Genomic DNA, 57,671 nt, shown 5'->3' with positions numbered 1-57,671 from the left:
CTGGCCGTAGCCGATGTCGGTGGTCTGCTTAACCGCTTCATAGGTCAGCGTACCGGAACGCGACACGATACCCACGCGGCCTGGCTGGTGAATGTGGCCCGGCATGATGCCGATCTTACATTCGCCTGGGGTGATCACGCCCGGGCAGTTCGGGCCGATCATGCGCACGCCTGCTTCGTCCAGCTTCACTTTCACGGTCAGCATATCCAGCGTCGGGATACCTTCGGTGATGGTGATGATCAGTTTGATGCCCGCGTCGATCGCTTCCAGGATACCGTCTTTGCAGAACGGTGCCGGCACGTAGATCACGGTGGCGGTGGCGCCCGTGGCTTCTACCGCTTCGCGCACGGTGTTAAACACCGGCAGACCGAGATGGGTGGTGCCGCCTTTACCTGGCGTCACACCGCCAACCAGCTGCGTACCATAGGCCAGCGCCTGCTCAGAGTGGAACGTTCCCTGGCCACCGGTGAAACCCTGGCAAATGACTTTGGTGTTTTTGTCGATCAGAATGGACATTATTTACCCTCCGCAGCAGCAACAACACGCTGTGCCGCGTCTGTCAGGCTGGTTGCTGCAATGATGTTGAGACCGCTGTCCGCCAGTTTCTTCGCGCCCAGCTCGGCGTTGTTACCTTCCAGACGTACCACGACCGGTACGTTGACACCCACTTCAGCCACCGCACCGATGATGCCGTCTGCGATCAGGTCGCAGCGCACGATGCCGCCGAAGATGTTAACGAATACCGCTTTCACAGCATCGTCAGACAGGATGATTTTGAAGGCTTCGGTAACGCGCTCTTTGGTTGCGCCGCCGCCAACATCAAGGAAGTTTGCAGGCTGACCACCGTGGTGTTTCACGATGTCCATGGTGCCCATTGCCAGACCGGCGCCGTTGACCATACAGCCAATGTTGCCTTCCAGCGCGACGTAGTTCAGTTCCCACTGGGTCGCGTGGGCTTCACGTGGGTCTTCCTGGCTTGGGTCACGCATTTCACGCAGCTCTGGCTGACGGAACAGGGCATTGCCGTCGGCACCCAGTTTGCCATCCAGACAGATCAGGTCGCCCTGTTTGGTGATCACCAGCGGGTTGATCTCAACCATCGCCAGATCGCGCTCCAGGAACATGGTCGCCAGACCCATGAAAATTTTGGTGAACTGGCTGACTTGCTTACCGGTCAGGCCCAGTTTGAATGCCAGCTCGCGGCCCTGGTATGGCTGCGGACCGGTCAGTGGATCCAGCGCCATTTTGTGGATCAGGTGCGGGGTTTCTTCCGCCACTTTCTCGATTTCCACGCCGCCTTCGGTTGATGCCATGAAGATCACGCGACGGGTGGCACGGTCAACCACCGCACCCAGATACAGCTCCTGATCGATGTCGGTTGCCGCTTCAACCAGGATCTGGTTTACCGGCTGGCCATTCGCGTCAGTCTGGTATGTCACCAGACGTTTGCCCAGCCAGTTTTCAGCGAAAGCACGGATGTCTTCTTTAGAGTTAACCACCTTCACACCGCCCGCTTTACCGCGGCCACCGGCATGAACCTGACATTTCACCACCCACGGACCCGCGCCAATTTTCGAGGCGGCTTCTTCGGCTTCACGTGGCGTGGTGCAGGCGTAGCCAGTCGGTGCTGGCATACCATACCGTGCAAACAGCTGCTTCGCCTGGTATTCGTGTAAGTTCATGATGTTCTATCCATTCAGATCTAAACAGGGTTAATTTGGGCGCGCCTCGTGCCAGCGCGCCCGGCGAAAATCAGACATCCAGCAGCAGACGCGCCGGATCTTCCAGCAGCTCTTTCACCGCGACCAGATAGCCGACAGATTCACGACCATCGATCAGACGGTGATCGTAGGAGAGTGCCAGATACATCATTGGCAGCACCACCACCTGACCATTCACCGCCATTGGGCGATCTTTGATGGCGTGCATCCCCAGAATCGCGCTCTGCGGCGGGTTGATGATCGGCGTAGACATCAGCGAACCGAACACACCACCGTTGGTGATGGTGAAGTTACCGCCGGTCAGTTCTTCCACCGTCAGCTTGCCGTCACGGCCTTTCACCGCCAGCTCTTTAATTTTCTTCTCGATGTCGGCCATGCTCAGCGCATCAACATCTTTCAGCACTGGCGTCACCAGACCACGCGGAGTAGAAACCGCGATGCTGACATCGAAATAGTTGTGGTAGACCACATCGTCGCCGTCGATCGACGCGTTCACTTCCGGGAAGCGTTTCAGCGCTTCAACTACCGCTTTGATGTAGAAGGACATGAAGCCCAGACGCACGCCGTGACGCTTCTCGAAGGCATCGCCGTACTGCTTGCGCAGATCCATGATCGGCTTCATGTTGACTTCGTTGAAGGTGGTCAGCATCGCGGTGCTGTTTTTCGCTTCCAGCAGACGCTCGGCCACGCGCTTGCGCAGACGGGTCATTGGCACGCGCTTCTCGCTGCGGTTGGCGACTGCCTGCGGAGCGGCATCGGCTGCTGGTGCCGCTTTCGCACCGTCGGCTTTCTTCGCCAGATGTTTTTCCACATCTTCACGCGTCAGACGGCCGCCAACGCCGGTGCCTTTAATCTGGCTGGCGTCGAGGTTGTTTTCCGCAATCAGGCGGCGTACGGCCGGGCTGAGCGCGTCATTGCTCTCTTCTTCCAGAGACGCAGTCTGACGCTGTGCAGGCGTAGACTCCTTGTTTTCCACTTTCGCCGTGGTCTCTTTCCCGCCGCTGTTGCCCTCTTTCAGACGGCCCAGAATCTGGCGCGACGTCACGGTAGCGCCTTCATCTTCCAGCACCGCTTCCAGCACACCGTCAGCGGCGGCAGGCACTTCCAGTACCACTTTGTCAGTTTCGATCTCGACCAGCACTTCGTCGCGGGTCACAGAGTCGCCAGGTTTTTTATGCCAGGTGGCTACCGTGGCATCCGCTACGGATTCAGGCAAATCGGGAACGAGAATTTCTACGCTACTCATTTTCTTTCCTTTTAATTAACCAAGGTTCAGCGCGTCATTGACCAGGTCTTGCTGCTGTTGTTGATGTACGGACATATAGCCCACGGCCGGTGAAGCAGAAGCCGGACGGCCTGCGTAACGCAGTGACGCACCAAATGGAACCACTTCGCGGAAATGATGCTGACTGCAATACCATGCGCCCTGGTTCAGTGGCTCTTCCTGACACCAGACGAAATCCTGAACATGGGCGTAATGCTTCAGCGCTTCCTGCACCGCTTTGTGCGGGAACGGATAGAGCTGTTCGATACGTACGATGGCGACATCGGTCTGTTCGTTCTTACGACGCTGCTCCAGCAGATCGTAATAAACTTTACCGGAGCACAGCACCACGCGTTTCACCTGCTGCGGATCGAGATCGTCGATCTCACCAATCGCTGGCTGGAAGCTGCCGTTGGCCAGCTCATCAAGGCTGGACACCGCCAGCGGATGACGCAGCAGCGACTTCGGCGACATGACGATCAGCGGACGGCGCATACCGCGCAGCGCCTGACGACGCAGCATGTGGTACACCTGCGCTGGCGTTGATGGCACGCAGACCTGCATGTTCTGCTCAGCACACAGCTGCAGATAGCGCTCGAGGCGCGCGGAGGAGTGCTCCGGACCCTGCCCTTCGTAGCCATGTGGCAGCAGCATCACCAGACCACACATGCGGCCCCATTTCTGCTCGCCGGAGCTGATGAACTGATCGATCACCACCTGAGCGCCGTTGGCAAAGTCACCGAACTGCGCTTCCCAGATGGTCAGCACGCGCGGCTCGGCGGTGGCGTAACCGTATTCGAACGCCAGAACCGCTTCTTCCGACAGCACCGAATCCCACACCTTGAACTGACCCTGACCGTTATGGATGTGGTGCAGCGGGGTGTAAGTCGAACCGTTCTGCTGGTTGTGAATCACCGCGTGACGGTGGAAGAAGGTGCCGCGGCCGGAGTCTTCACCCGACAGGCGCACCGGAATGCCTTCATCGACCAGCGTGGCGTAAGCGAGGTTTTCCGCGCCGCCCCAGTCGAACAGCTTGTTACCTTCCGCCATCTCTTTGCGATCGTTGTAAATCTTGGCAACGCGCGACTGCACTTCCACCGCTTCCGGAATGCTGCTGATACGGCGCGCCAGCTCCTGCAGGCGTTTCATCTCCACGGTTTCCGGGTAGCTCTCATCCCACTCGTGGTTGAGGTACGGCGACCAGGTGAAGGAGTGCAGGCTCATCGGACGCCATTCCGGCACCACGCACTCGCCTTCATCCAGCGCGTCGCGGTAAAGGTTCACCAGCTCGGTGGCATCTTCCTGCGTGGCTACGCCTTCGCTTTCCAGCTGATCGGCGTAGATTTTGCGCGGCGTCGGATGCTTTTTGATTTTCTGATACATCAGCGGCTGGGTTGCGCTTGGCTCGTCGGCTTCGTTATGGCCGTGACGGCGGTAGCACACCAGGTCGATGAACACATCGCGTTTGAAGGTGTTGCGATAATCCAGCGCCAGACGGGTAACAAACGCTACCGCTTCCGGATCGTCCGCGTTGACGTGGAAGATCGGTGCCAGCACCATTTTGCCGATGTCGGTGCAGTACGGGGTAGAACGCGCATCTTTCGGATTCGAGGTGGTGAAGCCCACCTGGTTGTTAATCACGATGCGTACGGTGCCGCCCACTTCGTAACCGCGAGCCTGCGACATGTTCAGGGTTTCCTGCACCACACCCTGGCCGATAACGGCGGCATCACCGTGAATAGTGATCGGCAGAACTTTGTTGCTGCCCGGCTCTGCCAGACGATCCAGACGCGCACGCACCGAGCCCATTACCACCGGGCTTACGATTTCCAGATGCGACGGGTTGAACGCCAGCGCCAGGTGCACCAGGCCGCCTTCGGTTTCCACGTCTGACGAGAAGCCCATGTGGTACTTCACGTCACCGGTGCCGAGGTGCTCTTTGTGCTTGCCGGAGAACTCGTCGAACAGATCCTGCGGTTTTTTACCCAGCACGTTGATCAGCACGTTGAGACGACCACGGTGCGCCATACCCAGCACCACTTCACGCGTGCCGCTCTTGCCAGCATGGCGAATCATTTCGCGCAGCATCGGCACCAGCGCATCGCCGCCTTCCAGCGAGAAGCGTTTGGCACCCGGGAATTTCGCGCCGAGGTATTTTTCCAGGCCCTCTGCCGCCGTCAGCTCTTTCAGGAAACCTTTTTTCTCGTCCGCGCTGAATGACGCATGGCCCACTACCGATTCCAGACGCTGCTGAATCCAGCGCTTCTCTTCGGTGTTGTTGATGTGCATGTACTCTGCACCAATGGAGCCACAGTAGGTCTGCTGCAGTGCGGCGTAGAGATCGGCCAGCTTCATGGTCTCTTTGCCAATGGCGAAAGAGCCTACGTTAAAGCTTTCCTGAAAATCGGCGTCGGTCAGATCGTGGAAGGCCGGATCGAGATCCGCCACGCGCTCCTGCTTCCACAGGCCGAGCGGATCGAGGTTAGCGTGCTGATGGCCGCGGAAGCGGAACGCATTAATCAGCTGCAGCACTTTAACCTGTTTGGAGTTAGCGGCCGGATCGGTGACTGTCGAGGTGTAGCGGGTGGCGTCTTTCGCCAGGCGGCGGAAGTATTCACGCGTGGTGGAGTGAAACTGCTCGGGTTTCACGCCGGTGCCCGGCAACTGCTGGAACATCGAGCGCCACACTTCATCAACAGAGTCAGGATCGGTCAGGAAATCCTCATAGAGTTGCTCTATGTAGGACTGGTTCGCGCCGGCCAGCCAGGAGGAGTCCAGCCAGGGTTTCATCGCGCTGTTCTGCATTGTGATCCCTTAAGCATTAATCTGCTTTTTTGAGGTTTCATTTGTTGCCGCTTTCGCGGCTTGCCGTAGTGAGTTCAGCGATACGAACCTGTGCGCAACCGGCGCCTGGCCCGTAAGGGAACCTTTATAAGCGTGGTCAGTACCGCGCTTATAGAGGCTTCCGTAAACGATCGGGAACCTGGGTTCCCGATCGTGACTTCCGTTTGTTACGCCCCGCGCTGCAGCAGCATCGACTTAATGTGGCCGATGGCGCGCGTTGGGTTTAAGCCTTTCGGGCACACGCTCACACAGTTCATGATGCTGTGACAGCGGAAAACACTGAAAGCATCATTCAGATTGTCGAGACGCGCATCGGTTTCGGTGTCGCGGCTGTCAATCAGGAAGCGGTATGCCGCCAGCAGGCCGGCCGGACCGATGAACTTGTCCGGATTCCACCAGAATGACGGGCACGACGTGGAGCAGCAGGCACAGAGAATACACTCGTACAGGCCATCCAGGTGCTCACGCTGCGCAGGCGATTGCAGATGCTCGCGCGCTGGCGGATTTTCCCCATTATTCAACAGGAAAGGCTTAATCTTCTCATACTGAGCATAGAATTGTCCCATGTCCACCACGAGGTCGCGGATCACCGGCAGACCGGGCAGCGGACGGATGACAATCTTCTTGCTGCCATTACCCAGTGCGGAGACCGGCGTGATACACGCCAGGCCATTTTTACCGTTCATGTTGAGGCCGTCGGAGCCGCACACGCCTTCACGGCAGGAGCGACGGAAGGCCAGCGTAGGATCCTTCTCTTTCAGACGGATCAGCGCGTCCAGCAGCATCATGTCGCGACCATCTTCCGCTTCGAGGGTGTAATCCTGCATGCGCGGTTTGTCATCGACTTCCGGGTTGTAACGATAGATAGAAAATTCGAGTCTCATGATGATCTCCGCAATTAGTAAGTACGCGCTTTCGGCGGGAAGGCCGCACGCAGTTTCGGTTGCATGTTCACCTCACGGCGCGTCATGCTTTCCGTTTGCGGAACATAGAGGCTGTGGCACAGCCAGTTGGCATCATCACGCTCCGGGTAGTCGAAGCGGCTGTGAGCGCCACGGCTTTCGGTGCGGAAGTTGGCCGCTACCGCGGTGGCGTAAGCGGTTTCCATCAGATTGTCCAGCTCAAGGCATTCGATACGCTGGGTGTTGAAGTCCGGTGAACGGTCATCGAGACGCGCGTTTTTCAGGCGCTCACGAATCTCTTTCAGCTCGGCCAGGCCTTCACGCATCGCATCCCCTTCACGGAATACCGAGAAGTTGTTCTGCATGCAGCGCTGCAGCGCCTTGCGGATTTCAACCGGGTCTTCACCGGTGGTGTTGTTTTCCCAGCGGTTGAAGCGGGCCATCGCCGCGTCGATTTCATCTTCGGTGGCGTCGCGCAGTTCGCCCTGCTCAGCGATGCACTCCATCAGATGAACACCGGCCGCGCGGCCGAATACCACCAGGTCGAGCAGCGAGTTGCCGCCAAGACGGTTTGCGCCGTGTACCGATACGCAGGCAATTTCGCCTACCGCGAACAGGCCCGGAATCACTTCATCTTCGCCCTGCTCGTTGACGCGCAGCGCCTGACCGGTCACGCGGGTCGGCACGCCGCCCATCATGTAGTGACAGGTCGGGATAACCGGAATCGGTTCTTTAATCGGGTCGACGTGAGCAAAGGTGCGCGACAGTTCGAGGATGCCCGGCAGACGGGATTCCAGCACTTCGGCGCCCAGATGGTCGAGTTTCAGTTTGATATGCGGACCCCACGGGCCGTCGCAGCCGCGACCTTCGCGGATTTCCACCATCATTGAACGCGCCACCACATCACGGCCCGCCAGATCTTTGGCGTTCGGCGCGTAGCGCTCCATGAAGCGCTCACCGTGCTTGTTCAGCAGATAGCCACCTTCACCACGGCAACCTTCGGTCACCAGCACACCGGCACCCGCGATACCGGTTGGGTGGAACTGCCACATCTCCATATCCTGCATCGGCACGCCCGCACGCAGCGCCATGCCGACGCCGTCACCGGTGTTGATGTGGGCGTTAGTGGTGGACTGATAGATACGGCCAGCACCGCCGGTCGCAAGGATAGTGGCTTTGGCTTTAAAGTAGACGGTTTCACCGGTTTCGATGCAGATGGCGGTACAGCCGACGATCGCGCCGTCAGCGTTTTTCACCAGATCCAGTGCATACCACTCGGAGAAGATGGTGGTTTTGTTTTTCAGGTTCTGCTGATACAGCGTATGCAGCAGGGCGTGGCCGGTACGGTCGGCAGCCGCCGCGGTACGTGCCGCCTGCTCACCGCCGAAGTTTTTCGACTGGCCACCGAACGGACGCTGATAAACGCGGCCGTCATCAAGACGGGAGAATGGCAGGCCCATGTGCTCCAGCTCCAGAATCGCTTCCGGACCGGTTTTACACATATATTCGATGGCGTCCTGGTCACCGATGTAATCGGAGCCTTTGACGGTATCGTACATGTGCCATTCCCAGTTATCTTCGTGGGAGTTACCCAGCGCCACGGTAATCCCGCCCTGCGCCGATACGGTGTGAGAACGGGTTGGGAACACTTTGGATAACAGAGCACAGCTCTGGCCCGACTGGGAGATTTGCAGCGCGGCGCGCATACCCGCACCACCTGCGCCGATCACCACGGCATCAAATTCTCTGACTGGCAAACTCATTTACACACCCCACACCACAACGGTTCCATAAATTGCATACGACAACAGCGCGACCACAATCACCAGTTGCAACAACAGACGCGTTGCCAGCGGTTTCACGTAGTCGGTCAGGACCTGCCACATGCCAATCCAGCCGTGGACCAGAATCGAGAACAGCGTCAGCAGCGTGAACACTTTGGTGAAGGAGGAAGCGAAAAAGCCGCGCCAGACGTCATACGTCAGCGTGCCGGTCATCACGACAAAACCGAGGATGTAGATAATGTAGAGCGTAATTAAGATTGCAGCAGCACGCAGTAACAGCCAGTCATGAATACCGTTGCGTCCTAATGCAGAAGCATTGCTTACCATACGAGGACTCCAGCCAAAATTGAGAGCACGACAGTGATAACAAAAACCGCTTGCGCGGTACGGGTTCCCACCTGCAGGGTTTCTGCCGTAAAACCGAAGTCGGCCAGCATGTGACGAATGCCGCTTGCTGCGTGATATGCCAGCGCGGTCAGAATGCCCCACATGATGAATTTGGCGAAGAAGCTATCCATGATGGATGCCGCTTGCTGGAAACCTTCCGGAGAAGAGAGGGAGAGACCCAGTAACCAGAGCAGAATTCCGAGAGCGACAAAGGTAATCACGCCGGAGACGCGGTGGAGAATGGACGATATTGCAGTAACGGGAAACCGGATCGTCGAGAGATCCAAGTTAACAGGTCTTTGTTTTTTCACGGTTTTGCCCACACAGCTCTTTTTTATTTTGCTTCCTCCGGTCCTGAGTTACAGAAGAGCACAGTGCGTGTTCGGACTGCAACCGCCACCAAAATAGCAACATCCAGTGTTAAATGAAGCGGGAAAAACGCTGGGTGGCTCCTGGTGTCAGGGTATTCCGGAGACCTGGCGGCAGTATAGGAGGATCACATTCTGATTACAATTCCCCTACAATCTCTTTGGTCACATTTAAGCTGAACAGTGATCCGCCTCACGAATTTCACAATTTATACATTTTTAATTATCTGATTTGACAATAGATCAACATTTCAGTTACAAACAAACGCACTAAAGCCCTATGATGCATAAAAGTTATGGGGATACACTTTCCCCTAAGCTCAAGTTATGTAACATTGCCTTTACGAGCAACATAAACCGTCAGGTTATTGGTTACCAAGAAGTTATGTCGTGACAGGATCTTTAACATCCGCGATTTGCAGCATGTCATGCCCGGACACCACCAATTGGCTCTACACTCTTTCGCTCCGTAATCGTGCAGCATGAACGTTACCGCAGAGTGATGCTGTGAAGATTCTGTATTCAGCCTGTGTCGTTCGGGTGGCAATATGGCAGCAAGCGCGCTATTTTTCCGGCTGTTTACATCAGTAAATGACCGAAATGCGCACGTGCAGCCAATACAGCGGCGGCCCGAAATACGCCGGGTAAACGCAACATGATGGCTATTCTGGTGTCTAAGATCCTTACCTACTAAGGCGCTATGGAGACGAAAAATGACAGATAAAAAAGTGACGCTAACCCTACAAGACAACAACTCCGTGGAACTGGATGTGATGCAAGGCACGCTGGGACAGGATGTTGTTGATGTCCGCGCCCTTGGCTCAAAAGGCCTGTTCACCTTCGACCCCGGTTTTACCTCTACTGCGTCTTGCGAATCGAAAATTACCTTTATTGATGGCGATGAAGGGATTTTGTTACACCGTGGTTTCCCGATCGATCAGCTGGCAACTCACTCTAACTATCTCGAAGTGTGCTACATCCTGCTGAACGGAGAAGCGCCGACGCAGGCACAGTACGACGAGTTCCGCACCACTGTGACTCGCCACACCATGATTCACGAGCAGATCACCCGCCTGTTCCACGGCTTCCGTCGTGACTCACACCCGATGGCAGTGATGTGCGGCGTGACCGGCGCGCTGGCTGCCTTCTATCACGATTCATTAGACGTGAACATTGAACGTCACCGTGAAATCGCCGCCTTCCGCCTGCTGTCAAAAATGCCGACCATGGCCGCGATGTGTTACAAATACTCCATCGGCCAGCCGTTTGTGTATCCGCGCAACGATCTCTCCTATGCTGGTAACTTCCTGCATATGATGTTCGCCACGCCGTGCGAAGAGTACAAAGTGAACCCGGTGCTGGAACGCGCCATGGACCGTATCCTGATCCTGCATGCTGACCACGAGCAAAACGCATCGACCTCCACCGTGCGTACCGCCGGTTCTTCCGGTGCCAACCCGTTTGCCTGTATCGCCGCCGGTATCGCCTCGCTGTGGGGACCTGCGCACGGTGGTGCAAACGAAGCCACGCTGCGTATGCTGGAAGAGATCAGCACCGTCGATCACATCCCGGAATTCGTGCGTCGCGCTAAAGATAAGAACGATTCGTTCCGTCTGATGGGCTTCGGTCACCGTGTTTATAAGAACTATGACCCGCGCGCGACCGTGATGCGTGAAACCTGCCATGAAGTGCTGAATGAGCTGGGCATGAAGGACGACCTGCTGGAAGTGGCGATGGAGCTGGAGCACATCGCGCTGAACGACCCGTACTTCATCGAGCGTAAACTCTATCCGAACGTCGATTTCTATTCCGGTATCATTCTGAAAGCGATGGGCATTCCATCGTCGATGTTTACCGTGATCTTCGCGATGGCGCGTACCGTTGGCTGGATTGCGCACTGGAAAGAGATGCACGACGAAGGCATGAAGATTGCCCGTCCGCGTCAGCTTTATACCGGTTACACCGAGCGCGAATTCAGCTCGGCGCTGAAAAAATAACAATCAGGGCGGGTTATCCCGCCCTTTTCTTTTTTAGCACCCCACAGAAGTTCATGCTGTATCGTGCAGAGCCCTGCCTGGCTGAGCTCCGTTTCAGGCGTCCTCGCGCCGCTGACGCGGTACCTTCACACCCTTCGTCAGTCTGACGGACCGCCGTCGACGGGACATCCTGTCCCGCGCCTCTTCTGTTGATTGCCAAAACTCAATGCTGACAGCCCGGACACCAGTAAAACGGCCGGGATGACAGCACGCCCTTCTCAATGACGGTGCCGCAGCGCCGGCACTTTTTGCCCTGGCGGTGAAACACCTCGAAACGAAACGCCGCCTCTTCGTGATACTTCTTCATGCTGCCACGCATCTGATAGGACAAACGTGGCACCGCCAGCATGGCGTGGCTCAGGGCATCCAGCTGCTGGTCGCTCAAATCCTGTGCGCGATGCTGCGCCAGTAATCCGGCGTGCCACAATATCTCCACGCGCAGATAATTGCCCAGTCCGGCGAGAAATGCCTGATCGAGCAGCAAACCGCTGAACTGACGCCGACGAAAGCGCGGCGACAGCAGCCGCTCGCGCACTTCATCCACCGTTAGGGTGGCGTCCAGCACGTCCGGTCCGACGCGCTGCAAAAACGGATGCGCGCCAAGCGTATCTGCGTTCAGCAGTTCAATATCTGAGGCGCTATACAGCAAAATGGCGCTTTCCGCATTGCTAAGCCGCACGCGCAGCTGGCGCGTCGTGTTGGGCTCGGTCCCGCTCGGCACCACGCGCCACACGCCGTACAACTGGTTGTGGCTGTACAGCGTCAACCCGTTGGAAAAATGCGTCAGCAGCGCTTTACCGCGGGTCTCAATCGCATCGATGGTCTCGCCCAGCAAGGATGGCTCGTAGGTTTTCAGCTGGGGAAAAGCAAACCACACCTCGGTGAGCGGTTTGCCGGTCATCGCCGCAGCCAGCTGATCCGCCGCACGGCGGATCTCCGGTCCCTCTGGCATATCCTCTCCTGTTTAGTGTGTTGCGCCGCCCACTTCGCGAATATCGTTATCGGTGCTGAGCATCACCTGCAGCGAGGTTTCCAGCGCCTGAATCACACTGGCGGTCGACATACTCGGTGCGCCAGGATGATGTGCCGCCTGCTCTGGCATATAAGGAATATGCACGAAACCGCCGCGCGCCGCGCTGCCTGTGGTCTGCAGCCAGTGCAGCAGGTGATACATCACGTTATTGCAGGTAAACGTCCCGGCGGTCTGCGACACCGATGCCGGAATGCCCACTTCGCGCAGTGCCGCGACCATCGCTTTGATCGGCAGCGTGGAAAAATAGGCCGCCGGGCCGCCGGCGACAATCGGCTGGTCGATGGGCTGCTGCTGATCGTTATCCGGAATGCGCGCATCGTTCACATTAATCGCCACGCGCTCCACGCTGATATCGCTGCGCCCGCCAGCCTGGCCGACGCACAGCACGCGGTGCGGCTGCAGCTCTTCCAGCGCGGCGGTCAGCACGTGGCCGCAGCGGGCGAATACCACCGGCAGCTGGCGCACCACAATCCGCGCGCCGCCGATCTCCCGACCATCAAAGCTGCGCACCGCTTCCCACGATGGATTAATGCGCTCGCCGCCAAACGGCTCAAACGCCGTCATCAGTACCGTTTTCATCGCCACCTCACAGGAACATCAGGAAGTAAAGCAGGAAAATATTTACCAGTAACAGTAGCACACCGGTTGGCACCTGAGCCTTGATCACCGCATTGCGGTCCGGCAGCTCCAGTAAACGTGCCGGAACGATATTGAAGTTGGCGGCCATCGGCGTCATCAGCGTGCCGCAGTAACCGCAGAACATGCCGATCGCCGCCATCACCGCCGGATTGCCACCGTGCTGCAGCACCAGAATCGGAATACCGATGCCGGCGGTGACAATCGGGAACGCCGCAAACGCATTGCCCATCACCATGGTCAGCAACGCCATGCCCAACGCATACACCGCGACCGCAATCAGCCGGTTATCCACCGCCAGATAGTGTTCAGTCAGATGCGAAATCGCCGTGCCGACGCCGGCGCTGGTAAACAGCAGGCCGAGCGTGGCGAGAATCTGCGGCAAAATAAACGCCCAGCCAACCGCATCCAGCAAACGCCGCGTCTCCTGCATCGACTGCAGCGGCTTCTCGTGGGTAAACTTCAGCGCAATCAGCCAGCCCAGCACGCAGCCAATCATCATCGAAAACAGCGTTACCAGCGTCGAGTGGTTGCCCGGGCCAAACACTCTCTCCTGCAGACCGGGAATATGATTGAACGCCAGCACGCCAATCACCGTCACCAGCGGGATCGCCAGCGCCGGCAGAAACAGCTTGTTGCCGAGACGCTGCGCGCTCTGCTGCTTCTGTTCATCGCTGCGCTGATGATAGCGTCCGAGGCGCACGCCGCCGAAACCGGCAATCAGCGCCATCACCACCACCGCCACGCCCACGGCAATATGCAACCAGCGACGTCCCAGATCCGCATCACCAGCCCACTGCCCCATCAGTTGATAAGCACCGTCGCCGAGCAGGAAAATCACACCGTACAGCGCCCAGAACAGACCGGTGGTAAAACGACGCGGGTTGGCGCTGTCGCGCCATGACAGCAGCGCGACAATCAGCAGGATCGCCCCGGCCAGCCACATCAGATACTGTTGCTGAAACATCACTCACCTCCTTTTGCGCGCAGCGCCTGCTGGTTAAGCGCGCCCAGCTCACGTGACAGCTGACGGTCGAGCCGCACCAGCCGCACAGCATGGATCAGGAACGCGCACAGCGCGGTCGGAATGCCCCACAGCGCGATGTGCAGCGGTTCAGTGCTGATGCCGGCGGACTCCTGCATAAAGTTGTGCATGAAGATGATGGCGCCAAAGGCCACGAAGATATCTTCACCAAAGAACAGACCGACGTTATCGGTGGCCGCCGACATGGCACGCAGCCGCTGGCGTATCTCGGGTGACACGGTGCCGTAACGATTTTCGGTTGCGCCTTCGGCCATCGGTGCCAGCAGCGGACGCACCATCTGCGGGTGACCGCCCAGGCTGGTCAGCCCCAGCGCCGCAGTCAGTTCACGCACGAACAGATAGACAATCAGTAAACGGCCAGCGGTGGCAGTTTTGATGCGGGCGATCCACGTCTGCGCGCGCTCTTTCAAGCCGTGACGCTCCAGCAGTCCGATCACCGCCAGCGGCAACAGCAGGATCAGCGGCAGATTGCGGGTATTGAGAAAGCCGGAGCCGAGCTTCTCCAGAATATCGCCGAGCGGCATATGCGCCGCCAGCCCGGTAACAAAACCGGCTACAATCACCACCAGCACCGGATTGAAGCGCAGCACAAAGCCGAGCACAATCGCGGCAATGCCAAGTAACGGCCAGAGATTGACCACGTTATCCATGTTTTCCCCTCGTCAGAAATAAAAAAGCCCGGCAACAGGCCGGGCCAACAGTCAATGATCAGGCGCTGGTGACAGCAATCTGATTTGTCGCAAAAGCGGCGCGCAGCGTGCGGGCGAATGCCAGCGCATGAGCGCCATCGCCATGCAGACAAACCGTCTGCGCGTTTACCGCCACCCATTCGCCGCTGATGCTGCGCACCTGTCGCTGCTGCACCATCGTCAGCGTCTGCGCCAGCGCCTGCTCTGCCTCTTCGATTAACGCCCCCGGCTGGCTGCGCGGCACCAGCGCGCCACTGGCCAGATAGCCGCGGTCGGCAAACACTTCTTCGCGCGTGCGCAAACCGTGATGCGCGGCGGCGGCAATCGAGGCGCTGCCCGCCAGACCAACCAGAATCAACGCCGGATCGACGGCTTTCACCGCGCGCGCAATCGCATCCGCCAGCTGTGCATCCGCCGCCGCCTGGTTATACAGCATGCCGTGCGGCTTCACGTGCACCAGCTGCGCCCCTTCACTTTCGGCGATGCTTTTCAGGGCACCAATCTGGTAGATCACCTGGGCATACACGGTTTCCGGCGGCAGCTGCATGGCGGTCCGGCCAAAATTTTCCCGGTCGGGGAAGCTCGGATGCGCACCAATCGCCACGCCGTTGGCACTGGCCCAGCGCACCGACTGCAGCATGGTTTCGGCATCGCCGGCATGGAAACCGCAGGCGATGTTGGCCGAGCTCACCAGCTCCAGCAGGGCCCGATCGCTGGCGCTGCCTTCACCGAGGTCGGCGTTAAGATCGATCTTCATGAGCAAGCCCCCAGGCTATCTGATCAAGCGAACGCTGCTGCTGCTGTTTCGCCAGCAGCGCTTCCTCCAGCGTACAGCGAATGAAGTGGATCGGTTCTCCCAGACGAATCTGCGCCAGCTGATAAAGATCGGCTTCGATCACGCAGGCGATACGCGGATAACCGCCGGTGGTTTGCGCATCGGCCATCAGCACAATCGGCTGACCGTTTGGCGGCACCTGCACCACACCCGGCACCAGGCCGTGCGACAGCAGTTCACGCGCGGCACTGCGCTGCAGCGGACTGCCCTGCAGGCGATAGCCCATGCGGTTACTTTGCGGGCTGAGCTGCCACGGGTTACGCCAGAAGGCGTCCTGCGCGTCATGGGTAAATTCGTTGTACTCCGGCCCCGGCAGCGCGCGGATGCGGTTGCCCCACAGCAGCTGCCGCACGCCAGCCTGATGGCTGAAGCGGCGCGTCGGCTTGCCCAGCGGCAGCTGATCGCCATCCTGCAGTTTACGCCCCTGCCAGCCGCCAAAGGCCGCTTTGAGATCGGTGCTGTGCGAGCCCAGCATGGCGTCGATGGCGAAACCGCCGTTCACCGCCAGATAGCTGCGCATACCGCGCGTGGGCATCGACAGGCTCAGCACCTGGCCCTTTTTCACCGGCAGACGCCAGCCGGTCCACACCGGCTGACCATCCAGTTCGGCGCTGCAGCTGGCACCAGTCAGCGCAAACCAGCCGTCGCGGCGAAACTCCGCTTTGAACTGGCCGAGCACAATCTCCAGCACCGCGCTGTTTTCCGCGTTGCCGACCAGCATGTTGGCCGTGCGCATTGAAGGCTCATCCAGGGCGCCGCTCAGGCTGATACCGTATTGCCGCCAGCCGTGGCGGCCGCGATCCTGCACCGAGGTCATTAATCCGGCACGCAAAATATTTAACATACGCCCTCCGGCTGCGGTACGAAGCGGATGCTGTCGCCGGGACGCAGCAGCGTCGGCGGCTGCTGTTGCGGATCGAACAGGCTCAGCGACGTGTGACCAATCAGCTGCCAGCCGCCGGGCGCGGCCAGCGGATAGATGCCGGTCTGACTGCCGCCAATCCCCACCGAACCGCCAGGCACCACCAGCCGCGGCTCGGCGCGACGCGGCGTGTGCAGCCGTTCGTCAAGCCCACCGAGATAAGGGAAACCCGGCTGGAAGCCAATGAAATAGACCACGTAATCCGCGCTGCTGTGCAGCTCCACCACCTGTTGGGAGGTCAGGCCCGCCGCACGGGCGACCTCTGCCAGATCCGGCCCGCCGGCACCGCCATACACCACCGGAATCTCAATCTGGCGCGGCTCGGCCAGCAGCACTTCGCTCTCCTCCCACCAGCGCTGCAAGCGTTCGATCGCGTCCAGTGCTTTCAGCTGCGGATCGCGCAGCAGCAGCGTCAGGTTGTTCATGCCCGGAATCACTTCCGCCACCTGCTCATTCTGCTGCAGCCGCTGACACAATCCCCAGATGCGCTGCTGACTGACGAGCGAAACCGGCGGTTCCAGCTCCAGTACCACCGCTCGCTCACCCAGCAGATAACAACGTGCTCGTTGCAAAACCCACCTCCCGGTCATTAATAAAACGCGCCGTTTTCGCGCGCCAAAGGGCATTCGCTTATACGTAAAGTCAATAAGTTATGCGAAAGTGAAGGAGGTGTGTCAACTGATTTGCGCCCGGAGACACTTATCCGGGCGCGTAAGCGAGGCGGTCAGGCAGGGTTGTCGATATCGATAAAGGTCACGTCCAGGCCGTGCAGGCTGGCGAGCCACTCACCGAGCGCTTTGATGCCGCCGCGTTCGGTGGCGTGATGCCCGGCAGCGAAGAAATGCAGGCCCTGCTCGCGCGCACTGTGGATGGTTTGCTCAGAGACTTCTCCGCTGATGAAGGCGTCGACGCCAAACGCGGCGGCCGCATCAATAAAGCCCTGACCGCCGCCGCTGCACCACGCCACCCGGCGAATCAGCGCCGGGGCGTTATCACCGCAGTGCAGCGGCTGACGGCAGAGGCGCGCCGCGATCTTTTCCGCCAGCGCCACACCGCTCAGCGGCTCGGCCAGCTCGCCCCAGGGCACCAGCGGCTGGATTTCACCTTTGACATCGATATCAAACAGCATGGCCAGCTGGGCGTTATTGCCGAGCTGCGGATGCGCATCGAGCGGTAAATGCCAGCCGTACAGGTTGATGTCATTGGCCAGCAGCGTGCGCAGACGCTGACGCTTCATACCTTTGATGACCGGCGCTTCGCTCTTCCAGAAGTAGCCATGATGCACCAGTATCGCATCGGCGTTACGTTTCACCGCTTCATCCAGCAGCGCCTGACAGGCGGTCACGCCGGTAATCACGCGGCGCACCTGCTCACGCCCTTCAACCTGTAAACCGTTGGGCGCATAATCGCTGAAGGCGCTGGTGTTAAGTTGCTGATTGACGATCTGTTCTAACTCGAAATTGTTCATAACGGCTCCGTGACCGCCTCAGGCCGCGCTGCGCGCGCGCTCGAAGGCGTCTAATGTCTTTTTACGTGCCGCCTTATGTTCCACGATTGGCGCCGGATAATCGAGTTTCTTGTTGTTTTTCTCCGCCCAGACGTGCGGCTGGTGAATGTCGCTGTCCGGCACCGCGTTCAGCTCCGGCAGCCACTGACGGATAAACTCGCCCTGTTTATCAAAGCGCTCGCCCTGGGTGGTCGGATTGAAGATGCGGAAGTAGGGCGCGGCGTCGGTGCCGGTTGACGCGGCCCACTGCCAGCCACCGTTATTGGCCGCCAGATCGCCGTCGATCAGCTGCTGCATGAAATAACGTTCGCCTTCGCGCCAGTCAATCAGCAGATCCTTAACCAGAAAGCTGGCGGTAATCATGCGCAGCCGGTTATGCATCCAGCCCAGCGTATTGAGCTGGCGCATCGCCGCATCAACGATTGGATAACCGGTTTTGCCCTGCTGCCAGGCGGCAAGGTGTTGCGCATTCTGTTGCCAGCTGACGTTGCGCGTCCAGTCGACAAACGGCTGATGCTTACACAGCGCCGGAAAGGCCACCATCAGGTGACGATAAAATTCGCGCCAGACCAGTTCATTCAGCCACACCAGCGCGCTGCCGTTGTGCAGCGCCTGCGGATGCTCCTTCAGAATGCGGTGCAGGCACTGACGCGGCGACAGCACGCCCGTGGCCAGATACGGAGACAGGCGGCTGGTGCCATCAATCGCCGGTATGTCGCGCTGCTGGTCATATTTTTCCACCCGCTGCTGGGCAAACTGGCGCAGCTGTTTAAGCGCTGCCTCTTCGCCCGGCGGAAACAACGTGTCGTCGAACGTTTCCTGCGGATAATCGAATGGCGGAATTTTTTTGCCCGCGGATATCGGCGCACCGGCGCGCGCTTTCGGCGCATGATGACACTCGGGCAGCCCCTGCTGCAGGCGGCGGATAAAGGCTTTGCTGAACGGCGTGAACACTTTAAACATGCTATTGCTGCCGGTTTGTACGCTGCCCGGCGGCAACAGCAGGCTGTCATCAAATCCCTGACACACTAAGCCCTGCTGATCCAGCTGCTTCTCGACGGCGGCATCGCGCTGGCGCTCATTGATTTCATACTGATAGTTGTAAAACAGCGCATCCACCTTGTGCTGCTGACAGAAGGTCGCCAGATAGTCGACCGATGCGGCAAAGTCATCGCACTGATGAAAATGCAGCTTAATGCCGCGTTCTGCCAGCGACTGCTGCAGCAAACACAGATTCTGATGGATAAACGCCGCCTGTTTAGGCGCCATGCTGTGCTGCTGCCACTGGCCGGGCGTGGCGATGAACAGCGCCAGCACCTCGGCCTGACCGTCGCGGCAGGCGGCGGCCAGTGCGCTGTTATCATTAATGCGCAAATCGTTACGCAGCCAGACTAAGTGAGTGCTCATAACGCTCCGGATTTACTGGCCGTAGCGCAGACGCAGCGCTTCCGGGTAGGGATCGAAATAACGCTGCTGCGCCAGCCACGGGTGCGGGAACTCCGCCATGTAGTGTTTCAGCATGGTGATCGGTGCCAGCAGCGGCTGCACACCGCGACGGTAGCGGTCGATCAGCTGCGCCAGCTCCTGACGCTGTGGTGAACTCAGCTTCGGCCGGAAGTAGCCCTGCACGTGCATCAGTACGTTAGTGTGGTTACGCCGCGATGCCTGGTGCGACATCAGATGCATCAGACGATTACGGTATTCAAAGGCGTAGGCATCCAGTGATTCCCACTGTTCCATCGCCGCGACGAAGCGTCCCATTTCGCGGTATTCGTCCTGCGCATGCGACAGCAGCAGCAGTTTGTAGCGACTGTGGAAGGCGATCAGCTTGTGACGCGTTAGCCCGCTGCGCCACATTTCGTTAAACTCATGCAGCGCATAGACGCGCCCCATAAAGTTTTCCCGGATAGCATCGTCGTGCAGGCGTCCATCCTCTTCCAGCGGCAGCCACGGCAGCTCTTTCTGCAGGAACGAGGTGAAGACGCCGGTACCGGCTTTGCGGTTGTTGTTGGTATCAGGCTCATAGACGCGCACGCGCTCCAGACCGCAGCTCGGCGATTTGGCACACAGGATATAGCCGCACAGATGGTGCAGCGATTTGACGCGATCAGCGGACCAGCGGGCCATTTCGTCGGTCAGCTCTTCCCCGCCGTCTTTACTGAAACACAGGTGGATCTGATCGTCGCTCTGTTTAACCAGCCGCAGTGCCGGACGCGGCGTCGGCAGACCAATCGCCATTTCCGGGCAAACGGGTTCGAAGCGCACAAATGGCGCGAGCTCGTCAGTTGCAAAGGCAAAACGCTTGTGGCCGCCATCGAATCGGACGCTATCCCCGAGCAGGCAGGCACTGATACCTACAGGAATCTTCTCGCTCATACTTGTACAACCCCCAAAATCTTGTAGAGGTTTTAAGTGTAGCTGAAATGGCGCGAGATAACAGTGGGGCAATGCGTTTGTCGCACCATTTTTAGATAAAAAAACCCGGTGCTCTGAGCGAGGTCACCGGGTTATTACCGCAAATCTGTGCGTTACCAGTAGATGCCGCCTGCCGCTTCGGACTGCGCCAGCCAGACTGGTTTGGTGCTGGTTTTGCACCACATGCGGTGCAGATAACTGTAGAAGCGCGCGCGATCCTGGCGGAACAGCATCACTGGCAGCGCCAGTACGCCAATCAATACCACCAGCACACGGCGCAGCACAATTTTGGCGAGTGGATATGCCTGATACATCTTTGCCTCCTCGTGGTAAATTTTGCTTTGAAATGTGATCTGCCTCAGATATTACGCCGGGTTGTGTAATTTTACTACTCATCCGACCACTATTTTGATCTTTTTTCAGTCATTTCCTGGTCGGGATGAAAGGAAGTTACGTTTTTGTAAAATTTCGGATCACAGCGAGTTACTGAGATCGTGACGGACGCCGTCGCGGTTTATTGTTAAAGTAATGCGTTAACCTTATTTGCCGCAGGAGTCAGCGTGACAACCATCCTGATTGTCGAAGATGAAAAGGAGATTCGCCGTTTCGTGCGCCTGGCGCTGGAGAGCGAAGGCCTGAAGATTGTGGAAGCGGAGCAACTGCAGCGCGGCCTGATTGAAGCGGCCACGCGCAAACCGGATTTAGTGATTCTCGACCTCGGTTTGCCGGACGGCGATGGCAATGCCTTTATCCGCGAAGTGCGGCAATGGAGCAGCATGCCTGTGATTGTGCTGTCGGCGCGCAGCGATGAGCAGGATAAAATTGAGGCGCTGGATGCCGGCGCCGATGACTATCTCACCAAGCCGTTTGGCATCGGCGAACTGCTGGCGCGGGTGCGCGTAGCGCTGCGCCGCCATCAGCGCAGCCAGCCGGAGCCGCTGGTGCAGTTTGGCGAGGTGAGCGTCGATCTCGCCGCGCGGCGCGTGCTGCGCAGCGGTGAGGAAGTGCATCTGACGCCGACCGAGTTTCGGCTGCTCAGCCTGCTGCTGAATAACGCCGGTAAAGTGCTGACCCAGCGCCAGTTGCTTAACCAGGTCTGGGGCCCTAACGCCGTCGAACACAGCCATTATCTGCGCATCTATATGGGACATCTGCGGCAAAAGCTGGAAGCCAATCCCACCCAGCCCAGTCATCTGCTGACGGAAACCGGCATCGGCTATCGCTTCATGCCATAAAAAAAGGCCGCGAGCGCGGCCTTCATGTCATGCGTGTCGCCCTGTCAGGCGTTTTTCAGCACTTCGCTGACAATCTCTACCGCTTCTTTCTCGATCTGCTGGCGATGCTCAGCGCCGAGGAAACTTTCACAATAGATTTTGTAGGCGTCTTCGGTACCGGACGGACGCGCGGCAAACCAGCCGTTTTCCGTCATCACTTTCAGACCGCCAATCGAAGCGCCGTTGCCCGGTGCCGCGGTCAGACGTGCGGTGATCGGGTCGCCCGCCAGCGTATCGGCGCTGACCATTTCAGGTGACAGCTTCGACAGCGCCGCTTTCTGCGCGGAAGTGGCTGGCGCCTGCAGACGGTTGTAGCTTGGCGCACCAAAACGCGCGGCCAGCTCATCGTAGTGCTGCTGCGGGTTCTTACCGGTCACCGCGGTGATTTCCGCCGCCAGCAGACACAGAATGATGCCGTCTTTGTCGGTTGACCAGGCTGAACCATCGAAACGCAGGAACGAAGCCCCCGCGCTCTCTTCGCCGCCAAAGCCGAAGCTGCCGTCGAACAGGCCATCCACGAACCACTTGAAGCCGACCGGCACTTCCACCAGCTTGCGACCAATGTCGTTCACCACGCGGTCGATCATTGCGCTGGAGACCAGCGTTTTACCGACGGCCACCTCTTTGCCCCACTGCGGACGGTGCTGGAACAGGTAGTTGATCGCCACCGCCAGATAGTGGTTCGGGTTCATCAGACCGGCTGGCGTAACAATGCCGTGACGGTCGTAGTCCGGATCGTTACCGAAGGCCAGATCGAATTTGTCTTTATAGGCCAGCAGGCCGGCCATCGCGCACTCGGACGAACAGTCCATGCGCACCACGCCATCTTTATCCAGATGCATGAAGCGGAAGGTCTGATCGATAGCGTCATTCACGATGGTCAGATCCAGCTGGTAATGCTCCGCGATGCGCTGCCAGTAAGCCATGCCGGAACCGCCGAGCGGATCGACACCGATTTTCAGGCCGGCTTTCTGGATCGCCGGGAAATCGATCACCTGCGCCAGACCTTCAACGTACGGCTGGATCAGATCCTGCTCGACGATGTGGCCACTGGCCCACGCCTGATCCAGCGCCAGACGTTTCACCTCTTTCAGCTCACCTTTGATCAGCTGATTCGCGCGATCTTCCACCACTTTGGTGACGTTGGTGTCAGCCGGTCCACCGTTTGGTGGGTTGTATTTGATGCCACCGTCTTCCGGCGGGTTGTGCGACGGGGTAATGACGATGCCGTCCGCCTGCGCGCCGCCGCGCTTGTTGTGCTCGAGAATGGCGTTAGAGATCGCTGGCGTCGGCGTGTAGCCGTTGTCCTGCTGCACGATCACGTCAACGCCGTTGGCGGCCAGCACTTCCAGCACTGACAGGATCGCCGGCTCGGACAGCGCGTGGGTATCTTTGCCCACATAGCACGGACCGGTGATGCCGTTCTTTTTACGCTCTTCGGCGATCGCCTGCGCAATCGCCAGAATGTGTACTTCGTTGAAGCTGTGGCGTCCCGCGCTGCCGCGGTGGCCGGAGGTGCCAAATTTCACCGCATGGTCCGGGTTCGCCGCATCCGGCTTCAGGACGTAGTACTGCGAGGTTAATTGTGCAACGTTAATCAAATCGCTCTGCTGGGCAGGTTGCCCGGCACGGGGGTGATTGGCCATTGGCGCTTCTCCCTGACGCTTCGGTTTAAATGGTGCCGCAAACTTTCTCTGCCAGTTCCTGCGGGAACTGCATGGCGAGCATGATGTGTTCCACCATGCTGCATTTACGACCTGTATTGGTATTGGTGATCACCCAGTACGGCGTGCCGGGCACGTGCTTCGGCTTAGTATGGGTGCCATTTTGCAACAACGTGTGCTCATCGCCCGCAAAGTAAACGCGGGTGCGGCCCTGCAACGAAGCAGTAGCATCAGCAAACGCCGCCGGATCAAGACGATAGAGCGTTGACAGGATCAGCATAAAGCGATTAACCGCCTTCTTCTGCTCCGCATACTCGTCAGACAGCAGCAGCTCACGCACGGCGCGCACGCGATCCTGAGGACGCGCTTCGCTGCGTACAGCTGGCGCTTCTTTTACCGCAGCACTGGTCGCTGACGCAGCAGGTGCGCTCTGGCCGGCGGTGAATTTCAGCATGCGGCGCAAAATGTCCGACGCGCTTTCACCAATGTGCTGGGTGTGGCTGGCAATATAACGGTAGAGTTCTTCGTCAACTTCAATCGTTTTCATCTTTTTCCGTACGATTCTGGCAAATGGCAGAACCACGCTATTCTGCAACGGCCTTAGCAAAATCCGGTCGTGCAAAACGTGAGCGGGCTCTAACATAAGGATTATAAAGTTAAATCCGCGACAGCCGGTAGCGCTGGCATCGTTTCCGGGCAAAAGTCGGAATATGCCCTAATGCCTGACCGCCTGACGCCGGGACAGGTGAATCCATGATACCCTAAGCCCAGGTCTCAACCGAAAGAACTTTAGCCATGATTTTGAACGCCCGTCTGCAAACTGAACAATCTGCCCCTGATGCCCTGCCGATTCTGTTAATACATGGCCTGTTTGGCAGCCTGGATAATCTTGGCGTGCTGGCGCGCGGCGTACGCGATGCGCGCCCCACGCTGCAGGTGGATGTGCGTAACCACGGCCTGTCACCGCGCAGCGAAGAGATGCACTACGCTGCGCTGGCGCAGGATATGGTCGACACGCTGGATGCGCACCACATCGAACGGGCCGATCTCATCGGCCACTCGATGGGGGGCAAAATTGCCATGGCGCTGAGTGCCGTTGCGCCCGAACGCATTGGCAAAATGGTGCTGATCGATATCGCGCCGGTGGATTACCAGACGCGGCGTCACGATGAGATCTTCGCGGCAATCCGCGCGGTGAGCGCAGCCGGCGTCACGCGCCGCAGTGCTGCGGCCGAGGTGATGCGTGAATACATACGCGAAGAAGGGGTGATTCAGTTCATCCTGAAATCCTTCCACGAAGGCGAATGGCGCTTTAATGTGCCGGTGTTGTGGGATAACTACCCTATTCTCTCCGGCTGGCAGGAAGTCCCCGCGTGGCCCCATCCGGCGCTGTTTATTCGCGGCGGTGATTCACCCTATCTGGACAACCAGCACCGTGATGCGCTGCTGCGCCAGTTCCCGCAGGCGCAGGCGCACATTATCAGCGGTGCCGGCCACTGGGTGCATGCTGAAAAACCTGAGGCCGTGCTGCGCGCGGTGCGCCGATTTTTTAACCTGTAAAAGCAAAAGCTTGCTACAGGCGGTTTAGGGTTGGCGTCACGCAGGGCGCTGGAGTATGATGTCGCGCTAAAAATTTGCCGCGGATGCTTTTTTCGCCGCGGTCGGGCCGATAATGTATAAATCGCGCAGCGCCTTTCCGCCGTTCGCGCCCACGCAGTTTTACAAACCATGGCAAAAGAACAGACAGATCGTACCACGCTCGATCTCTTCGCAGACGAGCGGCGTCCCGGTCGCCCCAAAACCAGCCCGCTGTCCCGCGATGAGCAGCTGCGCATTAATAAGCGCAACCAGCTGAAGCGCGACCGGGTGCGCGGCCTGCGCCGCGTCGAGCTGAAAATGTCCAGCGAGGCGGTCGATGCGCTGAACACGCTGGCCGAGCAGCAGAACATCAGCCGCAGCGAACTGATTGAACAAATGCTGCTGGCGCAGCTCAAACTGGCGTAACGTGCGCAGACCGCACGCTGGAACACAAACTCAGCGCTTTACACATTCCGCGCTTTTCGCCGGTCTGCTATCATTCGCATAACTGTGTCGTCTTCTGACTTACTTTCACAATCAGGATTTAAGAGGTTACTCACTCCATGGCAATCGTAGGCATTTTCTTCGGCAGCGATACCGGCAACACTGAAAACATTGCAAAAATGATCCAGAAACAACTGGGTAAAGATGTCGCCGAAGTGCATGACATTGCTAAGAGCACCAAAGAAGATCTCGAAGCATTCGATATCCTGCTGCTGGGTATTCCGACCTGGTACTACGGTGAAGCGCAGTGCGACTGGGATGACTTCTTCCCGACGCTGGAAGAAATTGATTTCAATGGCAAGCTGGTGGCGCTGTTTGGCTGCGGCGATCAGGAAGATTATGCCGAGTACTTCTGTGACGCGATGGGCACCATTCGCGACATCATTGAGCCGAACGGCGCAGTGATTGTCGGCCACTGGCCAACCGAAGGTTATCATTTCGAAGCCTCAAAAGGGCTGGCGGACGACAAACACTTCCTCGGTCTGGCGATTGACGAAGATCGTCAGCCAGAGCTGACCAACGAGCGCGTCGACAAATGGGTTAAGCAGATCTTCGACGAACTGCAACTGCAGGCGATTATCGAAGCCTGATGCCTTTCCTGTCCGATGTGGGCGCTGGCTCACATCGGGCAATGGAATTACCTATAAAAATAATAGCTACGGTTTTTTAACTTTTTCCCTCAATTCTGTAGAATACCCGCAACGGTCATCTGCTTATTCCTCAGGCATCAGACTGAGGCCGCGCGAAAAGGAATAGCGATCTTCATGATCCCGCTGAGCTCTGCGCCACTTTCCCTTACAGCATTCAGGGAATTGTCCGCCGCAGCCGGTTTTCATTTCGCAGGCTGAGATCTATAATGAGACGCAAATGAGAATGCGCGTTGACCACACATTCAAGGCCTTTGCGCCGTAAGTGACTAGCAAAGTAACAGGACAATATCCGCATGACTGACAACAACTCCGCATTGAAAAAGGCTGGCCTGAAAGTCACGCTGCCCAGACTGAAGATTCTGGAAGTGCTTCAGGGACCCGGACCCGAGTCCCATCATGTCAGTGCGGAAGATTTGTACAAACGCCTGATCGATATGGGTGAAGAGATTGGTCTGGCGACGGTCTACCGTGTTCTGAACCAGTTTGACGATGCGGGCATCGTGACCCGTCACAACTTCGAAGGCGGTAAATCCGTGTTCGAACTGACCCAACAGCATCACCACGATCACCTGATTTGCCTCGACTGCGGCAAAGTGATCGAGTTCAGCGATGAGTCGATCGAAACGCGTCAGCGTGAAATTGCCACGCGTCACGGTATCAAACTCAGCAACCACAGCCTGTACCTGTACGGCCACTGTGCGCTGGGAGACTGCCGCGAAGACGAGACGCTCCACGATCAGTAATTGAATATGCTATGCAGTATAAAAAAACCGGTGCCAGGCACCGGTTTTTTTATGGCTGCGCTCAGGCGATCAGCGTTTCCTGCAAATAGCGCCAACGCGGAATCTGTGTGCTGCAGTCCAGCACCGCCAGCGAAATGCGGGTCTGATTATTGCCGTTCAGCATTTGCAGCTCGCGGTACTGAATGGTCACTTCCTGCTGCTGCTGAGAAATGATGGCGTGCTCGCTGGTCGCGATACGCATCCCTTCCCGCTGTCCATGCAATTTGCGGAACAGGGTTTCGGTGTCATTGAGATCGAGTTGTTTGCCCTGCGGCGTCACCATTTTGAAGTCGGGATGAAAGTGCGACAGAAGCAGTTCCATACTGTCATCGCTGCCCTCGGCCTGATTAAAAATACGTTCGATAAGCTGATGTAAAACCACCACGCTATGTTTGGCTTCCAGAGCGAGACTCGTCATTTTTCTTCCTTAGATAACCCGCACAGCAACATTTAAGAGCGCATAGCCTACCTGAAAATAACGATTTCACACGGGTAAATTAGTTAATTTTATTAAAGTCAGATTAGTCGTAAACCCGCTTAATTACTGTTTTTTGTCAGCTTCAGCATAATCGATTCCGCTTTGCAGATAACGAGCAATAAAAAAGGGCGATTGCTCGCCCTTAACTGATCATATCGTGCTATCAAGCAGCAAAATTAATCGCCGATTTTTGCCCAGGTATCACGCAGACCCACGGTGCGGTTGAACACCAGCTTCGACGGCTGCGAGTAAACGCTGTCGGCACAGAAGTAGCCTTCGCGCTCAAACTGATACGGTGCCAGCGCGCTGGCAGCACGCAGACCCGGCTCAACAAAGCCCTGTTTGATTTCCAGCGAATTCGGGTTGATGGTGGTGAGGAAATCCTCAGCCGCGCCCGGATTTGGCACGCTGAACAGGCGATCATACAGGCGGAACTCAGCAGGCAGCGCATGAATCGCCGACACCCAGTGGATAACGCCTTTCACTTTGCGCCCGTCGGCCGGATCTTTGCTCAGCGTGTCGACGTCACAGGTAGCGTAAATGCAGGTGATGTTGCCGGCGTCATCTTTCGCCACGCGCTCGGCGCGAATGACGTAAGCGTTACGCAGGCGCACTTCTTTGCCCAGCACCAGACGCTTGTACTGCTTGTTGGCCTCTTCGCGGAAGTCGGCACGATCGATCCACACTTCACGGCTAAACGGCACCTCGCGCGTGCCCATCTCCGGCTTGTTCGGATGGTTCGGCATGCTGATGGTCTCTTCATGCCCGGCCGGCAGGTTCTCGATCACCACTTTCAGCGGATCCAGCACCGCCATGGCACGCGGCGCGTTCTCGTTGAGATCGTCACGAATGCATGACTCCAGCGACGCCATCTCAACGATGTTGTCCTGCTTGGTCACACCGATACGGCGGCAGAATTCACGGATAGAGGCCGCGCTGTAGCCACGACGGCGCAGACCGGAAACGGTCAGCATGCGCGGATCGTCCCAGCCTTCCACGACTTTCTCGCTCACCAGCTGCGTCAGCTTACGCTTCGACATCACCGCATATTCCAGATTCAGGCGCGAGAACTCGTACTGACGCGGATGCACCGGAATGGTGATGTTATCCAGCACCCAGTCGTAGAGACGACGGTTGTCCTGGAACTCCAGCGTACACAGCGAATGGGTGATGCCTTCCAGCGCATCGGAGATGCAGTGGGTAAAGTCGTACATCGGATAGATGCACCACTTGTTGCCAGTCTGGTGGTGTTCGGCAAATTTAATGCGGTACAGCACCGGATCGCGCATCACAATAAAGCTGGATGCCATGTCGATTTTGGCACGCAGACAGGCTTTGCCCTCTTCGAAACCGCCATCGCGCATCTTCTGGAACAGCGCCAGGTTCTCTTCCACGCTGCGATCGCGATACGGGCTGTTTTTGCCCGGCGCGGTCAGCGTGCCGCGGTATTCACGGATTTGCTCCGGCGACAGCTCATCAACGTAGGCCAGGCCTTTGTTGATCAGCTCAACCGCGTAGTTGAACAGTTGGTCAAAGTAGTCAGAGGAGTAACGAATGTTGCCGCTCCACTCAAAGCCCAGCCATTGCACATCATTCTTGATCGATTCGACGAACTCCATATCCTCTTTCACCGGATTGGTGTCGTCGAAACGCAGGTTGCACTGCCCCTGATAATCTTGTGCGATACCAAAGTTCAGGCAGATCGATTTTGCATGGCCAATATGCAGGTAACCATTGGGCTCAGGCGGGAAACGGGTATGCACACTGTTGTGCTTACCGCTCGCCAAATCTTCGTCGATGATCTGACGAATAAAGTTCGTTGGGCGGGCTTCAGCCTCACTCATCTCAAAATCCTCAAAACAATAGCGGGTGATTGGTACCACGAAGTAACGGAGTATGATCCACAAAGCGCTGAAGGGAAACAACCGTTTGTTGGTCGTTTTAAAACAAAAAAGGCAGGAATTGCTTCCTGCCTTGTGTGACGATCAAAACGGATTAATTTTTCACTTCGTACAGCGGCGTAACACCTGCCACCACGGTACCGCCGGCCAGCAGATTCAGTCCGGCGAAATCATCGCTGTTGCTGACTACCACCGGGCTGATCATGGAGCGCGCGTTGGCGTTAAGGAAGTCCAGATCCATTTCGAGGATTGGCTGACCTGCCGCGACGGTTGCGCCCTCTTCCACCAGACGGGTAAAGCCTTTACCTTCCAGCGCCACGGTATCGAGCCCCATGTGGACCACGATCTCGACGCCATTTTCTGCTTCGAGGCAGAACGCATGGTTGGTGTTGAAGATTTTCACCACGGTTCCGGCCACCGGCGCGACAACGGTTTTATCGCTCGGTTTTATCGCCAGGCCATCGCCTACCGCTTTGCTGGCGAAAGCTTCATCCGGCACGTTTTCCAGCGCCACCACTTCACCACTGACCGGCGCCAGCAGCGTAGCAATCACTTTTTTCTCGCTGTTACGCACGGCCTGTGGCTGAGCGGCCGCAGGCGCAGCGGTGGTTGCCGCAGCAGGTGCCGCTGCGCCGGCCACCGGGCCTTTGCTCAGCACGGTTTTCATCGCGGTGGCAATGCTTTCCGCCTGCGTACCGACGATGATTTGCACGCTCTGTTTGTTGAGGCGAATCACGCCAGAAGCACCGAGGCGTTTAGCCACGCTTTCATTTACCTGCGCAGAGTCTTTCACATTCAGACGCAGACGGGTAATACAGGCATCAATGTTGGTCAGGTTGTCAGAACCACCCACCGCGCCGATGTAGCGACGTGCCAAAGATTCGGTCTCGCTCTCACCGTTGCTGCTGTGATCGACGTTAACATCGTAGCCGTCTGTCTCATCACCGGCAGCCAGCTCGCGGCCCGGCGTCAGCAGGTTGAATTTCTGAATAGTAAAGCGGAACACCACATAGTAGATGGCGAAGAACACCAGCCCCTGCGGGATCAGCATCCACCAGTGTACCGCCAGCGGGTTACGCGTCGACAGCACCATATCCACCAGACCGGCGCTGAAGCCGAAACCAGCGATCCAGTGCATGCTGGCAGCGATGAACACCGAAATGCCGGTCAGCACGGCGTGGATCACATACAGCACCGGCGCCACGAACATGAAGGAGAATTCCAGCGGCTCGGTGATGCCGGTGAAGAAGGCGGCGAATGCTGCCGCCAGCATGATACCGCCGACTTTGGCGCGGTTTTCCGGACGTGAGCAGTGATAGATTGCCAGCGCCGCGCCCGGCAGACCGAACATCATGATCGGGAAGAAGCCCGCCTGATAGCGACCGGTGATACCCGGGATGCCGGTACCGTTAGCGATAGACTGCGCGCCGCCAAGGAATTTCGGAATGTCGTTGATGCCCGCCACGTCAAACCAGAACACCGAGTTCAGCGCGTGGTGCAGGCCAACCGGAATCAGCAGACGGTTAAAGAAGGCGTACACGCCAGCACCGACCGAGCCCAGCTTCTGGATGTGCTCACCAAAGCTCACCAGACCGCCGAAAATGATCGGCCAGACGTACATCAGGATAAAGGCGACCACGATCATCAGGAAGGAGACAAGGATCGGCACCAGACGGCGGCCGCTGAAGAACGACAGCGCCTTAGGCAGCTCAACGTGGCTGAAGCGGTTGTACACTTCCGCCGAGAGAATCCCCACCAGGATACCCACAAACTGATTATTGATTTTACCGAAGGCAGCAGGCACCTGCTCTACCGGCATTTTCTGAATCATCGCCACCGCAGCCGGTGAACATAGGGTGGTGACCACGAGGAAACCCACAAAGCCGGTTAAGGCCGCTGCACCGTCTTTATCTTTTGACATGCCGTAAGCTACACCGATGGCGAACAGCACAGACATGTTGTCGATGATGGCAGAACCGGATTTGATCAACAGTGCCGCCAGCGCATTGCCTGCGCCCCAGCTATCCGGATCGATCCAGTAACCTACCCCCATCAGGATTGCCGCTGCCGGCAGGGTCGCTACCGGCACCATAAGCGCGCGGCCGACCTTTTGCAGATATCCTAAAATACTCACCTTATTCTCCCCCTATGAGACTGGCGTTTTGCCGTGATGCGGGTTGATTTTATTATCCCGGCACCCGGTACCTTGATGACACACTTCACCACGAGGCGCAGTGTAAAGATAAATTAATTCGCCTCGCAAATTAAAACCAGTGTAACTGTGACTTTAATCACCAAAATGGACGTTTTTCACTGCGAAATGCTAGCCTCCACCACAAACTTATTTTATGATGAAAAATATCAGGTCGCACTTTTCCAACGCCGCCGACGCTTAAACGGGTTACCCTTATAAGCAGCCAGCAGCAGCAAACGCGACCCTACCTTTCCAATCTTAACTGAGGTGAAGACATGAGACTGATCCCTTTGGCCACACCGACCCAGGTGGGTAAATGGGCTGCACGCCATATCGTTAATCGCATCAATGCGTTTAAACCCAGCGCAGACCGTCCCTTTGTACTGGGACTGCCAACCGGCGGTACACCGCTGGAAGCCTACAAGCACCTGATCGAGATGCATAAAGCGGGCCAGGTTAGTTTTAAACACGTCATCACCTTCAATATGGATGAGTATGTCGGTCTGCCGAAAGAGCATCCGGAAAGCTATCACAGCTTTATGTACCGTAACTTTTTCGATCACGTTGATATTCAACCAGAAAATATCAATCTTCTGAATGGCAATGCCGAAGATATTGACGCAGAATGTCGCCAATACGAAGAGAAGATTCGTGCACTGGGTAAAATCCACCTGTTTATGGGTGGCGTCGGCAACGATGGTCACATTGCCTTCAACGAACCGGCTTCTTCGCTCTCTTCCCGCACCCGTATTAAAACCCTGACGCACGACACCCGCGTGGCGAACTCGCGTTTCTTCAACGGTGATGTCGATCAGGTGCCTAAATATGCCCTCACCGTGGGCGTCGGCACGCTGCTGGATGCGGAAGAAGTGATGATTCTGGTGACCGGCCACGTCAAAGCCCAGGCGCTGCAGGCGGCGGTAGAAGGTAACGTCAACCACATGTGGACCATCAGTTGCCTGCAGCTGCATCCGAAAGCGGTGGTAGTGTGCGATGAGCCAGCCACCATGGAACTGAAAGTGAAAACCGTGAAGTATTTCCGCGAAATGGAAGCGGAAAACATGAAGGGTGTGTAACAACACGTTGTAAAAGGCCTGCTGTGTAAGGCAGCGGGTTCAGCCGGGAGATAAGATGATGTACGCATTAGTTAACGGCCGGATTTTTACCGGTCACGAAGTTCTGGACAATCACGCCGTGGTGATTGCCAATGGCCTGATTGAGCGTGTCTGCCCGCGCGAGGCGCTGGACGCCGCGATTCCACAACAAGACGTGGCTGGTGCGTTCATCGCTCCCGGATTTATCGACCTGCAGCTCAACGGCTGCGGCGGTGTGCAGTTCAACGACGACATTGATGCGCTGAGCGTGGAGACGCTGGAGATCATGCAGCGCGCCAATGAAAAATCTGGCTGCACCAGCTATTTGCCGACGCTGATTACCAGCAGCGATGCCCTGATGAAGCGCGCGGTTGAAACCATGCGCGCTTATCTGGCGAAGCATCAGAATCAGGCGCTGGGTCTGCATCTGGAAGGTCCGTGGCTGAATAAAGAGAAGAAAGGCACTCACAATCCGCAGCTGATTCGTCTGCCGGATGCGCAGCTGGTGGATTTCCTGTGCGCCAACGCTGACGTCATCACCAAGGTTACGCTGGCACCGGAAAATGCGGGCAGCGCGGTGATTCGCCAGCTGCGTGACGCCGGGATTATTGTCTCGTCGGGACACTCCAATGCCACTTATGCCGAAGCCAAAGCGGGCATCAGCGCGGGCGTCACTTTTGCCACACACCTGTATAATGCCATGAGCGCCTTTAGCGGTCGTGAGCCAGGTCTTATCGGTGCGCTGTTTGATTCGCCTGATGTATACTGCGGCATTATTGCAGACGGTTTACATGTCAATTACGCTAACGTGCGCAATGCAAAACGTATCAAAGGCGACAAACTGGTGCTGGTGACCGATGCCACCGCGCCGGCCGGTGCGTCGATTGATCAATTCATTTTTGCAGGTAAAACAATATACTATCGCGACGGCCTGTGCGTAGATGAGAACGGTACCCTGAGCGGATCTGCGCTGACGATGATTGAAGCAGTGCAGAATAGCGTGGAACATTGTGGTATCGCGCTGGATGAAGCGCTGCGCATGGCGACCCTGTATCCGGCAAGGGCAATGGGTGTGGAAAAGCAGTTTGGCACGGTGGAAGCAGGAAAAGTCGCCAACCTCACTGTCTTTACCCGCGATTATCAAATCACTAAGACGTTCGTCAACGGAGACAACGTCCTCAGCGAGTAAGTACTGAATGACCACTGGCGGCCAGACTCAAATAGGAAATGTCGATCTTGTCAAACAACTTAACAGTGCAGCTGTTTACCGGCTGATTGATCAACAGGGGCCGATTTCGCGTATTCAGATTGCCGAACTCAGCCAGCTTGCGCCCGCCAGCGTCACCAAAATTACCCGCCAGCTTATCGAACGCGGCCTCATCAAAGAGGTGGAGCAACAGGCCTCCACCGGTGGGCGCCGCGCCATCTCCATCATCACTGAAACCCGCCATTTTCACACTATCGGCGTACGGCTGGGGCGCAATGACGCCACGCTGACGCTGTTCGATCTCAGCGGAAAATCGCTGGCGCAGGAAGATTATCCGCTGCCGGAGCGCACGCAGGAGACGCTGGAAAACGCGCTGTTCAACGCCATCAGTGCCTTTATGAGCGCGCACCAGCGTAAAATTCATGAGCTGATCGCCATTGCGGTTATCCTGCCAGGTCTGGTCGACCCGATTAACGGCATCATTCGCTATATGCCGCACATCGCCGTCAGCCACTGGCCGCTGGTGGCCAGCCTGAAAAAACGTTTTAATGTCACCAGTTTTGTCGGCCACGATATCCGCAGCCTGGCACTGGCTGAGCACTATTTCGGTGCAAGCCGCGACTGTGCTGACTCCATTCTGGTGCGTTTACACCGCGGCACCGGCGCCGGCATTATCGCCAACGGCCACATTTTTCTCGGCAGCAACGGTAACGTCGGTGAGATTGGCCACATTCAGGTCGATCCGCTCGGTGAACGCTGCCACTGTGGCAACTTTGGCTGCCTCGAAACCATCGCGGCTAATGGCGCGATTGAGAACCGCGTGCGCCACCTGCTCAATCAGGGCTATCCCAGCAGTCTGACGCTGGATGATTGCCAGATGCCGCAAATCTGCCGCGCCGCCAATCAGGGCGACGCGCTGGCCTGCGAAGTGATCGAGTACGTTGGCCGCTATCTCGGCAAAGCGATCGCTATCGCCATCAACCTGTTCAACCCGCAAAAAGTGGTGCTGGCCGGCGAAATTACCGATGCCGATAAAGTGCTGTTCCCGGCGATTGAGGGCTGCATCAATACCCAGGCGCTGAATGCGTTTCGTAAAAATCTGCCGGTGGTGCGTTCTGAGCTGGACCATCGCTCGGCGATTGGCGCTTTCGCGCTGGCAAAACGCGCTATGCTGAATGGCATTCTGCTGCAGCACCTGCTGGAAGAATAATAGAGAAGCCTGCCGTCTGGCAGGCCCGACCGGAAGCCATCTATGACCATCAAAAGCGTAATCTGTGACATCGACGGCGTGTTGATGCACGACAATACCGCCGTGAAAGGCGCAAACGAATTCCTGCAGCGCATTCTGGAAAAAGAGATGCCGCTGGTGGTGCTGACCAACTATCCGTCACAAACCGCTCAGGACCTGGCCAACCGTTTTGCCAACGCTGGCGTCGACATCCCGGATTCGGTGTTTTACACCTCCGCCATGGCCACCGCGGATTTCCTGCGTCGTCAGGAGGGCAAAAAAGCCTACGTGATTGGCGAAGGCGCGTTGATTCACGAACTGTACAAAGCCGGTTTTACCATCACTGACGTCAACCCGGATTTCGTGATCGTCGGCGAGACGCGATCGTTTAACTGGGAGATGATGCATAAAGCCGCCTTCTTTGTGGCTAACGGAGCGCGTTTTATCGCGACCAATCCCGATACCCACGCCCGCGGCTTTGTGCCGGCCTGTGGCGCGCTCTGTGCCGGTATCGAAACCATCTCCGGCCGCAAACCGTTCTATGTCGGTAAGCCCAGCCCTTACATCATGCGCGCCGCGCTGAATAAAATGCATGCGCACTCAGAAGAGACGGTGATCGTGGGCGATAACCTGCGCACCGATATTCTGGCGGGCTTCCAGGCCGGTCTGGAAACCATTCTGGTGCTGTCCGGCGTTTCCACGCTGAGCGATATTGACGCCATGCCGTTCCGCCCTGACTGGATCTACCCTTCCGTGGCCGATATCGATTTGTTCTGATTAACGTCATGCTGTCTGCTTATGGCCCTGTCCGCTTCCGTGGCGTACAGGGCTTTTTCATGTGCGCGGCACAGCGCTCTGGTTTCAATGCTGACGCAGCCCCACGATTGCGCACAAAAACGCCAGACCAGCCAATTCATTAGATACTATCTAATTTAAACATCATTTCATTGAATAAAATTCAACTTTTAGCCACGCCAATAATCTTTTTCTCAGCTTTTAGTGATTTCGCTTGCGTTACCACCATCAATTAGCGCATTTTCTTATACATCATGCAGCGCAGGCTGCCGGACAAACAAGTTAATAACATCGCCACAGGGTGAGATCAGGAGTCAGTTATGTGTTCGATTTTTGGTGTGCTGGATCTGAAGACCGATCCTGTTGAACTGCGCAAGAAAGCGCTGGAATGTTCCCGTCTGATGCGTCACCGCGGCCCGGACTGGTCTGGTGTCTTTGCGGATGATAAGGCCATTCTGGTGCATGAGCGCCTGTCCATCGTTGACGTTAACAACGGCGCTCAGCCGCTGTACAACGCGGATCACACCCACGTACTGGCTGTTAACGGCGAAATCTACAACCATCAGGCGCTGCGTGCAGAACTGAGCGATCGCTACGCGTTCCAGACTGGTTCAGACTGCGAAGTGATCCTCGCGCTGTATCAGGAAAAAGGCCTCGATTTCCTCGATGACCTGCAGGGCATGTTCGCCTTCATCCTGTGGGACAGCGTCAAACAGCAATACCTGATTGGTCGCGACCACATTGGCATCATTCCGCTCTATATGGGCAACGATGAGCACGGCAACCTGTATGTTGCCTCTGAAATGAAAGCGCTGGTGCCGGTGTGCCGCAGCATCAAAGAGTTCCCGCCGGGAAGCTTCCTCTCCAGCACCGATGGCGAAATCCGTCGTTACTGGCAGCGTGACTGGATGGATTTCGCCGCCGTGGCGCAAAACTCTACCGATGCCGCAGGCCTGAAGCATGCGCTGGAAGAGTCAGTGAAGAGCCACCTGATGTCAGATGTCCCGTACGGCGTGCTGCTGTCCGGCGGCCTTGACTCTTCAATCATCTCGGCGGTGACCAAGCGCTTTGCCGCCAAACGTGTGGAAGATCACGACAAGAGCGATGCATGGTGGCCGCAGCTGCACTCCTTTGCCGTCGGCCTGGAAGGATCGCCGGATCTGAAAGCGGCGCAGGCGGTAGCCGATCATCTTGGTACCGTGCACCATGAAATTCACTTCACCGTGCAGGAAGGGCTGGATGCGATCCGCGATGTGATTTACCACATCGAAACTTACGATGTCACCACCATTCGCGCGTCGACGCCAATGTACCTGATGTCGCGTAAAATCAAAGCGATGGGCATCAAAATGGTGCTGTCCGGTGAAGGTGCGGATGAAGTGTTTGGTGGTTACCTCTACTTCCATAAAGCACCGAACGCGCAGGAGTTCCACGAAGAAAACGTGCGTAAACTGCTGGCGCTGCACATGTTTGACTGCGCGCGTGCTAACAAAGCGATGTCGGCATGGGGCGTGGAAGCGCGAGTGCCGTTCCTCGACAAGAAATTCCTTGATGTGGCGATGCGCATCAACCCGGAAGACAAAATGTGCGGCAGCAACGGCAAGATGGAAAAACACATTCTGCGTGAATGCTTCTCCTCTTACCTGCCGGAGAGCGTGGCATGGCGTCAGAAAGAGCAGTTCTCCGATGGCGTTGGCTACAGCTGGATCGATACGCTGAAAGAAGTGGCGGCGAAGCAGATTAGCGAGCAGCAACTGGCGACGGCGCATTTCCGCTTCCCGCACAACACGCCAACCTCGAAAGAGGCGTATCTGTACCGCGAGATCTTTGAGGAGCTGTTCCCACTGCCAAGCGCGGCAGAGTGCGTTCCGGGTGGTCCATCCGTGGCCTGTTCGTCGGCGAAAGCCATTGAGTGGGATGAAGCGTTTAAATCGATGGACGATCCGTCTGGCCGTGCGGTAGGCGTGCATCAGTCAGCGTACAAATAAGCATTTTCTTTGTGCGTATAAGGGGCCCATTGTGGCCCCTTTTTCTTGCATCTGGCGCGGATACGATCGAAAATTGCCGAATAAATCATCAGCCTGGTTACAAGCCAGACAAACAGGCGCGTTAAGGCAAAAAACGGCAAAAAATTTGTTGACGCTACAAAGCTCAATACGCATAATGCGCCCCGCAACGCCGATGAAGGTAACGCGAAAAAAGATGGCTACGTAGCTCAGTTGGTTAGAGCACATCACTCATAATGATGGGGTCACAGGTTCGATTCCCGTCGTAGCCACCATCTTTTTGCGGGAGTGGCGAAATTGGTAGACGCACCAGATTTAGGTTCTGGCGCCGCAAGGTGTGCGAGTTCAAGTCTCGCCTCCCGCACCATTTCAGTCTTCGGCAGCCGGATGGGGTATCGCCAAGCGGTAAGGCACCGGTTTTTGATACCGGCATTCCCTGGTTCGAATCCAGGTACCCCAGCCAATCCGATGCACTCTCGTGGATACGAGTCGACGAATGGGATATCGCCAAGCGGTAAGGCACCGGTTTTTGATACCGGCATTCCCTGGTTCGAATCCAGGTATCCCAGCCATCATCGGGCGCAGTAAAGCAGTACAATCTGGCTACGTAGCTCAGTCGGTTAGAGCACATCACTCATAATGATGGGGTCACAGGTTCGATTCCCGTCGTAGCCACCAAACAAATTGGGGTGTCGCCAAGCGGTAAGGCAGTGGATTCTGATTCCACCATTCCGGGGTTCGAATCCCTGCACCCCAGCCATACAAAGACAATTTGACCAAACACCTATTGGGGTGTCGCCAAGCGGTAAGGCACCGGATTCTGATTCCGGCATTCCGGGGTTCGAATCCCTGCACCCCAGCCAAATTGCACAACAGGCCCGCTTTTGCGGGCTTTGTTGTTTTTGTCGTTCCGGAATTTCACGCCTTGTGTAACGCAGAGTTGATGGCGCCGCCACGACTGCGGCGCCCGGTTTGTTTACAATCCCAGCGCGTAACGCAGCACCTGACGCTTCAGCACGCCGGCATTTTCTGCCGCAATCAGCCCAAGATTACGCACCACACGCAGCGGCGGCAGCGCATTGCTGAAGGCGAAATAGAACAGATCCATACCGCCTTGCATCAGCAAATTATCCTTGTAGCGCTGGCGGTGATATCGCTGCAATACTGGCAGCGATGCCCAGCGCTGCGCCTGGCTGCGTGCATCCACCAGCGTATCAATCAGCGCATCCACATCGCGATAGCCGAGGTTAACGCCCTGCCCGGCCAGCGGATTGATGGTGTGTGCGGCATCACCCACCAGCGCCAGGCCCGGCAGCACGTAGCGCGTGGCATGGCGGCGCACCAGCGGAAACGACGCCGCGTTCTTCACCTGGAAGCGGCCGACGCGCGCCGGGAAGTTGGCCTGTACCTCTTTGGCCAGCTGGCTGAGCGGCAGATTTTGCAGCTGGCGGATCCGCGCCGGCGCGTCATACCACACCAGCGAGGCGTGGCGATCGAACAGCGGCAGAAACGCGCGCGGTCCGTCCGGGGTAAATTGCTGCCAGGTGGCATCGCCGGCGTCATGTTCACACTCAACGCTGATTAGCATGCAGGATTGCGCATAGTTCCAGCCGCGCACGCCGATACCCGCCAGCTGGCGCACGCGCGAATTAGCCCCATCGGCTCCCACCACCAGCTGGCAGTCCAGCGTGGTGCCATCGTCCAGCTGAAGCTGCCAGCCGCCGCTGTGCGCCTGTAACGCCTGCAGCGAGGCCGGGCACAGTAGCGTTACGCCATCCTGCTGCATCTGCTCCCACAGCGCGCGCTGCAGCACGCTGTTTTCCACCATATAGCCCAGTTCGGGAATGCCCAGCGCGGCCGCATCAAAGGTGACGTGCGCACTTTGCCACTCCCAGGTTTCCAGCTTGCGGTAGGGCGCACTGCGCATCGCCTGGACGCGCGGCCAGACATTGAGCTGGCGCAGCAGCGCCACCGATGACGCACCAATGGCGGAGATGCGTATATCCGGCGCAAGGCTGGCATCAAACGCGACCGGTTCGGCACGCTCAATCACCGCCACGCGAAACTGCTGCTGCGCCAAGCCACAGGCCAGCGCGGCACCGACCATGCCGCCGCCCACCACCACCACATCAAACTGTGAATCCTGCATTGACTCTTATCCTCCTGATTGCCGTGACGCCTTGCGGCAGCGCTCTATCTGGCAAAGTGTACCGGAAATTTACCGCACCAGCAGAAAAGCCCTGCTAACCTTGTGCTTCATATGGCGCTGCCGTACGAAGTCTGACCGGGCATCATGCCCTAAATAATTCGTGCGCCAGGAAGGCGGCAAGCAAGGATCATCCCGGGAGCTTACACCAGTAAGTGACCGGGGGAGCCGCGCGCAGCCAACGCATCTGGCATGCGAAGTCTGACCGGGCATCATGCCCTAAATAATTCGTGCGCCAGGAAGGCGGCCAGCAAGGGTCATCCCGGGAGCTTACACCAGTAAGTGACCGGGGGAGCCGCGCGCAGCCAACGCACCTGGCGTGCAAAGTATGACTGGCATCATGCCCTAAATAATTCGTGCGCCAGGAAGGCGGCCAGCAAGGATCATCCCGGGAGCTTACATCAGTAAGTGACCGGGGGAGCCGCGCGCAGCCAACGCACCTGGCGTGCGAAGTATGACGGGCATGCTGGTCACACCCGCGTCAAAGCATTACAATACGCGCCCTGCACTTCTCTGCTCAGAATCAATGGCTAGTTCAATGACCAAAAAACTGCATATTAAAACCTGGGGCTGTCAGATGAATGAATATGATTCATCGAAGATGGCTGACCTACTGAACAGCACGCACGGCTATACCCTGACGGAGGAAGCCGAAGACGCAGACGTTCTGCTGCTGAATACCTGCTCCATCCGTGAGAAGGCGCAGGAAAAAGTGTTTCATTTGCTGGGACGCTGGAAGAAGCTGAAGGCGAAAAATCCTGAGCTGATTATCGGCGTGGGCGGCTGTGTGGCTTCGCAGGAAGGCGATAAAATTCGCCAGCGCGCGCAGTGCGTGGACATCGTTTTTGGCCCGCAGACGCTGCATCGTCTGCCGGAGATGATTAACCAGGTGCGCGGCAGCAAAAGCCCGATTGTTGACGTCTCGTTCCCGGAAATTGAAAAGTTTGATCGTCTGCCCGAGCCGCGCGCTGAAGGGCCGACGGCTTTTGTTTCGATCATGGAAGGCTGCAATAAATATTGTACTTTCTGCGTGGTGCCTTATACGCGCGGCGAGGAAGTGAGCCGTCCGTGCGATGACATCCTGCTGGAAGTTGCCCAGCTGGCGGCGCAGGGCGTGCGTGAAGTCAATCTGCTGGGTCAGAACGTCAACGCCTATCGCGGCGCAACCTTTGACGACCAGATTTGTACTTTTGCCGAGCTGTTGCGTCTGGTGGCCGCGATTGACGGGATTGACCGGATTCGCTTCACCACCAGCCATCCGATTGAGTTCACCGACGACATCATCGACGTTTATCGCGATACGCCGGAGCTGGTGAGTTTCCTGCACCTGCCGGTGCAGAGCGGTGCCGACCGTATTCTGACGCTGATGAAGCGGGCGCACACCGCGCTGGAGTACAAAGCGATTATCCGCAAGCTGGTGGCGGCGCGGCCGGACATCCAGATCAGCTCAGATTTCATCATTGGCTTCCCGGGCGAAACCCAGCAGGATTTCGAGCAGACCATGAAGCTGATCGGCGAAGTCAACTTCGACACCAGCTTCAGCTTTATCTACTCGGCGCGTCCCGGTACGCCGGCGGCCGATCTGCCGGACGATGTGCCGGAAGAGGAGAAGAAGCAGCGCCTGTACATTCTGCAGGACCGCATCAATCAGCAGGCGATGGCGTGGAGCCGCCGCATGCTCGGCACCGTACAGCGCATTCTGGTGGAAGGTACCTCACGTAAAAACGTGATGGAGCTGACCGGCCGTACCGAAAACAACCGCGTGGTCAACTTCGAAGGCGACGTGCGCATGATCGGTAAATTCGTGGATGTGGAAATCGTCGATGTTTATACCAATTCGCTGCGCGGCGTCGTGGTGCGCACCGAAGAGGAGATGGGCCTGCGCGTGGCGGAGAGTCCGGCATCGGTGATTGCGCGTACACGTAAAGAGGATGAAATTGGCGTGGGCCTCTATCAGCCTTGAGACCGCGATTACTGAGCGACAGCGCACAACGCGCTGTCGCCTGTTTCATCCCGCAGCCCTTGCTTTCCGCAGCGGCCGCCCAAATATCTCCCCTGAAGCTTGCGCCCGGGCGCGACCCCATAAATAATTCCGTAAAGATGCTGACGCCTGGCGTGCGGTATCTGCTATTTCTTTCAACTGGCCCTGAGTGACCCAAAGGATTCATTTGAATATCGAAACCCGTGAAATCGCCCTTGAACCGGCAGACAATCGTCGACTGATGAGCCTGTGCGGTCCGTTTGATGACAACGTAAAACAGCTGGAGCGCCGTCTGGGCATTGAGATCAATCGCCGCGACAACCTGTTTAAGCTGGTCGGCCGCGCGCTGAGCGTAGAAGCCGCCGCCAATATTCTGCGTTCGCTGTACGTGGATACCGCGCCGGTGCGCGGCCAGATCCCGGACATTGAACCGGATCAGATCCATCTGGCGATCAAAGAGAGCCGTGTGCTGGAGCAGACGGCCGACAGTGTGCCGGAGTACGGCAAAGCGGTGAACATCAAGACCAAGCGCGGCGTGATTAAACCGCGTACGCCAAACCAGGCGCAGTACATCGCCAATATTCTCGATCACGACATCACCTTCGGCATTGGCCCGGCCGGTACCGGGAAAACCTATCTGGCGGTCGCCGCCGCGGTGGATGCACTGGAGCGGCAGGAGATTCGCCGTATCCTGCTGACACGTCCGGCGGTCGAAGCCGGCGAAAAACTCGGCTTCCTGCCGGGCGATCTGAGTCAGAAAGTCGATCCTTACCTGCGCCCGCTGTATGACGCCCTGTTTGAAATGCTCGGCTTCGAGCGCGTCGAGAAGCTGATGGAGCGCAACGTGATTGAAGTTGCGCCGCTGGCTTACATGCGCGGCCGTACGCTGAATGATGCGTTCGTGATTCTTGATGAGAGCCAGAACACTACCATCGAGCAGATGAAGATGTTCCTGACGCGCATCGGCTTCAACTCCAAAGCGGTGATTACCGGTGACGTGACGCAGATTGACCTGCCGCGCAGCACCAAGTCCGGCCTGCGCCACGCCATCGAAGTGCTGGCCAACGTTGAAGAGATCAGCTTTAACTTTTTCCACAGCGAAGACGTGGTGCGTCATCCGGTGGTCGCACGCATTGTTAATGCTTATGAAGCCTGGGAAGAAGCAGACCAGAAACGCCGTGATAAACTGGCGGAAGAGCGTAAGCGTGAAGCGCAGGCAGCCCAGCTCGCCAGCCAGCCAACGCCGCAGGAGCCTTCATGAGCACGGTGATTTTAGATTTACAGCTGGCCTGTGCCGATGAACACGGCCTGCCGGCAGAAGCGGCGTTTCAGCGCTGGCTGGAAGCGGCGGTCACGCCGTTTCAGCCAGAGAGCGAAGTCACGATACGGCTGGTCGATGAAGCGGAGAGTCATGAGCTTAATCTGACTTATCGCGGCAAAGATAAGCCGACTAACGTGCTGTCGTTTCCGTTTGAAGCGCCGCCGGGCATTGAGCTGCCGCTACTGGGCGATCTGATCATTTGTCGTCAGGTTGTCGAGCAGGAAGCGGCCGAACAGGGTAAAAGCCCTGAGGCACACTGGGCCCACATGGTGGTCCACGGCACGCTGCATCTGCTGGGTTATGACCACATTGAAGACGAGGAAGCCGAAGAGATGGAAGCGCTCGAGACCGAGATAATGCTTGCTCTTGGCTATCCCGATCCGTACATTTCGGAAAAAGAAGACGCCTGAACTTGCGGTTCAGGACATTGCGCTGCTGGCGAGGATGCCGGCAGTTCCTTTCCCTCATTCGAGAGAACTAAATAAAAACGCCATGAGCGACGACCATTCTCAAAACAACGACGCACCCAGTAGTAAAAAGGGTTTTTTCTCCCTGTTAATCAATCAGCTTTTCCACGGCGAGCCCAAAAACCGTGACGAACTGCTGGGGCTAATCCGCGATTCTGAGCAAAAAGAGCTGATCGACCAGGACACCCGCGACATGCTGGAAGGTGTGCTGGATATCGCCGAACAGCGCGTGCGCGACATTATGATTCCGCGCTCGCAGATGATTACCCTGAAGCGTAACCAGAGCCTTGAAGAGTGCCTGGCAGTGATTATTGAATCTGCCCACTCGCGCTTCCCGGTGATCAGCGAAGATAAAGACCATGTTGAAGGCATTCTGATGGCGAAAGATCTGCTGCCGTTTATGAGCAGCAGCGCCGAGCCTTTCAGCATGGAAAAAGTGCTGCGCCCGGTCGTGGTGGTGCCTGAGAGCAAGCGCGTCGATCGCATGCTCAAAGAGTTCCGCTCGCAGCGCTACCACATGGCGATTGTCATTGATGAGTTCGGTGGTGTCTCCGGGCTGGTAACCATCGAAGATATTCTTGAGCTGATCGTTGGCGAAATCGAAGACGAATACGACGACGAAGAAGATCGCGATATCCGTCAGCTCAATCGCCACACCTATACGGTACGCGCGCTGACGCCGATTGAGGACTTTAATGACGTCTTTGGCAGCGATTTCAGCGATGACGAAGTCGATACCATTGGCGGTCTGGTGATGCAGGGATTCGGCCATCTGCCGGCACGCGGTGAAAGCATCGACATTGAGGGTTACCATTTCAAAGTTGCGATGGCTGACAGCCGCCGTATCATCCAGGTGCACGTGAAAATTCCGGAAGACTCTCCGCAACCGCAACTGGAAGACGAATAATTTTATGGCATTAGCCTCTCTCTACTCGCAGCAGCGGGTTCGCCTGCTGCTGGCGTTAGTTCTGGGTGCCGCGGGCACCCTTTCCTTTTCTCCCTATGATTTCTGGCCCGCCGCCCTGCTCTCACTGGCCGGTTTGCAGCTGCTGTTGCTGGATCGCCGCAGCGCACAGGCGGCAGGCATCGGTTTTGCCTGGGGCTTTGGCCTGTTCGGCAGCGGCATCAACTGGGTGTACGTCAGCATTGCCACCTTTGGCGGCATGCCCGGTCCGGTCAATGTGTTCCTCGTGGTGCTACTCGCCGCCTATCTGGCGCTTTACCCGCTGCTGTTTGCCCTGCTGCTGAACCGCTTCTGGCCGCGCGCCACGCTGTGGCGCATGGCGCTGGCGGCCCCGGCGCTGTGGCAAATTACCGAATTTCTGCGCGGCTGGGTGCTAACCGGTTTTCCCTGGCTGCAGTTTGGTTACAGCCAGATTGATGGGCCGCTGAAAGGCCTGGCGCCGCTGGCCGGTGTGGAAACCATCACTTTCCTGCTGATGGTGATTGCCGGTCTGCTGGCGTCGGCCTGCTATCACCGCAGCGTGAAAAACCTGGTGCTGGCGGTCGCGCTGCTGCTACTGCCGTGGCCGCTGCGGATGCTGCAGTGGTATCAGCCGCTGCCGCAGCGCAGCGTCGATGTCGCCATGGTACAGGGCAATATTCCGCAGTCGATGAAGTGGGATCCGCAGCAGCTGCTGACCACGCTGCGCGTTTATACCTCCTACAGCCAGCCGTTTATCGGCAAAGCACCGATCATCATCTGGCCGGAATCGGCGATTACCGATCTGGAGAGTAATCAGCAGCCGTTTCTGCATGCGCTGGATGATGAACTGCGCGCGCGCGGCAGTACGTTGATCACCGGCATTGTTGATTCGCGCGTGGAGAGTGACAACCGCTATCACGATTACAACTCGGTGATTGTGCTGGGCGGCACGCAGCCTTACAGCTACCAGAGCCGCAACCGCTACCAGAAGAACCATCTGGTGCCGTTTGGCGAGTTCGTGCCGCTGGAAGGCCTGCTGCGTCCGCTGGCTCCGTTCTTCGACCTGCCGATGTCCTCGTTCAGCCGCGGCGCCTACCTGCAGCCGCAGCTCAAAGTGGCGGGCTACAACCTGACCAGCGCCATTTGTTATGAGATCGTGCTGGGCGAGCAGGTGCGCGCTAACTTCCATCCGGACACCAACTTCCTGCTGACGGTGTCGAACGATGCCTGGTTCGGTCATTCGATTGGTCCGTGGCAGCATTTCCAGATGGCGCGCATGCGCGCGCTGGAGCTGGGTCGTCCGCTGCTGCGCTCAACCAACAACGGTGTCACCGCGGTGGTGAATGCACAGGGAGACGTGGAGAAAGTCATCCCGCAGTTCACCCGCGAAGTGCTGAGCGCAACAGTCACGCCTGCCAGCGGTGAAACGCCGTATGCGCGCGTCGGTATCTGGCCGGTGTGGCTGCTGACGCTGGCGGGCATCGTGCTGGCGATTTTACGCCGCCGCGCCTGATATCCCGCCCTCTCTCACCAGGCGAAGCGCTGGCTTCGCCTTTTTTTACGCAGTTTTCCGCTCCCTTTCTCCTTAGTCACCTCCACGTTCTGCTGCCTTTTTGCCCGCTTTCCGCGTACTGGCACGATCATTGCTAATTATTTCAGTGATTTTTGCAACATCGGTGATTTGTCAGCGTAATGCCATGTTTGCGCACTATTATCTGGCACCGAAGCGCACTTATTTGGCGCAGCGGCTGTTTTTTGCCTCTTATTGGTGCGGAGCGGCTCGCAAAAAATGAACTTTTTTGTTTCATTACGTTAACAATTCGCTATGTTAATCACTATCCTGCGCGCAGTTGCGCTAAGGGATAATTAAAAAAGCAGCAGGAAATACACACAACATCACAATCTGCGCAGTTTATGTTCTGCGCAACATTCACACGAAGGAGTAGGAACATGCAGATTCGCAAAGTGGCATTATCGCTTCTGCTGTTGGGCGCAGCAGCGGGCGCGGCCCAGGCGGAAGATCTCACCGGTACCCTGAAAAAGATTAACGATAGCGGCGTGATTGTCGTTGGGCATCGCGAGTCATCCGTTCCGTTTTCTTACTACGACAACCAGCAGAAAGTGGTGGGTTACTCTCAGGACTACTCCAACGCCATCGTTGCCGCCATCAAAGCGAAGCTGAATAAGCCGGATCTGCAGGTCAAAATGCTGCCGATCACCTCGCAAAACCGTATCCCGCTGCTGCAGAACGGCACCTACGATTTCGAGTGTGGCTCGACCACCAACAACGTCGAGCGTCAGCAGCAGGCGGCGTTCTCTGACACCATCTTCATCATCGGCACCCGTCTGCTGGTGAAGAAAGGCGGCGACATTAAAGACTTCGCCGATCTGAAAGGCAAAACCGTGGTCGTTACATCGGGCACCACCTCTGAGATTCTGCTGCGCAAGCTGAATGACGAGAAGAAAATGGATATGCGCATCATCAGCGCGAAAGATCACGGTGACTCGTTCCGCACGCTGGAAACCGGTCGCGCGGTGGCCTTCATGATGGATGACGCGCTGCTGGCCGGTGAACGCGCCAAAGCGAAGAAACCGGATAACTGGGAAATCGTTGGTACGCCGCAGTCCAAAGAAGCCTACGGCTGCATGCTGCGTAAAGACGATGCGCCGTTTAAACAGCTGATGGATGACACCATCGCTAAAGCGCAGACCTCAGGTGAAGCCACCAAATGGTTCGACACCTGGTTTAAACAGCCGATTCCACCGAAGAACCTGAACCTGAACTTCGAGCTGTCATCGGACATGCAGGCGCTGTTTAAAGCACCGAACGATAAAGCACTCTGAATTAACAATGAAAACAAGGGCGGCACTGCTGCCCTCTCGATTGCTGAACACGCGGTGCGGACAGACAGACTGTAACAGGCCGTTCCCCTGAAGCAGGACACAAGACACCGCTCAACAATCTTATGGGTAGCCTCGCTACCCTTTTTTTACCGGAGCTCGTTATGGGTATCGATTGGAACTGGGGCATTTTTTTACAGCAGGCTCCGTTCGGCAATACGACTTACCTCGGCTGGCTGTGGTCCGGATTTCAGGTGACCGTCGCGGTCTCCTGCTGCGCCTGGATTATCGCCTTCCTGGTAGGTTCCTTCTTTGGCATTCTGCGTACCGTGCCTAATCGCTGGTTGTCCACCATTGGCACCTGCTACGTGGAACTGTTTCGTAATATTCCGCTGATCGTGCAGTTCTTCTTCTGGTATCTGGTGGCGCCAGAACTGGTCGGGGAGAAGCTCGGCATGTGGTTTAAGGCTGAACTGGACCCGAACATCCAGTTTTTCCTCTCTTCGACCATTTGTCTCGGTCTGTTCACTGCCGCACGCGTGTGTGAGCAGGTGCGCGCCGCGATTCAGTCGCTGCCGCGCGGCCAGAAAAACGCCGGTCTGGCGATGGGCCTGACGCTGCCGCAAACCTATCGCTACGTACTGTTGCCAAACGCCTACCGCGTGATTGTGCCGCCGATGACCTCGGAAATGCTTAACCTGGTGAAGAACTCCGCCATCGCCTCCACTATCGGTCTGGTGGATCTGGCCGCGCAGGCGGGCAAGCTGCTGGATTACTCGGCACACGCCTATGAATCTTTCACCGCTATCACCCTGGCCTACGTCGGTATTAACCTGGTGATCATGCTGATTATGAGTCTGGTAGAACGCAAAATTCGCCTGCCCGGCAACCTGGGAGGCAAATAATGTACGATTTTGACTGGAGTTCGATTCCGCCCAGCCTGCCCTATCTGCTGAACGGTATGGTGATTACGCTGAAAATCACGGCGGTCGCCGTGGTGTTCGGCATTATCTGGGGCACCATTCTGGCGGTGATGCGTTTGTCATCGTTCGCCCCGATCCGCTGGTTCGCCAAACTGTATGTAAACCTGTTCCGCTCGGTGCCGCTGGTGATGGTGCTGCTGTGGTTCTATCTGGTGGTCCCCAGCTTCCTGCAACAGGTGCTTGGGCTGTCGCCGAAAACCGATATCCGCCTGATCTCCGCCATGGTGGCGTTCGCGCTGTTTGAAGCCGCCTACTATTCGGAGATTATCCGCGCCGGCATCCAGAGCATCTCGCGCGGCCAGTCCAACGCCGCGCTGGCGCTGGGCATGACGCAGTGGCAGTCGATGAAGCTGATCATCCTGCCGCAGGCGTTCCGCGCCATGGTACCGCTGCTGCTGACGCAGGGCATCGTGCTGTTCCAGGATACCTCGCTGGTGTATGTGTTAAGCCTGGCGGACTTCTTCCGTACCGCGTCCACCATTGGTGAACGTGACGGTACCCAGGTTGAAATGGTTCTGTTTGCCGGTCTGGTCTATTTCGTGATCAGCCTGAGCGCTTCGCTGTTGGTTAGCTATCTGAAAAGAAAAAGGACGGTTTAAATGATTAGCCTGAAAAATGTTTCTAAGTGGTATGGGCACTTTCAGGTGCTGACCGACTGCTCCACCGAGGTGAAGAAAGGTGAAGTGGTGGTGGTCTGCGGGCCGTCCGGTTCCGGCAAATCGACGCTGATTAAAACGGTGAACGGACTGGAGCCCGTGCAGCAGGGTAGCATTCAGGTGAACGGCACCGAAGTGAACAACAAGAAAACCAATCTTGCCCAGTTGCGCAGCAAAGTGGGCATGGTGTTCCAGCACTTCGAACTGTTCCCACACCTCAGCATCATTGATAACCTGGTGCTGGCGCAGGTGAAAGTGCTGAAGCGTGACAAAACTGCAGCGCGCGAGAAAGGCCTTGCGCTGCTGAAGCGCGTTGGCCTGACGGCGCATGCGGAGAAATTCCCTGGTCAGCTGTCTGGCGGTCAGCAGCAGCGCGTGGCCATCGCCCGTGCGCTGTGTATGGATCCTATCGCCATGCTGTTCGATGAACCGACTTCCGCACTGGATCCGGAGATGATCAACGAAGTGCTGGATGTCATGGTGGAGTTAGCCAACGAAGGCATGACCATGATGGTGGTGACGCACGAGATGGGCTTTGCGCGCAAAGTGGCTAATCGCGTCATTTTCATGGATGAAGGGAAGATCGTTGAAGACACCAATAAGGATGACTTCTTCAGTAATCCGCAGTCCGACCGCGCCAAAGACTTCCTCGCGAAGATCCTGCACTGATACTCACCATTCTGGCGGTCCACGGACCGCCAGCGTCAGGGCTTATCATGCCCCCTGCTGCCCTTCGCCAAAATCGATATAATGCTGCTGTGATGTAGTACCCGACTGCGCAAGGCATAGCGTCTTGCCGCACCTGCTTTTTTTACGGCAGAAGGGATCCTGAACTAAGCCGGACGTCACGCGGCAGGGATGCCGCGTGTCGAGGCACGCAGGGATGCGGGTTTTGCCGATCCGGGCGTGTTCAGGTTCTCTTCTGACAGTCCGCACGCTTTCAGCAACAATACTTTTTTTGCTTCAGAGCACGGTGATAATTCAGGGCTCAAACGGCTGACGCTGGAACTGATCGTGGCCGCATTCCGGGCAGCGCGTCAGGCTCTCCGGGGTATAAATCGCCCGGGTAAAGCCGCACTTCTCACACACCAGATTGCCCAGCCCTACCACTTCGCCGCTCTGATACACACCGTGATGCCGCAGATCCTGAAACACTTCGCGCCACTCCAGCTGGCTCTTGTCGGTGATATCGGCCAGCTCCTTCCACAGGCTTTCCCGGATCACGCGCAAAAACACCGAATCGCCGAGCGCTGCGCTGGACTCCTGATAGCTGAGCGCGAACTCATGCAGATCGCGCCGCACCGCGCGCATAACCTCGTCGACTTCGGCGGTGGTCAGCGTCTGTTTTTGCAGCAGCTGGCTGCGGGCCTCGGCGACCAGCGCATCGACATCACGCTCGCCTCGCTCCAGCCGCTGGGTTAATGCTGCTACCGTTGCACGATATTCCTGCGCCACATTATTCATTTTATTCTCCTTTCCGCTGCGGATGCTGAGTTAAGTTTAGCCGCTTTGGCATATTTGCTGCGCCTGGCGCAGAGGAAATCGTAAAAGGGTGAAAGCGCTGGCGCATTCCGCACAAATCACGCCGCCGAAGGGCGTCAATTGTTGTTGAGGGGCGGCCTTATGGGTATGCTATGCGGATCAAAAGTGTTTAAAAAACGATTTCACAAGGACCACAGGCAGCCATGCAAGAGCAATACCGCCCGGAAGAGATAGAATCCCGCGTCCAGCAGCACTGGGACGAAAACGAAACCTTCAAAGTGACCGAGCAGGAAGGCAAAGAGAAATACTACTGCCTGTCAATGCTGCCCTATCCTTCTGGCCGCCTGCACATGGGCCACGTGCGTAACTACACCATTGGCGATGTGATTGCGCGCTACCAGCGCATGCTGGGCAAAAACGTCCTGCAGCCGATTGGCTGGGATGCGTTCGGCCTGCCCGCTGAAGGCGCAGCGGTGAAAAACAATACCGCGCCGGCGCCGTGGACCTACGACAACATCGAATACATGAAAAACCAGCTGAAACTGCTGGGCTTCGGCTATGACTGGAGTCGCGAACTGGCGACCTGTCAGCCAGAGTATTATCGCTGGGAGCAGTGGTTCTTCACCAAACTGTACGAAAAAGGTCTGGTCTACAAAAAAACCTCCGCGGTCAACTGGTGCCCGAACGACCAGACCGTGCTGGCGAACGAACAGGTGATCGATGGCTGCTGCTGGCGCTGTGACACTAAAGTCGAACGCAAAGAGATCCCGCAGTGGTTCGTGAAAATCACCGATTACGCCGAAGAGCTGCTCAACGACCTCGACAAGCTGGAAGACTGGCCGGAGCAGGTCAAGACCATGCAGCGCAACTGGATTGGCCGTTCTGAAGGTGTCGAGATCACCTTTGATGTGGCTAACAGCGCGGAAAAAGTCACGGTTTACACCACCCGTCCGGACACCTTCATGGGCGCAACCTATGTCGCCGTGGCCGCCGGTCATCCACTGGCGCGTCAGGCCGCCGTCAACAACCCGGCGCTGGCTGACTTCATTGCTGAATGCAGCAACACCAAAGTCGCTGAAGCGGACATGGCCACGATGGAGAAGAAAGGCATGGCCACCGGCCTGCACGCTATCCATCCGCTGACGGGCGAAGAGATTCCGGTCTGGGTCGCCAACTTCGTGCTGATGGAGTACGGCACCGGTGCCGTGATGGCCGTACCGGGTCATGACCAGCGCGACTGGGAGTTCGCCACCAAATACGATCTCAACATCAAACCGGTGGTGCTCAACCTCGACGGTTCCGCGCCGGATATCAGCGCCGCAGCGATGACCGAAAAAGGTACGCTGTTCAACTCCGGCGAGTTTGACGGTCTGGACCACGACGCTGGCTTCAACGCCATCGCCGATGCGCTGGCCGCCAAAGGCGTTGGCGTGCGTAAAGTAAACTATCGCCTGCGCGACTGGGGTGTATCACGCCAGCGTTACTGGGGCGCGCCAATTCCAATGGTAACGCTGGAAGATGGCACCGTGATGCCAACGCCAGAAGATCAGCTGCCGGTGATTCTGCCGGAAGACGTGGTCATGGACGGTATCACCAGCCCAATCAAAGCCGATCCGGAGTGGGCGAAAACCACGGTGAACGGTCAGCCGGCGCTGCGTGAAACCGACACCTTCGACACCTTTATGGAATCGTCGTGGTACTACGCGCGCTATACCTGTGCGAACTATAACGAAGGCATGCTGGATCCGGCGGCCGCGAACTACTGGCTGCCGGTCGATCAGTATGTAGGCGGTATCGAACACGCCATCATGCACCTGATGTACTTCCGCTTCTACCACAAGCTGCTGCGTGATGCCGGCCTGGTGAACTCTGACGAGCCGGCCAAACGCCTGCTGTGTCAGGGCATGGTGCTGGCGGATGCCTTCTACTACGTTGGCGCCAACGGCGAGCGCAACTGGGTTTCACCGGTTGACGTTAACGTCGAGCGCGACGAAAAAGGCCGCATCACCAAAGCCATCGACAATCAGGGCCGCGAAGTGATCTACGCGGGCATGAGCAAAATGTCGAAGTCCAAAAACAACGGCATTGACCCGCAGCTGATGGTTGAGCGCTACGGTGCAGATACCGTGCGTCTGTTCATGATGTTTGCTTCCCCGGCGGAAATGACGCTGGAGTGGCAGGAGTCAGGCGTGGAAGGCGCCAACCGCTTCCTGAAACGCGTGTGGAAGCTGGCGTACGATCACGTAGCTAAAGGCGCAACCGTGGCGCTGGATGTCAACGCGCTCAACGATGAGCAGAAAGCGCTGCGTCGCGATCTGCACAAAACCATCGCCAAAGTGGCGGATGACATCGGCCGTCGTCAGACCTTCAACACCGCGATTGCGGCGATCATGGAGCTGATGAACAAACTGCTGCGCGCGCCGCAGGAGAGCGAACAGGATCGCGCCCTGATGCAGGAAGCGCTGGTCGCCGTAACGCGCCTGCTCTATCCATTCACCCCGCACGCCAGCTATGTGCTGTGGCAGGCACTGGGTGGCGAAGGCAGCATTGACGACGCCAGCTGGCCGGTTGCCGATGAAGCGGCAATGGTAGAGGATTCGCTGCTGGTGGTGGTGCAGGTCAACGGTAAAGTGCGTGGTAAAATTACCGTGGCGCCGGATGCGACGCAGGAGCAGGTGCAGGCGCGTGCGGCGCAGGAGCATCTGGTGGCGAAATATCTGGATGGCGTCACCCTTCGTAAAGTGATTTATGTCCCTGGCAAACTGCTTAACCTGGTCGTAGGTTAAGTTCAGGAGGAACTGTGCGACAACTCGTTATCAGGCTGTTTGTCCTGCTTGCAGTGCTGGTCACTGCCGGCTGTGGTTTTCATCCGCGCGGCACCACACAGGTGCCACCGGAAATGAAAACGCTGATCGTCCAGAGTGGCGATCCGTATGGCCCGCTGGCGCGCACCGTGCGTCAGCAGCTGCGCATCAACGATGTCAAAATCGTTGAAGACAGCAAAGCGGCCAGTGCGCAATACCCGACGCTGCGTCTGGGCGCGGAGAGCCAGGGACGCGACACCGCGTCGGTATTCATCAGCGGCACCACCGCGGAATACTCGCTGGTGATGACCGTCAGTGCGCAGGTGTTGCTGCCGGGCAAAGGCATCTATCCGATCAGCACCACGGTGTACCGTTCGTTCTTCGACAACCCGAACGCCGCGCTGGCGAAGGATGCCGAGCAGGATATGATTGTGCAGGAGATGCGTCAGCGTGCCGCCGAGCAGCTGGTGCGTAAACTGCTGACGGTGCACGCCGCGCAGGAGAGCAACAAAGAGACGCTGCCGCAACCTGAAGTGATTGCGCCTGGCGCGGACTCACCGGAAGTGCCCTCCTCGTCAGCCACCAGTCTGCAATGATCAGGATTTATCCTGAACAACTGCGCGCGCAGCTCCGCGAGGGGCTGCGCGCCTGTTATTTTCTCACCGGTAATGAGCCCCTGCTGATTCAGGAGAGCGCGGATGCCATCCGTGCCGCTGCCGCTCAGCAGGGCTTCGACGAGCACTTTTCTGTCAGCGTTGATGCGCAGACTGACTGGGAGGCGATTTTCGCCCGCTGTCAGTCACTCAGCCTGTTCACCCAGCGCCAGACGCTGACGCTGCAGCTGCCGGAAAACGGCCCCAACGCCGCCATCGCCGAACAGCTGGTGAAACTGGCGGCGCTGCTGCACAGCGACATTATGCTGGTGCTGCGCATGGCGAAGCTGACCAAAGCACAGGAAAACAGCGCGTGGTTCAAAGCGCTCAGCGCCAGTGCGGTGCTGGTGCCGTGCCAGACGCCGGAACAGGCGCAGCTGCCGCGCTGGGTGGCTGCCCGCGCGAAAGCCCTGCAGCTGAGCATTGATGACGCGGCTATACAGCTGCTCTGCTACTGCTATGAAGGCAATCTGCTGGCGCTGGCCCAGGCGCTGGAGCGGCTGTCGCTGCTGTGGCCGGACGGCAAACTGACGCTGCCGCGCGTAGAAGACGCGGTGAACGATGCCGCGCATTTCACGCCGTTCCACTGGGTCGATGCGCTGCTGGCCGGCAAGAGCAAACGTGCGCTGCACATTTTGCGTCAGCTGCAAAAAGAGGACAGCGAAGTGGTGATTCTGCTGCGCACCCTGCAGCGAGACCTGCTGACGCTACTGCAGCTGCAACGCCAGCAGGCGAAGCAGCCGCTGCGCACGCTGATGGATCAGCTGCGTATCTGGCAGAACCGCCGGACGCTTTTCACTGAAGCGCTGCAGCGGCTGGATGCAACTCGGCTGCAGCAGGCGGTGCATCTGCTGGCGCGACTCGAACTGACCATGAAGCAGGATTATGGTCAGAATCTGTGGCCGCAGCTGGAAACGCTATCGCTGCTGCTGTGCCACCGTGATTTTCCGCTGGGTTTAACCGATGTCTGATCTCTACGCGCTGTTTGGCGGCACTTTCGATCCGATTCACTACGGCCATCTGCGTCCGGTCACCGCGCTGGCGCAGCAGGTCGGGCTGCAAAAAGTGACGCTGCTGCCGAACAACGTGCCGCCGCACCGGCCACAGCCGGAAGCCAGCGCGCAGCAGCGTGTGGCGATGCTGCGCTGCGCGGTTGCCGATCGTCCGCTATTTGACATCGACACGCGCGAGCTGGCGCGCACCACGCCGTCATGGACGGTGGACACGCTGGAAACCCTGCGCGCCGAGCGCGGCGCACAACAGCCCCTCGGGTTTATCATCGGTCAGGATTCTCTGCTAACGTTAGGAAAATGGCATCGCTGGCAGGACTTGCTGTCGCTATGTCATCTGCTGGTCTGCAAACGGCCGGGCTACGCTGCGCAGATGGCCACGCCGGAGATGCAGCAGTGGCTGGATGCGCATCAGGCGCATGAGGTGCAGCAGCTGCATCGCACACCGGCAGGCCATATCTGGCTGGCCGATACGCCGCTGTTCGACATTTCTGCCACTGAGATTCGCCAGCGCCGCCATCAGGGCCTGGACTGCGGCGATCTGCTGCCGGCGGCGGTCATTGATTACATCGATCGCGCGGGCTTATATCGCGATTGATCGCCGCATGCTATACTGCGCCGCTTCATTTTTGGCTGCGTTTTCCGGGGCATTCAGCCTGCCCATAATCACCTGTTTTTAAGGGGAACCTTTTGCAAGGCAAAGCACTCCAAGAGTTCGTTATTGATAAGATTGATGATCTCAAAGGCCAGGACATCGTTGCAATTGATGTGCAGGGCAAATCCAGTATCACCGATTGCATGATTATCTGTACCGGGACCTCCAACCGTCACGTCTCCTCCATCGCTGACCATGTGATGCAGGAATCGCGCGCGGCTGGCCTGAAACCGCTCGGCGTCGACGGCAAAGCGGCCGCTGACTGGGTGGTGGTTGACCTCGGTGAAGTGATCGTACACGTCATGCAGGAAGAGAGCCGCCAGCTGTACGAGCTGGAAAAGCTCTGGAGCTAAACGTTGAAACTGCAGCTTGTCGCCGTCGGCACTAAAATGCCCGACTGGGTTCAGACCGGTTTCATGGAGTACCTGCGTCGCTTTCCCAAAGATATGCCGTTTGAGCTGACTGAAGTGCCGGCCGGTAAACGCGGCAAAAACGCCGACATCAAACGCATTCTGGAAAAAGAGGGCGAAGCGATGCTGGCGGCGGTGGGCAAAGGCAATCGAATTGTGACGCTGGATATTCCCGGACAGCCGTGGGAAACGCCGCAGCTGGCACAGCAGTTAGAGCGCTGGAAGCTGGACGGGCGAGATGTCAGCCTGCTGATTGGCGGGCCGGAAGGCCTGGCGCCGGCGTGTAAAGCGGCCGCCGAGCAAAGCTGGTCACTGTCTGCGTTAACGCTGCCGCATCCGCTGGTGCGTGTGCTGGTAGCCGAAAGCCTGTATCGTGCCTGGAGCATCACCACCAATCACCCTTATCACCGTGAATAAACGCCTGACAACCCCCAGACAATAAACGCAGCGGATGAAATTACAGAGCAACGCTTTTCGCGATTACACTGCCGAACAGAAACTGTTTGTCCGCCGCGCCCTGGTGGCGTTTGTCGGCATCCTTCTGCTCTCCAGCGTGCTGGTGGTCAATCTGTATCATCTGCAGATCCTGCGCTTCGACGACTATAGCACCCGTTCAAATGAAAACCGCATCAAACTGGTGCCGGTTGCGCCCAGTCGCGGCATCATCTATGACCGCAACGGCGTGCCGCTGGCGCTCAACCGCACCATTTATCAGGCCGAGCTGGTACCGGAAAAGGTCGATGATCTGAAACAGACGCTGCAGGATCTGCGGCCGGTGCTGGATTTGACCGATGACGATATCGATGCGTTTGAAAAAGAGCGTAAGCGCTCGCGTCGCTTTACCTCGATTCCGGTGAAAACCGGGCTGAACGAAGTACAGGTGGCGCGCTTCGCGGTGAATCAGTACCGCTTCCCGGGCGTCGAAGTCAAAGGCTACCAGCGCCGCTACTATCCTTACGGCCAGACGCTGACCCACGTGGTGGGCTACGTGTCAAAAATCAACGATCGTGACGTCAAGCGCCTTGATGAAGAGGGCAAATGGCCGAACTACGCCGCCACCCACGACATCGGTAAGCTCGGCATCGAGAACTATTACGAAGATGTGCTGCACGGTAAAACCGGCTACGAAGAGGTGGAAGTCAACAACCGCGGCCGCGTCATCCGTCAGCTGCACGAGCAGTCACCGCAGGCCGGGCGCGATATCTGGCTGACTATCGATCTTAAGCTGCAGCAGTACATCGAAACCCTGCTGACCGGCAGCCGCGCCGCCGTAGTGGTGAGCGATCCGCGCACCGGTGAAATTCTCGCGCTGGTTTCAACACCCAGTTACGATCCGAATCTGTTTGTCGATGGCATTTCCAGTAAAGATTATAAGGCGCTGCTCGGTGACGAAAACCGCCCGCTGTACAACCGCGCGCTGCAGGCATCGTATCCGCCAGCGTCCACGGTTAAACCGTATGTGGCGGTCTCGGCACTGAGTGCCGGCGTGATTAACCGCAATACCAGCCTGTTCGATCCGGGCTGGTGGCAGTTG

At 57.5% G+C, this 57,671-nt stretch carries 53 protein-coding genes and 7 tRNA genes (2 of these 60 only partly in view); 34 read left to right on the top strand and 26 right to left on the bottom strand.

The features are described 5' to 3' along the window. The 8 genes from sucD to sdhC form a co-directional block, all read right to left on the bottom strand. Nucleotides 1-516, bottom strand: partial view of a succinate--CoA ligase subunit alpha gene (gene sucD, locus MXF20_RS00595; RefSeq protein ID WP_021508535.1) — the 5' portion only. Its footprint begins 360 nt before the window's first position; only the first 516 of its 876 coding nucleotides appear in the window; it begins with the start codon at nt 514-516; the stop codon falls past the left edge of the window. Beyond that, nucleotides 516-1,682, bottom strand: a complete 1,167-nt coding sequence (gene sucC / locus MXF20_RS00590) for an ADP-forming succinate--CoA ligase subunit beta (protein WP_006118458.1) — start codon at nt 1,680-1,682, stop codon at nt 516-518. Before sucC ends, sucD begins: the two co-directional genes overlap by 1 nt. A 70-nt stretch (nt 1,683-1,752) precedes the next feature. Then, a complete protein-coding gene (odhB, locus tag MXF20_RS00585) occupies nt 1,753-2,967 on the bottom strand; it encodes a 2-oxoglutarate dehydrogenase complex dihydrolipoyllysine-residue succinyltransferase (RefSeq protein ID WP_325967038.1) in 1,215 nt (404 codons plus the stop codon). 15 nt (nt 2,968-2,982) lie between these two features. Beyond that, nucleotides 2,983-5,790, bottom strand: coding sequence for a 2-oxoglutarate dehydrogenase E1 component (gene sucA / locus MXF20_RS00580; RefSeq protein WP_211726303.1), 2,808 nt, complete (start codon nt 5,788-5,790; stop codon nt 2,983-2,985). Nucleotides 5,791-5,996: 206 nt separating this feature from the next. Further along, nucleotides 5,997-6,713: a succinate dehydrogenase iron-sulfur subunit gene (locus MXF20_RS00575; RefSeq protein ID WP_325967035.1), complete on the bottom strand. Its 717-nt coding sequence runs from the start codon at nt 6,711-6,713 to the stop codon at nt 5,997-5,999. Between the two features lie 14 nt (nt 6,714-6,727). Next, nucleotides 6,728-8,494, bottom strand: a complete 1,767-nt coding sequence (gene sdhA, locus MXF20_RS00570; protein ID WP_021508539.1) for a succinate dehydrogenase flavoprotein subunit — start codon at nt 8,492-8,494, stop codon at nt 6,728-6,730. Next, nucleotides 8,495-8,842 carry a succinate dehydrogenase membrane anchor subunit gene (sdhD, locus tag MXF20_RS00565; RefSeq protein ID WP_325967034.1) on the bottom strand — a complete coding sequence of 116 codons (348 nt, stop codon included), beginning with the start codon at nt 8,840-8,842 and terminating at the stop codon, nt 8,495-8,497. It lies immediately after the preceding gene. Further along, nucleotides 8,836-9,225, bottom strand: coding sequence for a succinate dehydrogenase cytochrome b556 subunit (gene sdhC / locus MXF20_RS00560; RefSeq protein ID WP_021508541.1), 390 nt, complete (start codon nt 9,223-9,225; stop codon nt 8,836-8,838). The genes sdhD and sdhC overlap by 7 nt, the downstream gene beginning before the upstream one ends. A gap of 758 nt (nt 9,226-9,983) precedes the next feature. Between sdhC and MXF20_RS00555 the strand changes: the two genes are divergently transcribed. Beyond that, nucleotides 9,984-11,267, top strand: coding sequence for a citrate synthase (locus tag MXF20_RS00555; RefSeq protein WP_021508542.1), 1,284 nt, complete (start codon nt 9,984-9,986; stop codon nt 11,265-11,267). Nucleotides 11,268-11,469: 202 nt separating this feature from the next. Here MXF20_RS00555 and nei read toward each other — a convergent pair whose 3' ends face one another. The 11 genes from nei to MXF20_RS00500 all read right to left on the bottom strand — a co-directional run bounded on the left by nei (nt 11,470) and on the right by MXF20_RS00500 (nt 20,702). Then, on the bottom strand, nt 11,470-12,258 hold the full coding sequence (gene nei, locus MXF20_RS00550; RefSeq protein ID WP_325967033.1) for an endonuclease VIII: 789 nt from the start codon (nt 12,256-12,258) through the stop codon (nt 11,470-11,472). Nucleotides 12,259-12,270: 12 nt separating this feature from the next. Beyond that, complete coding sequence (pcp, locus tag MXF20_RS00545) at nt 12,271-12,918, bottom strand: pyroglutamyl-peptidase I (protein WP_325967032.1); 648 nt, start codon at nt 12,916-12,918, stop codon at nt 12,271-12,273. Nucleotides 12,919-12,925: 7 nt separating this feature from the next. Further along, on the bottom strand, nt 12,926-13,942 hold the full coding sequence (locus tag MXF20_RS00540) for a DUF979 domain-containing protein (RefSeq protein ID WP_325967030.1): 1,017 nt from the start codon (nt 13,940-13,942) through the stop codon (nt 12,926-12,928). Then, complete coding sequence (locus MXF20_RS00535) at nt 13,942-14,670, bottom strand: DUF969 domain-containing protein (RefSeq protein WP_325967028.1); 729 nt, start codon at nt 14,668-14,670, stop codon at nt 13,942-13,944. The genes MXF20_RS00540 and MXF20_RS00535 overlap by 1 nt, the downstream gene beginning before the upstream one ends. Nucleotides 14,671-14,728: 58 nt before the next feature. Next, nucleotides 14,729-15,466 (bottom strand): 5-oxoprolinase subunit PxpA, encoded by a 738-nt coding sequence (pxpA, locus tag MXF20_RS00530; RefSeq protein WP_325967027.1) that lies wholly within the window; start codon nt 15,464-15,466, stop codon nt 14,729-14,731. Next, entirely contained in the window at nt 15,450-16,388 is a 939-nt protein-coding gene (gene pxpC, locus MXF20_RS00525) for a 5-oxoprolinase subunit PxpC (RefSeq protein ID WP_325967026.1), read from the bottom strand. Before pxpC ends, pxpA begins: the two co-directional genes overlap by 17 nt. Then, on the bottom strand, nt 16,382-17,038 hold the full coding sequence (pxpB, locus tag MXF20_RS00520; RefSeq protein ID WP_325967025.1) for a 5-oxoprolinase subunit PxpB: 657 nt from the start codon (nt 17,036-17,038) through the stop codon (nt 16,382-16,384). The genes pxpC and pxpB overlap by 7 nt, the downstream gene beginning before the upstream one ends. A gap of 152 nt (nt 17,039-17,190) precedes the next feature. Further along, nucleotides 17,191-17,934, bottom strand: a complete 744-nt coding sequence (locus MXF20_RS00515; RefSeq protein ID WP_325967024.1) for a type 2 GTP cyclohydrolase I — start codon at nt 17,932-17,934, stop codon at nt 17,191-17,193. 18 nt (nt 17,935-17,952) lie between these two features. Further along, nucleotides 17,953-19,380, bottom strand: a complete 1,428-nt coding sequence (gene phrB / locus MXF20_RS00510) for a deoxyribodipyrimidine photo-lyase (protein ID WP_325967023.1) — start codon at nt 19,378-19,380, stop codon at nt 17,953-17,955. A gap of 12 nt (nt 19,381-19,392) precedes the next feature. Further along, a complete protein-coding gene (locus tag MXF20_RS00505) occupies nt 19,393-20,349 on the bottom strand; it encodes a 2-thiouracil desulfurase family protein (RefSeq protein ID WP_325967021.1) in 957 nt (318 codons plus the stop codon). 152 nt (nt 20,350-20,501) lie between these two features. Continuing rightward, a complete protein-coding gene (locus MXF20_RS00500; protein WP_031279882.1) occupies nt 20,502-20,702 on the bottom strand; it encodes a YbfA family protein in 201 nt (66 codons plus the stop codon). A gap of 246 nt (nt 20,703-20,948) precedes the next feature. Here MXF20_RS00500 and kdpE point away from each other — a divergent pair, with 246 nt between their 5' ends. Beyond that, complete coding sequence (gene kdpE / locus MXF20_RS00495) at nt 20,949-21,623, top strand: two-component system response regulator KdpE (protein ID WP_058775281.1); 675 nt, start codon at nt 20,949-20,951, stop codon at nt 21,621-21,623. A 44-nt stretch (nt 21,624-21,667) separates the two neighbouring features. Here kdpE and pgm read toward each other — a convergent pair whose 3' ends face one another. Together pgm and seqA are read right to left on the bottom strand one after the other, a co-directional pair. Next, entirely contained in the window at nt 21,668-23,308 is a 1,641-nt protein-coding gene (pgm, locus tag MXF20_RS00490) for a phosphoglucomutase (alpha-D-glucose-1,6-bisphosphate-dependent) (protein WP_021508555.1), read from the bottom strand. Nucleotides 23,309-23,333: 25 nt separating this feature from the next. Then, nucleotides 23,334-23,873 carry a replication initiation negative regulator SeqA gene (gene seqA, locus MXF20_RS00485; protein WP_059010772.1) on the bottom strand — a complete coding sequence of 180 codons (540 nt, stop codon included), beginning with the start codon at nt 23,871-23,873 and terminating at the stop codon, nt 23,334-23,336. 248 nt (nt 23,874-24,121) lie between these two features. Between seqA and ybfF the strand changes: the two genes are divergently transcribed. The 4 genes from ybfF to fur all read left to right on the top strand — a co-directional run bounded on the left by ybfF (nt 24,122) and on the right by fur (nt 26,801). Next, complete coding sequence (ybfF, locus tag MXF20_RS00480; RefSeq protein WP_325967018.1) at nt 24,122-24,886, top strand: esterase; 765 nt, start codon at nt 24,122-24,124, stop codon at nt 24,884-24,886. Nucleotides 24,887-25,054: 168 nt separating this feature from the next. Further along, nucleotides 25,055-25,330 carry a LexA regulated protein gene (gene ybfE, locus MXF20_RS00475; protein WP_010616122.1) on the top strand — a complete coding sequence of 92 codons (276 nt, stop codon included), beginning with the start codon at nt 25,055-25,057 and terminating at the stop codon, nt 25,328-25,330. A gap of 137 nt (nt 25,331-25,467) precedes the next feature. Beyond that, a complete protein-coding gene (fldA, locus tag MXF20_RS00470) occupies nt 25,468-25,998 on the top strand; it encodes a flavodoxin FldA (protein ID WP_021508557.1) in 531 nt (176 codons plus the stop codon). Nucleotides 25,999-26,351: 353 nt separating this feature from the next. Next, a complete protein-coding gene (fur, locus tag MXF20_RS00465) occupies nt 26,352-26,801 on the top strand; it encodes a ferric iron uptake transcriptional regulator (RefSeq protein WP_021508558.1) in 450 nt (149 codons plus the stop codon). Between the two features lie 61 nt (nt 26,802-26,862). Here fur and MXF20_RS00460 read toward each other — a convergent pair whose 3' ends face one another. From MXF20_RS00460 to nagE, 3 genes are all read right to left on the bottom strand, one after another. Further along, nucleotides 26,863-27,258 (bottom strand): hypothetical protein, encoded by a 396-nt coding sequence (locus tag MXF20_RS00460; protein ID WP_325967017.1) that lies wholly within the window; start codon nt 27,256-27,258, stop codon nt 26,863-26,865. Nucleotides 27,259-27,494: 236 nt separating this feature from the next. Further along, nucleotides 27,495-29,162 (bottom strand): glutamine--tRNA ligase, encoded by a 1,668-nt coding sequence (gene glnS / locus MXF20_RS00455; RefSeq protein WP_325967016.1) that lies wholly within the window; start codon nt 29,160-29,162, stop codon nt 27,495-27,497. A 151-nt stretch (nt 29,163-29,313) separates the two neighbouring features. Next, nucleotides 29,314-31,347 carry an N-acetylglucosamine-specific PTS transporter subunit IIBC gene (gene nagE, locus MXF20_RS00450; RefSeq protein ID WP_325967918.1) on the bottom strand — a complete coding sequence of 678 codons (2,034 nt, stop codon included), beginning with the start codon at nt 31,345-31,347 and terminating at the stop codon, nt 29,314-29,316. A gap of 341 nt (nt 31,348-31,688) precedes the next feature. Here nagE and nagB point away from each other — a divergent pair, with 341 nt between their 5' ends. The 12 genes from nagB to MXF20_RS00390 all read left to right on the top strand — a co-directional run bounded on the left by nagB (nt 31,689) and on the right by MXF20_RS00390 (nt 38,606). Then, on the top strand, nt 31,689-32,489 hold the full coding sequence (gene nagB / locus MXF20_RS00445; protein WP_325967014.1) for a glucosamine-6-phosphate deaminase: 801 nt from the start codon (nt 31,689-31,691) through the stop codon (nt 32,487-32,489). Nucleotides 32,490-32,547: 58 nt separating this feature from the next. Next, a complete protein-coding gene (nagA, locus tag MXF20_RS00440) occupies nt 32,548-33,696 on the top strand; it encodes an N-acetylglucosamine-6-phosphate deacetylase (protein ID WP_325967916.1) in 1,149 nt (382 codons plus the stop codon). Between the two features lie 7 nt (nt 33,697-33,703). After that, on the top strand, nt 33,704-34,924 hold the full coding sequence (nagC, locus tag MXF20_RS00435) for a DNA-binding transcriptional regulator NagC (protein WP_021508564.1): 1,221 nt from the start codon (nt 33,704-33,706) through the stop codon (nt 34,922-34,924). 42 nt (nt 34,925-34,966) lie between these two features. After that, nucleotides 34,967-35,719 (top strand): HAD-IIA family hydrolase, encoded by a 753-nt coding sequence (locus tag MXF20_RS00430; protein WP_021508565.1) that lies wholly within the window; start codon nt 34,967-34,969, stop codon nt 35,717-35,719. A 338-nt stretch (nt 35,720-36,057) separates the two neighbouring features. Next, complete coding sequence (gene asnB, locus MXF20_RS00425; RefSeq protein ID WP_325967013.1) at nt 36,058-37,725, top strand: asparagine synthase B; 1,668 nt, start codon at nt 36,058-36,060, stop codon at nt 37,723-37,725. A gap of 216 nt (nt 37,726-37,941) precedes the next feature. Further along, nucleotides 37,942-38,018 (top strand) — tRNA-Met (locus tag MXF20_RS00420). 7 nt (nt 38,019-38,025) lie between these two features. Continuing rightward, nucleotides 38,026-38,110, top strand: a tRNA-Leu gene (locus tag MXF20_RS00415). Between the two features lie 21 nt (nt 38,111-38,131). Next, nucleotides 38,132-38,206: transfer RNA gene (locus MXF20_RS00410), tRNA-Gln, on the top strand. A gap of 34 nt (nt 38,207-38,240) precedes the next feature. Continuing rightward, nucleotides 38,241-38,315 (top strand) — tRNA-Gln (locus MXF20_RS00405). A 29-nt stretch (nt 38,316-38,344) separates the two neighbouring features. Then, nucleotides 38,345-38,421: transfer RNA gene (locus MXF20_RS00400), tRNA-Met, on the top strand. Nucleotides 38,422-38,428: 7 nt separating this feature from the next. After that, nucleotides 38,429-38,503: transfer RNA gene (locus tag MXF20_RS00395), tRNA-Gln, on the top strand. Nucleotides 38,504-38,531: 28 nt separating this feature from the next. After that, nucleotides 38,532-38,606: transfer RNA gene (locus tag MXF20_RS00390), tRNA-Gln, on the top strand. A 113-nt stretch (nt 38,607-38,719) separates the two neighbouring features. Here the strand turns inward: MXF20_RS00390 and ubiF are convergent. After that, nucleotides 38,720-39,892, bottom strand: coding sequence for a 3-demethoxyubiquinol 3-hydroxylase (gene ubiF, locus MXF20_RS00385; RefSeq protein WP_325967011.1), 1,173 nt, complete (start codon nt 39,890-39,892; stop codon nt 38,720-38,722). A gap of 595 nt (nt 39,893-40,487) precedes the next feature. Here ubiF and miaB point away from each other — a divergent pair. The 9 genes from miaB to MXF20_RS00340 all read left to right on the top strand — a co-directional run bounded on the left by miaB (nt 40,488) and on the right by MXF20_RS00340 (nt 49,792). Then, nucleotides 40,488-41,912, top strand: coding sequence for a tRNA (N6-isopentenyl adenosine(37)-C2)-methylthiotransferase MiaB (gene miaB / locus MXF20_RS00380; protein WP_021508568.1), 1,425 nt, complete (start codon nt 40,488-40,490; stop codon nt 41,910-41,912). A 205-nt stretch (nt 41,913-42,117) separates the two neighbouring features. After that, nucleotides 42,118-43,191 carry a PhoH family protein gene (locus MXF20_RS00375; RefSeq protein ID WP_325967010.1) on the top strand — a complete coding sequence of 358 codons (1,074 nt, stop codon included), beginning with the start codon at nt 42,118-42,120 and terminating at the stop codon, nt 43,189-43,191. Then, nucleotides 43,188-43,661: an rRNA maturation RNase YbeY gene (gene ybeY, locus MXF20_RS00370; RefSeq protein WP_325967009.1), complete on the top strand. Its 474-nt coding sequence runs from the start codon at nt 43,188-43,190 to the stop codon at nt 43,659-43,661. The genes MXF20_RS00375 and ybeY overlap by 4 nt, the downstream gene beginning before the upstream one ends. An 82-nt stretch (nt 43,662-43,743) precedes the next feature. Continuing rightward, a complete protein-coding gene (gene corC, locus MXF20_RS00365) occupies nt 43,744-44,625 on the top strand; it encodes a CNNM family magnesium/cobalt transport protein CorC (protein WP_325967007.1) in 882 nt (293 codons plus the stop codon). 4 nt (nt 44,626-44,629) lie between these two features. Beyond that, nucleotides 44,630-46,156 carry an apolipoprotein N-acyltransferase gene (lnt, locus tag MXF20_RS00360; protein ID WP_325967006.1) on the top strand — a complete coding sequence of 509 codons (1,527 nt, stop codon included), beginning with the start codon at nt 44,630-44,632 and terminating at the stop codon, nt 46,154-46,156. Nucleotides 46,157-46,593: 437 nt separating this feature from the next. After that, nucleotides 46,594-47,487 carry a glutamate/aspartate ABC transporter substrate-binding protein gene (locus MXF20_RS00355; protein ID WP_058781256.1) on the top strand — a complete coding sequence of 298 codons (894 nt, stop codon included), beginning with the start codon at nt 46,594-46,596 and terminating at the stop codon, nt 47,485-47,487. Between the two features lie 161 nt (nt 47,488-47,648). After that, complete coding sequence (locus MXF20_RS00350; protein WP_021508574.1) at nt 47,649-48,389, top strand: amino acid ABC transporter permease; 741 nt, start codon at nt 47,649-47,651, stop codon at nt 48,387-48,389. Continuing rightward, complete coding sequence (gene gltK / locus MXF20_RS00345; RefSeq protein ID WP_325967004.1) at nt 48,389-49,066, top strand: glutamate/aspartate ABC transporter permease GltK; 678 nt, start codon at nt 48,389-48,391, stop codon at nt 49,064-49,066. The genes MXF20_RS00350 and gltK overlap by 1 nt, the downstream gene beginning before the upstream one ends. Further along, nucleotides 49,067-49,792, top strand: a complete 726-nt coding sequence (locus MXF20_RS00340) for an amino acid ABC transporter ATP-binding protein (protein ID WP_325967003.1) — start codon at nt 49,067-49,069, stop codon at nt 49,790-49,792. It begins immediately after the preceding gene. Nucleotides 49,793-50,104: 312 nt separating this feature from the next. Here MXF20_RS00340 and MXF20_RS00335 read toward each other — a convergent pair whose 3' ends face one another. Then, a complete protein-coding gene (locus tag MXF20_RS00335) occupies nt 50,105-50,587 on the bottom strand; it encodes a zinc ribbon-containing protein (protein ID WP_325967002.1) in 483 nt (160 codons plus the stop codon). 221 nt (nt 50,588-50,808) lie between these two features. Between MXF20_RS00335 and leuS the strand changes: the two genes are divergently transcribed. The 7 genes from leuS to mrdA form a co-directional block, all read left to right on the top strand. After that, nucleotides 50,809-53,391 (top strand): leucine--tRNA ligase, encoded by a 2,583-nt coding sequence (gene leuS / locus MXF20_RS00330; protein WP_325966999.1) that lies wholly within the window; start codon nt 50,809-50,811, stop codon nt 53,389-53,391. A gap of 14 nt (nt 53,392-53,405) precedes the next feature. After that, nucleotides 53,406-54,005, top strand: coding sequence for an LPS assembly lipoprotein LptE (gene lptE, locus MXF20_RS00325; protein ID WP_021508579.1), 600 nt, complete (start codon nt 53,406-53,408; stop codon nt 54,003-54,005). Beyond that, nucleotides 54,002-55,033, top strand: coding sequence for a DNA polymerase III subunit delta (holA, locus tag MXF20_RS00320; protein WP_325966998.1), 1,032 nt, complete (start codon nt 54,002-54,004; stop codon nt 55,031-55,033). The genes lptE and holA overlap by 4 nt, the downstream gene beginning before the upstream one ends. Further along, the gene (nadD, locus tag MXF20_RS00315; RefSeq protein ID WP_325966996.1) at nt 55,026-55,670 is read left to right on the top strand and encodes a nicotinate-nucleotide adenylyltransferase; all 645 of its coding nucleotides are present in this window, start codon (nt 55,026-55,028) and stop codon (nt 55,668-55,670) included. The genes holA and nadD overlap by 8 nt, the downstream gene beginning before the upstream one ends. Before the next feature lie 92 nt (nt 55,671-55,762). Further along, nucleotides 55,763-56,080 (top strand): ribosome silencing factor, encoded by a 318-nt coding sequence (gene rsfS, locus MXF20_RS00310; RefSeq protein WP_021508582.1) that lies wholly within the window; start codon nt 55,763-55,765, stop codon nt 56,078-56,080. A 3-nt stretch (nt 56,081-56,083) separates the two neighbouring features. Continuing rightward, complete coding sequence (gene rlmH, locus MXF20_RS00305) at nt 56,084-56,554, top strand: 23S rRNA (pseudouridine(1915)-N(3))-methyltransferase RlmH (protein WP_058757899.1); 471 nt, start codon at nt 56,084-56,086, stop codon at nt 56,552-56,554. 34 nt (nt 56,555-56,588) lie between these two features. Beyond that, a protein-coding gene (gene mrdA / locus MXF20_RS00300; RefSeq protein WP_325966994.1) for a peptidoglycan DD-transpeptidase MrdA crosses the window boundary here: on the top strand, nt 56,589-57,671 show its 5' portion. The gene runs 822 nt beyond the window's last position; only the first 1,083 of its 1,905 coding nucleotides appear in the window; its start codon is at nt 56,589-56,591; its stop codon lies off the right edge, out of view.

Source organism: Pantoea dispersa (assembly GCF_035783935.1).
GTDB lineage: Bacteria > Pseudomonadota > Gammaproteobacteria > Enterobacterales > Enterobacteriaceae > Pantoea > Pantoea dispersa_C.
The sequence above is the reverse complement of the archived record's forward strand: the minus strand, read 5'-3'. Positions and strand labels throughout refer to the sequence as shown.

Bases quoted from the DNA above. Each gene is read 5' to 3' on its own strand.
- sucC (WP_006118458.1), bottom strand. From the start codon at position 1,682: ATGAACTTACACGAATACCAGGCGAAGCAGCTGTTTGCACGGTATGGT.
- odhB (WP_325967038.1), bottom strand. From the start codon at position 2,967: ATGAGTAGCGTAGAAATTCTCGTTCCCGATTTGCCTGAATCCGTAGCG.
- sucA (WP_211726303.1), bottom strand. From the start codon at position 5,790: ATGCAGAACAGCGCGATGAAACCCTGGCTGGACTCCTCCTGGCTGGCC.
- MXF20_RS00575 (WP_325967035.1), bottom strand. From the start codon at position 6,713: ATGAGACTCGAATTTTCTATCTATCGTTACAACCCGGAAGTCGATGAC.
- sdhA (WP_021508539.1), bottom strand. From the start codon at position 8,494: ATGAGTTTGCCAGTCAGAGAATTTGATGCCGTGGTGATCGGCGCAGGT.
- sdhD (WP_325967034.1), bottom strand. From the start codon at position 8,842: ATGGTAAGCAATGCTTCTGCATTAGGACGCAACGGTATTCATGACTGG.
- MXF20_RS00555 (WP_021508542.1), top strand. From the start codon at position 9,984: ATGACAGATAAAAAAGTGACGCTAACCCTACAAGACAACAACTCCGTG.
- nei (WP_325967033.1), bottom strand. From the start codon at position 12,258: ATGCCAGAGGGACCGGAGATCCGCCGTGCGGCGGATCAGCTGGCTGCG.
- pcp (WP_325967032.1), bottom strand. From the start codon at position 12,918: ATGAAAACGGTACTGATGACGGCGTTTGAGCCGTTTGGCGGCGAGCGC.
- MXF20_RS00540 (WP_325967030.1), bottom strand. From the start codon at position 13,942: ATGTTTCAGCAACAGTATCTGATGTGGCTGGCCGGGGCGATCCTGCTG.
- MXF20_RS00535 (WP_325967028.1), bottom strand. From the start codon at position 14,670: ATGGATAACGTGGTCAATCTCTGGCCGTTACTTGGCATTGCCGCGATT.
- pxpA (WP_325967027.1), bottom strand. From the start codon at position 15,466: ATGAAGATCGATCTTAACGCCGACCTCGGTGAAGGCAGCGCCAGCGAT.
- pxpC (WP_325967026.1), bottom strand. From the start codon at position 16,388: ATGTTAAATATTTTGCGTGCCGGATTAATGACCTCGGTGCAGGATCGC.
- MXF20_RS00515 (WP_325967024.1), bottom strand. From the start codon at position 17,934: ATGAACAATTTCGAGTTAGAACAGATCGTCAATCAGCAACTTAACACC.
- phrB (WP_325967023.1), bottom strand. From the start codon at position 19,380: ATGAGCACTCACTTAGTCTGGCTGCGTAACGATTTGCGCATTAATGAT.
- MXF20_RS00505 (WP_325967021.1), bottom strand. From the start codon at position 20,349: ATGAGCGAGAAGATTCCTGTAGGTATCAGTGCCTGCCTGCTCGGGGAT.
- MXF20_RS00500 (WP_031279882.1), bottom strand. From the start codon at position 20,702: ATGTATCAGGCATATCCACTCGCCAAAATTGTGCTGCGCCGTGTGCTG.
- pgm (WP_021508555.1), bottom strand. From the start codon at position 23,308: ATGGCCAATCACCCCCGTGCCGGGCAACCTGCCCAGCAGAGCGATTTG.
- seqA (WP_059010772.1), bottom strand. From the start codon at position 23,873: ATGAAAACGATTGAAGTTGACGAAGAACTCTACCGTTATATTGCCAGC.
- ybfF (WP_325967018.1), top strand. From the start codon at position 24,122: ATGATTTTGAACGCCCGTCTGCAAACTGAACAATCTGCCCCTGATGCC.
- ybfE (WP_010616122.1), top strand. From the start codon at position 25,055: ATGGCAAAAGAACAGACAGATCGTACCACGCTCGATCTCTTCGCAGAC.
- fldA (WP_021508557.1), top strand. From the start codon at position 25,468: ATGGCAATCGTAGGCATTTTCTTCGGCAGCGATACCGGCAACACTGAA.
- fur (WP_021508558.1), top strand. From the start codon at position 26,352: ATGACTGACAACAACTCCGCATTGAAAAAGGCTGGCCTGAAAGTCACG.
- MXF20_RS00460 (WP_325967017.1), bottom strand. From the start codon at position 27,258: ATGACGAGTCTCGCTCTGGAAGCCAAACATAGCGTGGTGGTTTTACAT.
- glnS (WP_325967016.1), bottom strand. From the start codon at position 29,162: ATGAGTGAGGCTGAAGCCCGCCCAACGAACTTTATTCGTCAGATCATC.
- nagB (WP_325967014.1), top strand. From the start codon at position 31,689: ATGAGACTGATCCCTTTGGCCACACCGACCCAGGTGGGTAAATGGGCT.
- nagA (WP_325967916.1), top strand. From the start codon at position 32,548: ATGTACGCATTAGTTAACGGCCGGATTTTTACCGGTCACGAAGTTCTG.
- nagC (WP_021508564.1), top strand. From the start codon at position 33,704: ATGACCACTGGCGGCCAGACTCAAATAGGAAATGTCGATCTTGTCAAA.
- MXF20_RS00430 (WP_021508565.1), top strand. From the start codon at position 34,967: ATGACCATCAAAAGCGTAATCTGTGACATCGACGGCGTGTTGATGCAC.
- asnB (WP_325967013.1), top strand. From the start codon at position 36,058: ATGTGTTCGATTTTTGGTGTGCTGGATCTGAAGACCGATCCTGTTGAA.
- ubiF (WP_325967011.1), bottom strand. From the start codon at position 39,892: ATGCAGGATTCACAGTTTGATGTGGTGGTGGTGGGCGGCGGCATGGTC.
- miaB (WP_021508568.1), top strand. From the start codon at position 40,488: ATGACCAAAAAACTGCATATTAAAACCTGGGGCTGTCAGATGAATGAA.
- ybeY (WP_325967009.1), top strand. From the start codon at position 43,188: ATGAGCACGGTGATTTTAGATTTACAGCTGGCCTGTGCCGATGAACAC.
- corC (WP_325967007.1), top strand. From the start codon at position 43,744: ATGAGCGACGACCATTCTCAAAACAACGACGCACCCAGTAGTAAAAAG.
- lnt (WP_325967006.1), top strand. From the start codon at position 44,630: ATGGCATTAGCCTCTCTCTACTCGCAGCAGCGGGTTCGCCTGCTGCTG.
- MXF20_RS00355 (WP_058781256.1), top strand. From the start codon at position 46,594: ATGCAGATTCGCAAAGTGGCATTATCGCTTCTGCTGTTGGGCGCAGCA.
- MXF20_RS00350 (WP_021508574.1), top strand. From the start codon at position 47,649: ATGGGTATCGATTGGAACTGGGGCATTTTTTTACAGCAGGCTCCGTTC.
- gltK (WP_325967004.1), top strand. From the start codon at position 48,389: ATGTACGATTTTGACTGGAGTTCGATTCCGCCCAGCCTGCCCTATCTG.
- MXF20_RS00340 (WP_325967003.1), top strand. From the start codon at position 49,067: ATGATTAGCCTGAAAAATGTTTCTAAGTGGTATGGGCACTTTCAGGTG.
- MXF20_RS00335 (WP_325967002.1), bottom strand. From the start codon at position 50,587: ATGAATAATGTGGCGCAGGAATATCGTGCAACGGTAGCAGCATTAACC.
- leuS (WP_325966999.1), top strand. From the start codon at position 50,809: ATGCAAGAGCAATACCGCCCGGAAGAGATAGAATCCCGCGTCCAGCAG.
- holA (WP_325966998.1), top strand. From the start codon at position 54,002: ATGATCAGGATTTATCCTGAACAACTGCGCGCGCAGCTCCGCGAGGGG.
- nadD (WP_325966996.1), top strand. From the start codon at position 55,026: ATGTCTGATCTCTACGCGCTGTTTGGCGGCACTTTCGATCCGATTCAC.